General features: G+C 63.0%; 55 protein-coding genes (1 of these 55 running past the window's edge). 31 read left to right on the top strand and 24 right to left on the bottom strand.

The annotated features are described in order from the left end of the window. From cobG to ACF8EA_RS03110, 7 genes are all read left to right on the top strand, one after another. Positions 1-925, top strand: partial view of a precorrin-3B synthase gene (gene cobG / locus ACF8EA_RS03140; protein WP_392521099.1) — the 3' portion only. It extends 407 nt beyond the left edge of the window; 925 of the gene's 1332 nt are visible here — the last part of the coding sequence; its start codon lies beyond the left edge, outside the window; the stop codon is at positions 923-925. Next, on the top strand, positions 918-1544 hold the full coding sequence (locus ACF8EA_RS03135; RefSeq protein WP_003257545.1) for a precorrin-8X methylmutase: 627 nt from the start codon (positions 918-920) through the stop codon (positions 1542-1544). Before cobG ends, ACF8EA_RS03135 begins: the two co-directional genes overlap by 8 nt. Next, a complete protein-coding gene (locus ACF8EA_RS03130) occupies positions 1544-2275 on the top strand; it encodes a precorrin-2 C(20)-methyltransferase (protein ID WP_084850691.1) in 732 nt (243 codons plus the stop codon). Before ACF8EA_RS03135 ends, ACF8EA_RS03130 begins: the two co-directional genes overlap by 1 nt. Further along, positions 2263-3960, top strand: coding sequence for a precorrin-3B C(17)-methyltransferase (gene cobJ, locus ACF8EA_RS03125; protein WP_392521087.1), 1698 nt, complete (start codon positions 2263-2265; stop codon positions 3958-3960). Before ACF8EA_RS03130 ends, cobJ begins: the two co-directional genes overlap by 13 nt. Before the next feature lie 92 nt (positions 3961-4052). Beyond that, positions 4053-4733 carry a hypothetical protein gene (locus ACF8EA_RS03120; RefSeq protein WP_012053823.1) on the top strand — a complete coding sequence of 227 codons (681 nt, stop codon included), beginning with the start codon at positions 4053-4055 and terminating at the stop codon, positions 4731-4733. Between the two features lie 59 nt (positions 4734-4792). Beyond that, positions 4793-5482 (top strand): hypothetical protein, encoded by a 690-nt coding sequence (locus tag ACF8EA_RS03115; RefSeq protein WP_392521086.1) that lies wholly within the window; start codon positions 4793-4795, stop codon positions 5480-5482. Further along, complete coding sequence (locus ACF8EA_RS03110; RefSeq protein WP_012053821.1) at positions 5479-6102, top strand: hypothetical protein; 624 nt, start codon at positions 5479-5481, stop codon at positions 6100-6102. The genes ACF8EA_RS03115 and ACF8EA_RS03110 overlap by 4 nt, the downstream gene beginning before the upstream one ends. Here ACF8EA_RS03110 and ACF8EA_RS03105 read toward each other — a convergent pair. From ACF8EA_RS03105 to ACF8EA_RS03065, 9 genes are all read right to left on the bottom strand, one after another. Continuing rightward, positions 6099-6695, bottom strand: a complete 597-nt coding sequence (locus ACF8EA_RS03105; protein WP_012053820.1) for a MarC family protein — start codon at positions 6693-6695, stop codon at positions 6099-6101. The two genes, ACF8EA_RS03110 and ACF8EA_RS03105, sit on opposite strands and share 4 nt — an antisense overlap. 76 nt (positions 6696-6771) lie before the next feature. Beyond that, positions 6772-9543 carry a response regulator gene (locus ACF8EA_RS03100; RefSeq protein ID WP_392505631.1) on the bottom strand — a complete coding sequence of 924 codons (2772 nt, stop codon included), beginning with the start codon at positions 9541-9543 and terminating at the stop codon, positions 6772-6774. Positions 9544-9678: 135 nt separating this feature from the next. Beyond that, on the bottom strand, positions 9679-10974 hold the full coding sequence (purD, locus tag ACF8EA_RS03095) for a phosphoribosylamine--glycine ligase (RefSeq protein WP_003249685.1): 1296 nt from the start codon (positions 10972-10974) through the stop codon (positions 9679-9681). Between the two features lie 146 nt (positions 10975-11120). Beyond that, the gene (purH, locus tag ACF8EA_RS03090) at positions 11121-12728 is read right to left on the bottom strand and encodes a bifunctional phosphoribosylaminoimidazolecarboxamide formyltransferase/IMP cyclohydrolase (protein ID WP_003249687.1); all 1608 of its coding nucleotides are present in this window, start codon (positions 12726-12728) and stop codon (positions 11121-11123) included. A gap of 81 nt (positions 12729-12809) precedes the next feature. Next, on the bottom strand, positions 12810-13130 hold the full coding sequence (gene fis, locus ACF8EA_RS03085; RefSeq protein WP_012274390.1) for a DNA-binding transcriptional regulator Fis: 321 nt from the start codon (positions 13128-13130) through the stop codon (positions 12810-12812). Next, on the bottom strand, positions 13127-14140 hold the full coding sequence (gene dusB, locus ACF8EA_RS03080; protein ID WP_021784408.1) for a tRNA dihydrouridine synthase DusB: 1014 nt from the start codon (positions 14138-14140) through the stop codon (positions 13127-13129). The genes fis and dusB overlap by 4 nt, the downstream gene beginning before the upstream one ends. Positions 14141-14347: 207 nt before the next feature. Next, on the bottom strand, positions 14348-15691 hold the full coding sequence (locus tag ACF8EA_RS03075; protein ID WP_392521085.1) for a DUF3426 domain-containing protein: 1344 nt from the start codon (positions 15689-15691) through the stop codon (positions 14348-14350). A gap of 42 nt (positions 15692-15733) precedes the next feature. Next, positions 15734-16612: a 50S ribosomal protein L11 methyltransferase gene (gene prmA, locus ACF8EA_RS03070; protein WP_392521084.1), complete on the bottom strand. Its 879-nt coding sequence runs from the start codon at positions 16610-16612 to the stop codon at positions 15734-15736. 116 nt (positions 16613-16728) lie between these two features. After that, complete coding sequence (locus ACF8EA_RS03065; RefSeq protein ID WP_010955428.1) at positions 16729-17184, bottom strand: MaoC family dehydratase; 456 nt, start codon at positions 17182-17184, stop codon at positions 16729-16731. A 143-nt stretch (positions 17185-17327) separates the two neighbouring features. On the opposite strand from ACF8EA_RS03065, the gene ACF8EA_RS03060 reads away from it, so the two are divergent. From ACF8EA_RS03060 to ACF8EA_RS03050, 3 genes are read left to right on the top strand one after another with little or no spacing between them, the layout of a single operon-like run. Continuing rightward, positions 17328-17690, top strand: coding sequence for a CidA/LrgA family protein (locus tag ACF8EA_RS03060; protein ID WP_392521083.1), 363 nt, complete (start codon positions 17328-17330; stop codon positions 17688-17690). Beyond that, positions 17687-18403, top strand: a complete 717-nt coding sequence (locus tag ACF8EA_RS03055; RefSeq protein WP_004576852.1) for an LrgB family protein — start codon at positions 17687-17689, stop codon at positions 18401-18403. The genes ACF8EA_RS03060 and ACF8EA_RS03055 overlap by 4 nt, the downstream gene beginning before the upstream one ends. A 9-nt stretch (positions 18404-18412) precedes the next feature. Then, positions 18413-19003: an LON peptidase substrate-binding domain-containing protein gene (locus ACF8EA_RS03050; RefSeq protein ID WP_392521082.1), complete on the top strand. Its 591-nt coding sequence runs from the start codon at positions 18413-18415 to the stop codon at positions 19001-19003. Between the two features lie 30 nt (positions 19004-19033). Here the strand turns inward: ACF8EA_RS03050 and ACF8EA_RS03045 are convergent, their stop codons facing one another. Further along, positions 19034-20350, bottom strand: coding sequence for a bifunctional DedA family/phosphatase PAP2 family protein (locus ACF8EA_RS03045; protein ID WP_392521081.1), 1317 nt, complete (start codon positions 20348-20350; stop codon positions 19034-19036). A gap of 2 nt (positions 20351-20352) precedes the next feature. Further along, the gene (locus ACF8EA_RS03040) at positions 20353-21021 is read right to left on the bottom strand and encodes a DNA-3-methyladenine glycosylase (RefSeq protein ID WP_028697856.1); all 669 of its coding nucleotides are present in this window, start codon (positions 21019-21021) and stop codon (positions 20353-20355) included. A 38-nt stretch (positions 21022-21059) separates the two neighbouring features. Between ACF8EA_RS03040 and ACF8EA_RS03035 the strand changes: the two genes are divergently transcribed. The 14 genes from ACF8EA_RS03035 (at position 21060) to ACF8EA_RS02970 (ending at position 33883) form a co-directional block, all read left to right on the top strand. After that, positions 21060-21233 (top strand): hypothetical protein, encoded by a 174-nt coding sequence (locus ACF8EA_RS03035; RefSeq protein ID WP_181005131.1) that lies wholly within the window; start codon positions 21060-21062, stop codon positions 21231-21233. Positions 21234-21501: 268 nt separating this feature from the next. After that, entirely contained in the window at positions 21502-22773 is a 1272-nt protein-coding gene (locus ACF8EA_RS03030; protein ID WP_392521080.1) for a glutamate-5-semialdehyde dehydrogenase, read from the top strand. Further along, positions 22742-23434, top strand: coding sequence for a nicotinate-nucleotide adenylyltransferase (nadD, locus tag ACF8EA_RS03025; protein ID WP_084850676.1), 693 nt, complete (start codon positions 22742-22744; stop codon positions 23432-23434). Before ACF8EA_RS03030 ends, nadD begins: the two co-directional genes overlap by 32 nt. 43 nt (positions 23435-23477) lie before the next feature. After that, on the top strand, positions 23478-23897 hold the full coding sequence (gene rsfS / locus ACF8EA_RS03020) for a ribosome silencing factor (RefSeq protein WP_003249719.1): 420 nt from the start codon (positions 23478-23480) through the stop codon (positions 23895-23897). Positions 23898-23907: 10 nt separating this feature from the next. Beyond that, on the top strand, positions 23908-24375 hold the full coding sequence (rlmH, locus tag ACF8EA_RS03015; protein WP_012274378.1) for a 23S rRNA (pseudouridine(1915)-N(3))-methyltransferase RlmH: 468 nt from the start codon (positions 23908-23910) through the stop codon (positions 24373-24375). 16 nt (positions 24376-24391) lie between these two features. Then, positions 24392-26281 (top strand): penicillin-binding protein 2, encoded by a 1890-nt coding sequence (gene mrdA / locus ACF8EA_RS03010; RefSeq protein WP_021784397.1) that lies wholly within the window; start codon positions 24392-24394, stop codon positions 26279-26281. Positions 26282-26319: 38 nt separating this feature from the next. Next, positions 26320-27423 (top strand): rod shape-determining protein RodA, encoded by a 1104-nt coding sequence (gene rodA, locus ACF8EA_RS03005; protein WP_003249727.1) that lies wholly within the window; start codon positions 26320-26322, stop codon positions 27421-27423. A gap of 17 nt (positions 27424-27440) precedes the next feature. After that, the gene (gene mltB / locus ACF8EA_RS03000) at positions 27441-28451 is read left to right on the top strand and encodes a lytic murein transglycosylase B (protein ID WP_392521079.1); all 1011 of its coding nucleotides are present in this window, start codon (positions 27441-27443) and stop codon (positions 28449-28451) included. After that, positions 28451-29452, top strand: a complete 1002-nt coding sequence (locus tag ACF8EA_RS02995) for a septal ring lytic transglycosylase RlpA family protein (protein ID WP_392521078.1) — start codon at positions 28451-28453, stop codon at positions 29450-29452. Before mltB ends, ACF8EA_RS02995 begins: the two co-directional genes overlap by 1 nt. Positions 29453-29672: 220 nt before the next feature. Further along, a complete protein-coding gene (locus ACF8EA_RS02990; RefSeq protein ID WP_021784394.1) occupies positions 29673-30833 on the top strand; it encodes a D-alanyl-D-alanine carboxypeptidase family protein in 1161 nt (386 codons plus the stop codon). Between the two features lie 73 nt (positions 30834-30906). Continuing rightward, positions 30907-31182, top strand: coding sequence for a DUF493 domain-containing protein (locus ACF8EA_RS02985; RefSeq protein ID WP_003249736.1), 276 nt, complete (start codon positions 30907-30909; stop codon positions 31180-31182). Next, positions 31182-31829: a lipoyl(octanoyl) transferase LipB gene (gene lipB / locus ACF8EA_RS02980; protein ID WP_028697854.1), complete on the top strand. Its 648-nt coding sequence runs from the start codon at positions 31182-31184 to the stop codon at positions 31827-31829. The genes ACF8EA_RS02985 and lipB overlap by 1 nt, the downstream gene beginning before the upstream one ends. Before the next feature lie 2 nt (positions 31830-31831). Then, complete coding sequence (lipA, locus tag ACF8EA_RS02975; RefSeq protein ID WP_003249742.1) at positions 31832-32848, top strand: lipoyl synthase; 1017 nt, start codon at positions 31832-31834, stop codon at positions 32846-32848. Positions 32849-32944: 96 nt separating this feature from the next. Then, positions 32945-33883, top strand: coding sequence for an LD-carboxypeptidase (locus ACF8EA_RS02970; protein WP_021784392.1), 939 nt, complete (start codon positions 32945-32947; stop codon positions 33881-33883). 33 nt (positions 33884-33916) lie between these two features. Here ACF8EA_RS02970 and ACF8EA_RS02965 read toward each other — a convergent pair whose 3' ends face one another. The 5 genes from ACF8EA_RS02965 to leuS all read right to left on the bottom strand — a co-directional run bounded on the left by ACF8EA_RS02965 (position 33917) and on the right by leuS (position 39925). Beyond that, positions 33917-35233, bottom strand: coding sequence for a lytic murein transglycosylase (locus ACF8EA_RS02965; protein ID WP_021784391.1), 1317 nt, complete (start codon positions 35231-35233; stop codon positions 33917-33919). A 60-nt stretch (positions 35234-35293) separates the two neighbouring features. Then, positions 35294-35458: an alternative ribosome rescue factor ArfA gene (gene arfA / locus ACF8EA_RS02960; protein WP_003257578.1), complete on the bottom strand. Its 165-nt coding sequence runs from the start codon at positions 35456-35458 to the stop codon at positions 35294-35296. 116 nt (positions 35459-35574) lie between these two features. Next, on the bottom strand, positions 35575-36612 hold the full coding sequence (gene holA / locus ACF8EA_RS02955) for a DNA polymerase III subunit delta (RefSeq protein ID WP_392521077.1): 1038 nt from the start codon (positions 36610-36612) through the stop codon (positions 35575-35577). Between the two features lie 39 nt (positions 36613-36651). Then, the gene (lptE, locus tag ACF8EA_RS02950) at positions 36652-37257 is read right to left on the bottom strand and encodes an LPS assembly lipoprotein LptE (RefSeq protein ID WP_392521076.1); all 606 of its coding nucleotides are present in this window, start codon (positions 37255-37257) and stop codon (positions 36652-36654) included. Between the two features lie 61 nt (positions 37258-37318). Next, positions 37319-39925: a leucine--tRNA ligase gene (gene leuS, locus ACF8EA_RS02945; protein ID WP_084850681.1), complete on the bottom strand. Its 2607-nt coding sequence runs from the start codon at positions 39923-39925 to the stop codon at positions 37319-37321. Between the two features lie 226 nt (positions 39926-40151). On the opposite strand from leuS, the gene ACF8EA_RS02940 reads away from it, so the two are divergent. Together ACF8EA_RS02940 and ACF8EA_RS02935 are read left to right on the top strand one after the other, a co-directional pair. Continuing rightward, entirely contained in the window at positions 40152-40466 is a 315-nt protein-coding gene (locus ACF8EA_RS02940) for a hypothetical protein (protein WP_021784387.1), read from the top strand. A gap of 134 nt (positions 40467-40600) precedes the next feature. Continuing rightward, the gene (locus ACF8EA_RS02935) at positions 40601-41362 is read left to right on the top strand and encodes a YdcF family protein (RefSeq protein ID WP_084850682.1); all 762 of its coding nucleotides are present in this window, start codon (positions 40601-40603) and stop codon (positions 41360-41362) included. Between the two features lie 146 nt (positions 41363-41508). Here ACF8EA_RS02935 and lnt read toward each other — a convergent pair whose 3' ends face one another. The 4 genes from lnt to ACF8EA_RS02915 are packed head-to-tail and all read right to left on the bottom strand — an operon-like array spanning position 41509 to position 45364. Next, positions 41509-43026, bottom strand: coding sequence for an apolipoprotein N-acyltransferase (gene lnt, locus ACF8EA_RS02930; RefSeq protein ID WP_392521075.1), 1518 nt, complete (start codon positions 43024-43026; stop codon positions 41509-41511). An 8-nt stretch (positions 43027-43034) separates the two neighbouring features. Next, the gene (locus ACF8EA_RS02925) at positions 43035-43874 is read right to left on the bottom strand and encodes an HlyC/CorC family transporter (protein WP_003249762.1); all 840 of its coding nucleotides are present in this window, start codon (positions 43872-43874) and stop codon (positions 43035-43037) included. A 25-nt stretch (positions 43875-43899) separates the two neighbouring features. Next, the gene (gene ybeY, locus ACF8EA_RS02920) at positions 43900-44373 is read right to left on the bottom strand and encodes an rRNA maturation RNase YbeY (RefSeq protein ID WP_021784384.1); all 474 of its coding nucleotides are present in this window, start codon (positions 44371-44373) and stop codon (positions 43900-43902) included. Next, positions 44366-45364: a PhoH family protein gene (locus ACF8EA_RS02915; protein ID WP_392521074.1), complete on the bottom strand. Its 999-nt coding sequence runs from the start codon at positions 45362-45364 to the stop codon at positions 44366-44368. Before ACF8EA_RS02915 ends, ybeY begins: the two co-directional genes overlap by 8 nt. A gap of 232 nt (positions 45365-45596) precedes the next feature. Between ACF8EA_RS02915 and ACF8EA_RS02910 the strand changes: the two genes are divergently transcribed. Next, a complete protein-coding gene (locus tag ACF8EA_RS02910) occupies positions 45597-45923 on the top strand; it encodes a DUF1820 family protein (RefSeq protein ID WP_003249769.1) in 327 nt (108 codons plus the stop codon). Positions 45924-45926: 3 nt separating this feature from the next. Here ACF8EA_RS02910 and ACF8EA_RS02905 read toward each other — a convergent pair whose 3' ends face one another. The 4 genes from ACF8EA_RS02905 to ACF8EA_RS02890 form a co-directional block, all read right to left on the bottom strand. Continuing rightward, the gene (locus tag ACF8EA_RS02905) at positions 45927-46472 is read right to left on the bottom strand and encodes a tetratricopeptide repeat protein (RefSeq protein WP_028697849.1); all 546 of its coding nucleotides are present in this window, start codon (positions 46470-46472) and stop codon (positions 45927-45929) included. 200 nt (positions 46473-46672) lie between these two features. Further along, positions 46673-47956, bottom strand: a complete 1284-nt coding sequence (hemL, locus tag ACF8EA_RS02900; protein WP_012053798.1) for a glutamate-1-semialdehyde 2,1-aminomutase — start codon at positions 47954-47956, stop codon at positions 46673-46675. 16 nt (positions 47957-47972) lie between these two features. After that, entirely contained in the window at positions 47973-48596 is a 624-nt protein-coding gene (gene thiE / locus ACF8EA_RS02895) for a thiamine phosphate synthase (protein ID WP_338444262.1), read from the bottom strand. 13 nt (positions 48597-48609) lie between these two features. Continuing rightward, positions 48610-49407, bottom strand: coding sequence for a hydroxymethylpyrimidine/phosphomethylpyrimidine kinase (locus tag ACF8EA_RS02890; RefSeq protein WP_010955404.1), 798 nt, complete (start codon positions 49405-49407; stop codon positions 48610-48612). A 265-nt stretch (positions 49408-49672) separates the two neighbouring features. On the opposite strand from ACF8EA_RS02890, the gene ACF8EA_RS02885 reads away from it, so the two are divergent. The 4 genes from ACF8EA_RS02885 (at position 49673) to ACF8EA_RS02870 (ending at position 55733) form a co-directional block, all read left to right on the top strand. Next, a complete protein-coding gene (locus ACF8EA_RS02885; protein WP_392521073.1) occupies positions 49673-51661 on the top strand; it encodes a sensor histidine kinase in 1989 nt (662 codons plus the stop codon). Positions 51662-51872: 211 nt separating this feature from the next. Beyond that, positions 51873-53525, top strand: a complete 1653-nt coding sequence (locus tag ACF8EA_RS02880; protein WP_338444257.1) for an acyl-CoA dehydrogenase family protein — start codon at positions 51873-51875, stop codon at positions 53523-53525. 105 nt (positions 53526-53630) lie between these two features. Beyond that, positions 53631-55094, top strand: a complete 1464-nt coding sequence (gene amn / locus ACF8EA_RS02875; protein ID WP_084850687.1) for an AMP nucleosidase — start codon at positions 53631-53633, stop codon at positions 55092-55094. Positions 55095-55100: 6 nt separating this feature from the next. After that, positions 55101-55733, top strand: a complete 633-nt coding sequence (locus ACF8EA_RS02870; RefSeq protein ID WP_014592519.1) for a pseudouridine synthase — start codon at positions 55101-55103, stop codon at positions 55731-55733. The last annotated feature ends 15 nt before the right edge of the window (positions 55734-55748 follow it).

Below are 55748 nucleotides of genomic sequence, written 5' to 3'. Positions count from 1 at the left end.
CACCCCGCGCTTTCACCAGCTGTCGGCCAAGTTCGCCGTGCAGCTGGATGCAGGTGAGCGCCTGGCGATGCTCGAACACCCCCATGACCTGTGGCTGTCGCCCCTGCACCTGGAGCAGCAGACCTGGCTGGCGTTTGGCCTGGCAGGTTGCCCTGTAGAGGGCCAGGCGCTCGGTGCGGTGCCGCTGGCGCAGGGCCTGATGCTGGTGCGCGCCGTGCTGGAGCGCTTCCTCGATCTGGCATCCCCGACGCAGACGCGCATGCGCCAGCTGCTTGAGGTGTACCCGACAGCTGATTTTGTCGCTGGGCTCGGCCTGGACATCCGCCGCGATGCCGCCGTGCTCACATGGCGGCGTGAACAGCACCGCGCCTCGTGGTTGGGCAGGCTGCCCCAGGCGCAGGGTATTGCCCTTGGCGTCGCCCCGCCGCAAGGCCGCCTGACCCCGGCGATGCTGCGCGGTGCCGCACGTATTGCCCGTGAACTGGGCGATGCCAGCATGCGCCTTAGCCCTTGGCAAAGCCTGGTGCTGACCAACCTGCAAGAACAACACCTCGATCAGGCCCTGGCCGAACTGTCTGCGCTGGGGTTGCTGTGCCACGACCGTGAACCCCTGGCGCGTATCAGCGCCTGCACCGGTGCCAGCGGCTGCGCCAAGGCCCTTGCCGAGACCAAGGCCGACGCGGTTGTCCTGGCCGCGCTGCTGGGCCCTGGCGTGCCGGCCAGCGTGCACCTGTCCGGCTGCCCCCGTTCCTGTGCTGTGGCCCATGTTGCCCCGGCCACCCTGCTGGCCCGTTCCCCGGGCCGTTACGACCTGTACCTGCGTGATGCGCGCCAGCCGGGTTTCGGTGCCCTGCGCGCCACCGACCTTACCTTGAATGAAGCAGGCGCCATGCTCGACCTGCCGACGGAGCACCTTGATGATTGACTACATCCGCGATGGTCAGGAGATCTATCGCAATTCTTTCCGGATCATCCGCGAGGAAGCCCGACTCGAGCGGATCCCCGCAGACCTTGAAAAGCTCGCCGTGCGCGTGATCCACGCCTGTGGCATGGTCGACGCCATCGATGGCCTGCAGTTCTCCGAAGGTGCCGGACGGGCCGGGCGCGAGGCGCTGCTCAACGGCGCGCCGATCCTGTGCGATGCGCACATGGTGGCCGAAGGCATCACCCGGGCCCGCCTGCCAGCCGACAACAAAGTCATCTGCACCCTGCGTGACCCGAGCGTGCCGGGCCTGGCCAAAGACGCCGGCAACACCCGCTCCGCTGTAGCCCTGGAACTGTGGCGCCCGCACCTGGAAGGCAGTGTGGTGGTTATCGGCAATGCCCCTACCGCGCTGTTCTACCTGTTGGAAATGCTTGATGCCGGCGCGCCCAAGCCGGCGCTGATCCTCGGTTTCCCGGTCGGTTTCGTCGGCGCTGCCGAGTCCAAGGCCATGCTCGCCGCCGACAGCCGTGGCGTGCCGTTCGTGATCATGCAAGGCCGCCTGGGCGGCAGCGCGATGGCCGCGGCGGCGGTTAACGCCCTGGCCACGGAGGTGGAATGATGGCCCCGCGCGGACGGCTGCTTGGCCTGGGCGTGGGCCCTGGCGATCCTGAACTGATTACCCTCAAGGCCCTGCGCCTGTTGCGTGAGGCGCCGGTGGTCGGCTACTTCGTGGCCAAGGGCAAGCGTGGCAATGCCTTCGGCATTATCGAGGCGCACCTGCAGCCCGAGCAGACCTTGCTGCCGCTGGTCTACCCGGTCACCACCGAAGTGCTGCCGGCGCCGCTGTCCTATGAGCAAGTGATCAGCGACTTCTACGACGAGGCCAGCGTGCAGGTGGCCGAGCACCTGGATGCCGGCCGCGACGTGGCGGTGATTTGCGAAGGCGACCCGTTCTTCTATGGCTCCTACATGTACCTGCATGACCGCCTGGCGCAGCGCTACGAGGCAGAAGTGATTCCCGGTGTCTGCTCGATGCTCGGTGGCGCTTCGGTGCTGGGGGCGCCGCTGGTGTACCGCAACCAGAGCCTGTCGGTGTTGTCTGGTGTGTTGCCCGCCGAAGAGCTCAAGCGCCGTCTGGCCGACGCCGATGCAGCAGTAATCATGAAACTTGGGCGCAACTTCCCCAAGGTGCGCGAAGTACTGGCCGAACTGGGCCTGGATCGGCGTGCGCTGTATGTGGAGCGGGCGACCATGGCCAACCAGAAGATCGTGCCGCTGGACCAGGTCGACCCGCAGTCGTCGCCCTACTTCTCGCTGATTATCGTGCCGGGGGAAAAATGGCAGGGCTGAACATGCACAAGGCGCCGGCGATCATCATTCTTGGGCCGGGCAGCCTGGCGACGGCGCAGCGTATCCAGCACTGTTATCCACAGGCCACGATTCATGGCCTGGAGGGGCGTGTCGAGGGTGCAGACCAATCGTACAGCACGTTCGGCGACACCCTACGCGGGTTGTATCAGCAGGATACGCCGATCATCGCCCTGTGCGCTGCGGGCATTGTCATCCGTAGCTTGGCCAGCCTGCTCAGCGAGAAGGGCAGCGAGCCGCCGGTTCTGGCCGTGGCCGAAGATGGCAGTGCGGTGGTGCCGCTGCTCGGTGGCCTGGCTGGCGTGAATGTGATGGCACGCGAAATCGCAGAGGTTCTGGGCGTTGCTGCTGCGATCACCACCAGTGGCGAGCTGCGTTTCGGCACTTGCCTGCTGAACCCGCCGCAGGGTTATGCACTGGCGGATATCGAGCAAGGCAAGCGCTTTGTCTCTGATTTGCTGGCCGGCGAGGCGGTGCGCGTCGAAGGCGATGCACCTTGGCTGGAGCAGGCGCAGCTCCCCGCCAGCGAGAGCGCCCGGCGCACCATCCATGTCGGCCATCAGGCACGCCCGAGCAGCCGTGATGAGCTGCTGATCCACCCGCGTTCGGTGGTGGTGGGCGTCGATACCGCCGACCTGCAACGCATCCGCGCCGCGCTGCAGGCGGCGGGTATCGCCGAACAATCGCTGGCTTGCCTGCTGGCTGGCGAGCACGCCATGGCTGATGCAGCCTTGCACGAGGCCGCGCAGGCCCTTGGCGTGGCGCTGCGTTTTGCGGCCAAGCCTGGCGATTTGCGAGGCATGCTGGCCCAGGCGCTGCCCGGCGCCGAGCTGATCGAGCAGGCGGATACCGTCATCGCCGTGGCCCCGGCGCCGGTGGATGCCGCGCAGGTCGGCCGCCGTCGTGGCCGGCTGGCGGTGATCGGCCTCGGCCCCGGCGCTGCCGAGCTAATGGTGCCGGCGGTCAAGGCCGAACTTGCACGCGCCGAGGACATCCTCGGCTACGAAACCTACGTGCGCATGGCCGGGCCGTTCCGTGACGACCAGGTGATGCACTGCACCGACAACCGTGAAGAGATGCAGCGCGCCCGGCATGCCTTCGAGCTGGCGGCACAAGGCCGTTCGGTGGTGGTGGTCTCGTCGGGCGACCCAGGCGTGTTCGCCATGGCCGCTGCAGTGCTCGAAGCGCTGCACGAATCCACCGACCCCGCCTGGCATCGCGTCGACCTCGAAATCCTGCCAGGGGTGTCGGCCTCGCTCGCTACCGCTGCGCAGGCGGGGGCACCGCTGGGGCATGACTTCTGTGTGATGTCGCTGTCGGACAACCTCAAGCCCTGGTCGATCATTGAAAAGCGCCTGGACCTGGCGGCCCAGGCTGACCTGGTGCTGGCCTTCTACAACCCGATTTCCAAATCCAGGCCGCACCAGCTCGGGGTGGCCCTGGAAGTTGTGCGTCGCCACCGCGAGGGGAGCACGCCTGTAGTCCTTGGGCGCGACATCGGTAGGCCGGGGCAGACGCTTAAGGTAGTCACCTTGGCCGAGCTGCTGCCGGAAATGGTCGATATGCGCACCATGGTTCTGGTTGGCTCCTCTACAACCTGTGTATTCCCTCGCCTGTCGGGTGGGGTGTGGGCCTACACGCCGCGTTGGTACCCCACCGCCAACTAGTTGCGTCGGAAACTCTTCAGCGCGCTTTGTGGCCAGCGCGCTGGCTAAGGTGATTGCCCTTGACTCAAGGGGCAACCATCAAGGAGTTTCCAATGTCCGATGCAACCCAAATCACCACCACCGATGCCGCCATCCTGGTAGACGGCAACCTGCTTGCCTTCGGCGCGGGCATGTCTGCGCAAAGCCGTCATGATGTGAAGAATGCCTTCCACTTCGCCACGTTGGTCGCCGACAAAGCTTTTGACGCCGAAAAGCAGAGCCGGGAGTGGTACGACAAATTCATCGATGTCATGCGAGACCTTGGCTTTACCATCCCACGCCGTACCTTCGAACTTGAAACCTCGGTGGAACTGTCCGTCACCGTAGGCGCCGTGGCCATCCGCGCGATAGGTGTGGTCGGCAATGCGATGCTGGGCGGCACCAAGCTGGGTGAAGTGGCAAAGCGGGCGTTTGACAAAATGACCACAGTCGAAAACGACGCCAAGGTGCTCCACCACAAGCGCAAGAACAAAGCCAGGGGCCTGGTCGGCCTGGCCTCCTGCATTGAAACCTCAAAAAACGATGTGGTCATGGTGGTGAGCTGCATCCAGGCATCTGCCCCAGCACTGGACGACGATGTGCTCGGCATCCAGTGGAAGCTGGACAGGTCCGCTTACTACGCCGGCACGGCAGTGCTCACCCTCAATAACTTTGTCTACGACAAAGTCCGCGAAACCGTAGAAAACAAACTCGGCGTGCGCAGTGTCGAGAACGTGCTCGAGTACGACATCTGATTGCTCGGCGGCGTAGTCGCAACGCCGCCTTGTTCGGTTCTTTGTGACGAGGTAACACGATGGATAGAGCAGATGAGCAACTGATGTTGATTGGCGGAACAGCATTGCTGTATTCGCCAGGCGCAGTCGAGGCACAACGCCAGGCCGCTTTCGATTCAGTCCTGTACGCGCAGTTGGTAGCCAACAAGCACGCCGGTTCACGCGTGGACAATTATGAAAACTGGTATGCCGCGTATCGGGAGGCCTACCGCCAACTGGGCTGGATCAAGCTGGCCAGTACTCATGACCTGAAACCGTTGGGGCGACCTGTGCGCAACGCGCATATACAGCCACTTGAAGCGTGGCTGAAGATGCGTTCGCTTCGCCATGAGGTCGTGCTGGCGGCGATAAAGACGGGCCTTGGCCAGTCTGCTGAAGGCTTCCGGCACTTGCTGAGTTTCTGCGCACATGATCAGGCGCAGTGCTCCACCCTGGTCATCGAACTTGGCGTACTCAAGCCGGGTCCGGCGCTGGACTTGTGCAGCATCTCGCTGCAAATCGACAAGCCACTCTCGCTAGTTTCGTTGGAGACATTTCTGGGCGAACAAGTACTTGAGGGCGAGGCCGAGTTCAACGGCGTTTCCCTGGCATTGGATGAAGGACGCTTCCAACGCCAGCGTGATGAATTGCAGGCCTTGATGAAAACCAAGGATGCACAGGCCGTTTACCGGTTCGACCCTTACGCACAACCTACAGGAGCAGCATCATGAGTGAAGCCACGTCTGCCGTGATCGGCGCTGGGATTGTTTCGTTCTTGCCGGGCGTCGACGCCGCGCAGAAAAACAAGGTGAAGCTGGCCTTGGCAATGGCCGAAAGAGCCACCGAGGCCGCTTTCAAAGAGGGGCTGATTAAAGACTGGTTCGCTTATTACCGTAACCAACTCAAATTCATGGGGTGGGATGCGGTAACGGCTGAGCAGATCCATTGGCCGGACAAGACGCGTACGCAACAGACGGATCAGGTGCTGCAGACCCTGTCCAAAACTGCCGGGGACAGCTTTGCATCGTCGGTCAAAGTGTCCATTCAAGCGTTGCTGACCAAGCCGTCGGTGCTGAAGGAACTTGAGAAAAAGGCATTCGAGATGCAGCACTTTCAAGTGTTGGCCTGTGCGCCGGCCGGTAATAACCGTGTCGACATGGTGATTTACCACGAAACGGACAAGCAGTCTGTTTTCAGTGCAGGGTTCATCAGCCGCAAGCGCAGTTACAAGAATGTGCGTGCGGAGCTGGTCCGGTTCAATATTCTGGCCTTCGAGAACAGCGTAATGCCAAAAGTGCAGGAAAGCGTCGTCAAGGTATCCCTGGCGCGCATTCATGACTATGCCATCTAAGGCACCAGGTACCCTTTGATCCCTGTAAAAATGATCTGCGCCGCCAGGGCACAGACGAACAGCCCCATCAAACGGCTGACGATCTGCAGGCCCTGGTCGCCCAGGATTCGCTCGATACCGTGGGACAGGTAAAGCACTAGGCCGACAGTGAAACTGGCCAGGGCAATGCTGACGATGGCCAGCAGTTTTTCATCCCAGTGCGGCTGGCTTACCCCCATCACCAACAGGGCACCGATGGTGCCGGGGCCAACCGTCAGCGGAATGGTCAGCGGTACGATGGTCACATCCTGCTGCACGTTGTCGGCCTGTACCGCCGGCTTGCCCTGGGCCATGCCCAGGGCTGAAATGAACAGCACGCTGCCGGCACCAATGCGGAAGGCATCGGCGGTGATGCCGAAAATACCGAAGATCGCCCGCCCGAACAGGTACAGCATCACGCTGGCGACCAAGGCTGCGAACGCGACCTTCCAGGCCAGTTGCTTGCGCTCCTTGCTGGAGTGGCCACGGGTCAGGCTGATGAAACACGACAGCACAAAGAACGGGCTGTAGAGCACGAGCATTTTCAGGTAGACGCTGAACAACTCATGGAGCATGAGCAGTGTTCCTTGGGGTTTATGCCGGCGCGGCCTTGTGTCGCGAGGCCGCTCCTGCAAGAGCATTGGATATCGGTCAGGACGTATGTGCCGGGTCCGCCTTGACTTCCCGTTGATTGGCCCAGTATTGAATCAGCTCGCGCAACTGCGACAACTCCACCGGCTTGGCCATGTGCCCGTCCATGCCCGCCAGCCGCGCGCGTTCCTTGTGTTCGGCCAGTATGTGCGCAGTCAGTGCAACCACCGGCGTGCGCTGGCGCTGGTTTTCAGCTTCCCAGGCCCGCAACTGCTGGGTGGCCGAAAAACCGTCCAGTATCGGCATCTCGCAGTCCATCAACACCAGGTCATAATGCTGCGTTTTCATTGCCTGCAAGGCCTCTTCGCCATTGCAGGCAGTATCGGGCCTGAGGTTGAGCTTGCCGAGCATGCTGCGGATCACCTTGGTCGAGATGCTGTTGTCTTCGGCGACCAGCACGCGGAAATCGCCTGGCAGGTCAAGCGCCTGAGGGATGCCCGGCAGGCTGGCAGGCATCGCCTGTTCCCGGCCGCGCTGGGCCAGCTCTTCGGCCAGGGTGGTCTTCAACGTGTAGCCGGCCACCGGCTTGGCCAGTATTCGCTTGACCCCGGCGTTGCGCGCGATGACTTTACTCGGCGCATTGCTGATGCCGGTGAGCATCACCACCAGAATGTCGTGGTTCAGGCTCGGGTCTTCCTTGATCTTGGCGGCCAGCTGCATGCCGGTCATGCCGGGCATGTTCTGGTCCAGCAGGACCGCGTCGAAGTAGTCGCGCAGGTGCGCCTTGGTGCGCAAAAGGGCCAGGGCCTCCTTGCCCGACGGCACCGCGCTGACGTTCATGCCCCAGGCGCTGCACTGCTGTACAAGCACCTTGCGGCACGTGTCGTTGTCGTCGACCACCAGCACGCGGGCATCGCGCAGCGGGCTGTCGAGGTCCGCCGGTGGCTGTTCCAGACGTGAAGGGTCCAGCGGTAAGGTCAGCCACAGAGTGTTGCCCATGCCGGTGTTGCTCTTGATGCCGAACTCACCCTGCATTAGGCCAATCAGCTGTTTGGCGATGACCAGCCCCAGGTGGCCACCCAGCTTGTTGCTGGAAAGAAAGTGGTGGCTGTGCAGCTCGGCCTGCAACAAGGCTTCACGGTCGGCAGCGGGCAACGGTTCGCCGCTGTCCTGCACGGCGATACGCAGGCGTGGCACCTCGCCGCGTTGATCCAGCGCCACCACCAGCAGGATCTCGCCCTGATCAGTGTTTTTCAGGGCGTTTTCCAGCAGGCTCGACAAGGCCTGGCGCAGGCGCGTCGGGTCTCCGCTGATGACCCGCGGTACTTGTGGCTGGGTGAAGCTGATCAGCTCGATGTTCTGTTGCTCGGCCTTGGCGCGGAAGATGTTAAGGCAATCCTCGATCAGCGCGTTAAGGTCGAACTGCACATCATCCAGTTCGATCTGCCGGGATTCCAGCTTGGAAATGTCCAGAATTTCGTTGATCAGCGTCAGCAGCTCGTTGCCGGCGCTGTGGATGGTCTGTACATAATCACGCTGCTTCACCGACAGCGGTGTGCCCAGCAGCAGTTCAGTCATGCCTAGCACACCGTTCATTGGCGTGCGGATTTCGTGGCTGATCTTGGCCAGGAACTCGGCTTTGGCGTTGATTTCCGCATCGCTGGCGGCCAGCGCACGGCTGGCGCTGAAACGCTCCTCGCTTATACGCCGCAGCCGTTCACTGACTGCCAGATTGAGCAGCAGGCCACTGACCACGGTCAGGCCCAGCAGGATGCACAGCAGCCAGGGTGTCGAGGTACGTGTCAGGCCCAGCAGGGCTGGCAGCAGTACCAGGCCTCCGAGGTTGAACACCACCATGGCCAGGCTGAACAGGCGCCCGGGTGCATAGCCCTTGTACCAGTGGTAGCTGCTGACCAGCAGCATGCTCACGCTGCCCAGCGCCATCAGGGCGTAGGTCATCAGGTTCAGTGGCAAGGTATCGACGAACAGCAGCACCAGGCCACTGAGCCCGACAATCAGCATCTCGCCCTGCAGCAAGCGATTCAGCCGTGGCGAATTGCACGGCGAAAAGAAATGTTGGGTGAAATACAGCCCTGACAGGCCGGCCAGGACCAGTGTCAGGTAGGCGGCAGGCGTTTGCGCACTGTGCCACACATGCCACCAGGGGCCGCTGAGGTTCAGCAGGATCAGGCCGCTGAGCAGCATCAGGCCGTGGTACAGCGCCAGGATAAGGGTGGTGCTGGAGCGGGTGTAGAGGAAGCGGATCAGGTTGTGCATGATCAGCATGATCAGGCCGCCGAACAGCATACCGAACAGCAGCGGCTGGCGTTGGTCCGAGGCCGCCTCGGCCGCAGGCTCCAGGCTGATGGCCGGCCGCAGCTGGTGCTCTGAGACCAGGCGCAGGTAGATGTCCAGCGGTTGCCTGCTGTTGGGCAGGGGCAATACGTGGTCGCTGCCGCGCAGGGTCGGGCTGGCATTGCCGGCCTGGCGCCCGTGGTGCAGTTGACGCAGAAGTTGCTCGCCTTCGAGGGCGTAGAGGTCCAGGCCAGAAAGGTCCGGGGCAAATACCCGTAGCAGTTGCTCCTGGTCACCTGGAGGCAGACGATAGTGCAACCACAAGGCCTGCCCAGCCGGGGCAGCATCAATGTCGGCGAGAGGCAGTGGGCTGAACTGGTTGCGATAGCGCTCGGAGCGCACATCGCTCAGTTGCAGGTTGGCCTGTTCGTCGAGCAGAACAGTCCAGCCACCGTCATGTTCGGCCGCAGCCGGAAACATGCAGAGCAGGGTCAGCAAGCTGACGATCAGAGCTGAGGCAATCCGAAGCCGACGCACTACGAAATCCCTTCTTGGCCGATGTGCCGGGTACCCACTATGCGCGGCGCGCCAAGTCGAAGGCAAGGCCCATGCAGGGCCCTGTCGACGAGCCGGATGCCGCAAGCTGAATCAGCTACGGCAAACCGGTAGTACTTACTGCTGGTGCTCACCGCGCTCGCGGGCGATGGCCCGATAGCCAATGTCGGAACGGTAGAAGCTGCCGTTCCAGCTGACTTCCTTGGCCAGGCGATAAGCCTGCTGCTGTGCGTCGGCAACGGTGCTGCCCATGGCGGTGGCACACAGCACACGCCCGCCGTTGGTGGTTACCTTGCCATCCTTGAGCGCAGTACCGGCATGGAATACCTTGCCTTCGATCTTGGCGGCAGCGTCCAGGCCGTTGATCACGTCGCCCTTGGCGTAATCGCCCGGGTAACCGCCTGCTGCCAGGACCACGCCCAGGCTCGGGCGCGGGTCCCACTGTGCTTCGACCTTGTCCAGGGCCTTGGCGAATGCAGCTTCCACCAGCAGTACCAGGCTCGACTCCAGGCGCAGCATGACCGGCTGGGTTTCCGGGTCGCCGAAGCGGCAGTTGAACTCGATGACCTTTGGGTTGCCCGCCTTGTCGATCATCAGGCCGGCGTAGAGGAAGCCGGTGTAGACGTTACCTTCCTCGGCCATGCCACGCACGGTTGGCCAGATCACCTGGTCCATCACGCGCTGGTGCACGTCGGCGGTAACGACCGGGGCTGGGGAGTAGGCGCCCATGCCGCCCGTGTTCGGGCCGGTGTCCTGGTCGCCGACGCGCTTGTGGTCCTGGCTGGTGGCCATGGGCAGCACATTGTGGCCGTCGACCATGACGATGAAGCTGGCTTCCTCGCCGTCGAGGAACTCTTCGATCACGACGCGCGAACCGGCTTCACCGAAGGCGTTACCTGCCAGCATGTCACGCACGGCGGCTTCTGCTTCTTCCAGCGTCATGGCGACGATCACGCCCTTGCCTGCCGCCAGGCCGTCGGCCTTGATCACGATTGGCGCGCCTTTTTCCTGCAGGTAGGCCAGCGCGGGCTCGATTTCGGTGAAATTCTGGTAGTCGGCGGTCGGGATCTTGTGACGCGCGAGGAAGTCCTTGGTGAAGGCCTTGGAGCCTTCCAGCTGGGCCGCGCCCTTGGTTGGGCCGAAGCAGTCCAGGCCACGGCTGCGGAACAGGTCGACCACGCCGATAACCAGCGGTGCTTCCGGGCCGACAATGGTCAGGTCGACGTTTTTCTCGGCGAAGTCGGCCAATTGTTCCAGGGCGCACACGTCGATGGCGACGTTCTCGCACTTGGCTTCAATGGCGGTACCTGCGTTGCCGGGAGCAACGAAGACTTTCTCGACGCGTGGGTCCTGGGCGACTTTCCAGGCCAGGGCGTGCTCACGGCCGCCGCTGCCGATGATCAAAACTTTCATGTCAAAACCTCGATTCAGGTGATCCCGGGGCTTGCGCCGAACACTGTGGGAGCGGGCTTGCCCGCGAATGCGGCGGTGAACCCACCATCGTATTCGCGGGCAAGCCCGCTCCCACAGGATTTCGACTCGCCTCGGGATCCGCGTAATTAGTGGCGGAAGTGGCGCATGCCGGTGAAGACCATCGCGATGCCGGCTTCGTCGGCAGCCGCGATGACTTCAGCATCACGCATCGAACCACCCGGCTGGATCACGGCGCTGATACCCACTTTAGCTGCGTTGTCGATGCCGTCACGGAACGGGAAGAATGCATCCGACGCCATGACCGCGCCCTGCACCTGCAGGCCAGCGTGCTCGGCCTTGATTGCAGCAATGCGGGCGGAGTTGACGCGGCTCATCTGGCCGGCGCCGACGCCGATGGTCTGGCGCTGCTTGGCGTAGACAATGGCGTTGGATTTGACGAACTTGGCCACTTTCCAGGCGAATACCAGGTCGTGGATCTCTTGCTCGGTCGGGGCACGCTTGGTGACGATCTTCAGGTCATCGGCGGTGATCATGCCGATATCGCGGCTTTGCACCAGCAGGCCACCGTTGACGCGCTTGAAGTCCCAACCGGCAGCGCGCTCGGCTGGCCACTCGCCGCACTCCAGCAGACGTACGTTCTGCTTGGCAGCCACCACGTCGCGAGCGGCCTGGGAGATTTTCGGAGCGATGATCACTTCGACGAACTGGCGGTCGACAATGGCCTTGGCGGTTTCGCCGTCCAGTTCACGGTTGAATGCGATGATGCCGCCGAACGCCGATTCGGTGTCGGTCGCGTAGGCCAGGTCGTAGGCCTTGCGAATGCCGCCCTCGTCTTCCGGAACGACCGCCACGCCGCACGGGTTGGCGTGCTTGACGATGACGCAGGCCGGCTTGACGAAACTCTTTACGCATTCCAGCGCGGCGTCAGTGTCGGCCACGTTGTTGAATGACAGTTCCTTGCCTTGCAGCTGGACAGCGGTGGAAATGCTGGCTTCGCCTTTCTTGGCTTCTACATAGAACGCCGCGCTCTGGTGCGGGTTCTCGCCGTAGCGCATTTCCTGCGCCTTGACGAACTGGCTGTTGAAGGTGCGCGGGAATTCGCTGCGCGCCTCAGTGCTCAGGGTGTCCTTGGCCTGGTCGATGGTGCCCATGTAGTTGGCGATCATGCCGTCGTAGGCGGCAGTGTGCTCGAACGCCTTGAGCATCAGATCAAAGCGCTGGGCATAGGTCAGGCCACCGGCCTTGAGGCCTTCGACGATGCCGGCGTAGTCGCTGGCATTGACCACGATGGCCACGTCCTTGTGGTTCTTGGCTGCCGAACGGACCATGGTCGGGCCGCCGATGTCGATGTTCTCGATAGCGGTCGGCAGGTCACAGCCAGGCTTGGAAATGGTGGCTTCGAACGGGTACAGGTTGACCGCAACCAGGTCGATCGGCTTGATGCCGTGCTCGTTCATGATGGCGTCGTCGGTACCACGACGGCCGAGGATCCCGCCGTGGATCTTCGGGTGCAGGGTCTTGACCCGGCCATCCATCATTTCGGCGAAGCCGGTGTAGTCGGCCACTTCCACCGCGTTTACGCCGTTGTCCTTGAGCAGCTTGTAGGTGCCGCCGGTGGACAGGATCTCGACACCGAGCTGCTGCAGCTCACGGGCGAATTCGAGGATACCGGTCTTGTCGGAGACGCTGATCAGGGCGCGGCGGACTGGCAGGCGGGTAGTCTGGTCGGTCATTTCGGGTTCCAATAACGCGGTGGAGTCAGCAAAAAAGGCGTCTCTGTTCAGGGAGTCGCCTTTTCTGGGTGGGATTCTGGCTTACAACAAGTCGTACTGCTTGAGCTTCTTGCGCAGGGTGCCTCGGTTCAGCCCGAGCATCTCGCTGGCCTTGGTCTGGTTGCCCTTCACGTAGTTCATCACGCTTTCGAGCAGGGGCGCCTCGACTTCGGAGAGCACCAGGTTGTACACGTCCGTCACGGTCGCGCCTTCCAGGTGGGCGAAGTAGTTGTGCAGCGCCTTCTCGACGCTGTCGCGAAGGGTCTGGCCCTCTTCGCTCGGCGTGTTGAGGTGCTGTTTCAGGTTGGCGTTGTCGCTCACGGGCGTTGTTCCACTCACAAATGTCTCGGTCATCATCGTCATGCGGCCACCCCTTGTCCGTCCTCTGTCTCAAGGCTCTGTCGACGTTCGCTGAAAAACGCGCGAACGTTGGCGCACTGCGCTTGTGTGTCTTCCAAAGCGTTGAACCGGGCGCGAAACTCCTTGCCACCGGGTCGTGTTGCCAGGTACCAGCCAACGTGCTTGCGGGCGATACGTACGCCCATCACATCGCCATAGAAGGCATGCAGCGCGGCCAGGTGCTCCAGCAGGATGCGTTCCACTTCGTCCAGTTGCGGCGCTGGCAGGTGTTCGCCAGTGCGCAGGTAATGCTCGATCTCGCGAAAGATCCATGGCCGCCCCTGGGCAGCCCGGCCAATCAACAGGCCATCGACCCCGGTGGTTTCCAGCACCGCCCGGGCCTTTTCTGGCGAGGTGATATCGCCGTTGGCAAAAACCGGGATTGACACCGCCTGCTTGATGGCAGCGATGGTGTCGTATTCGGCTTCGCCGGTGTACAGGTCGGCACGTGTGCGGCCATGCACCGCTAGCGCCTGGATGCCAGCCTGTTCAGCGATCTTCGCCACGTTCAGGCCGTTCTTGTTCGCCCGGTCCCAGCCGGTGCGGATTTTCAGGGTCACCGGTACGTCCACGGCGCTGACCACGGCGTGGAGGATCTCGCTGACCAAGGCTTCATCTCTCAATAAAGCAGAGCCTGCGGCTTTGTTGCAGACTTTTTTTGCCGGGCAGCCCATGTTGATATCGATGATCTGGGCACCTGCCTCGACGTTGGCCTTTGCCGCCGCTGCCATCATCTGCGCATCACCGCCGGCGATCTGCACCGAGCGGGGCTCGGGATCACCTTCATGGATGCGGCGCAGGCTCGACTTGCGGCTGTTCCACAGGCTCATGTCGCTGCTTACCATTTCCGACACCACCATACCGGCGCCCATGCGCTGGCAAAGAGTACGGAAAGGCTGATCCGTCACCCCGGCCATGGGCGCGAGGATCAGGTTGTTACGTAGTGTGTATTGGCCGATGCGTACCGCCGACATAGGTGATCCCTGTTGTGGGGCCGAATCTTGGAGTTCGAAAAAGGGTTGGCATGATACCCGCTCTCGATGACTGGATAAAGATGGATTTGGATAAAATCTGAACAGTTGTCGGCTTATGCCTTTGCGCTTCAAGCAGCACGCGACAAGACAAAAAACGGCCGCGATTTGGGCGTCTTGTCTTGTGGCTTGCTGCTGGCCGCTTGTCGCTTACTCCGGCGAACGAAAGCTCAGGCTGTAATTCACGGCCTTCGGCCCTGGGTCGAGGATGTCCAGGGCAATGTGGATCGGCGTCTGGCTGGGCATTTCGCCACGCCCTGCCAGTTCGCCCGACAGGTACTCGCTGGGCTTGAAGCGACGGCTGGCGATCAGTTGGCCATTGAGGTCGGCGAAGCGCAGCTCCAGCAACGGGAACGGCTGGGCGAACGGCGCGCGGTTGTAGATGATCGCGTCGACGATCAGGGCGCCCTTGAAGTCCGGGTGGCTACGCACCACCAGATTGCTGCTCTTGATTCGTGCAATATCGACGCGGGTGGGTACCTGGCAACCGACCATTGGGCAGATCTGCTGGAAAATCGGCCGATACTGGTCCTGGCGGGCCATTTCATCGAAGTGGAACCACACATACTGGAACGCCAGCAGGCCGGCAGCCAGCAGGGTCAGCACGCCCCACAGCAGGCGCTTGCCCCAGTTGGGCGCGGGTTTTTCCCAGCCCAGTTGCAGCGGATCGTCGACTACGTCGACCAGCGGCTCCTTGCGCGAGGGGCGCTCGGGTTTGCCGGCAAGGCCTGGTTCCAGGCGGTCTCCGGGTAGCGGCTCGACTGGCTCGTCGTCATGCGCCGTGAGGCTCAGCGCCATAGGCTCGTCGTCGCGGGCGCTCAGGCCTTTTTCCGGGGTTTCGTCCTCGCTGACGCGCAGCGGCTCGCTGAATGCAGGCGGGTCATCGCGTTTGGCCGCTCGGTGCTCGGGCAGCTCGCCATCGATGTCCAGGTCAAGGTTGCTGCCCAGGGTCGGCTCGGTGCGCTCGCCGGGCGCAGGCTCCAGGTTCAGATCCTGGGGTTCCGGCTCCAGCAGTACTGGGCCAGGCTCTGCCGGCTCCTGCGCAGGGTAGGGCTCTTCGGTCGCCGTGCCGAAAAGGTCTTCTGCGTGCTCGTCCGGGTGAAGTTCGTCGCGCCGTGCCTGCAACTGGTCATCCTGGCTGGCCGGGCGTGTCGGGGCCGGTTGGCCGCGACGCTCCAGGCGCTCCAGTTCCTTGTCGAGGTCGAGCTCGTCCAGCGCTTGGGCGGTAAGCGCCCAATCCTGGTCAGAGGGGCTACCGCGTGGACTGATGGCAGGCTCAGGCGCAGGCTCGGCAGGCGTTGCAGGTGCCGGCGCGGTTACCGCGGGTGCGCTGCTGGGAGCGGTGCGGTTCTGCTCCAGCAACTGCTTGGCGGCGTTGAATACCTGCAGGCAGTGACCGCAGCGCACCACACCGCGGGCCACGCTCAACTGGTGGTGGGTGACGCGAAAGCTGGTCTGGCAATGCGGGCACTGGGTGACGAAACTGTCGGTCATGCGGCGATCCGGGATCTGTGCAGAAAAGTATTCAAGGCCCGCTTAGCGACGCCGACCACTGATGCGCACCCAGCCGTCGCGCACGACGATCGGGTCCAGTTCAAAGTCGGCGGCGTAAGCGGCGGCCACGTCTTCACCTTGCTCGGCGAGGATGCCCGACAGCGCCAGCAGGCCACCTGGGCGAACCAGGCCAGACAACTGTGGCGCCAGCGACACCAGCGGGCCGGCGAGGATGTTGGCAACCAGCACGTCGGCCTGCATCGCCGGCATGTGCTCGGGCAAGTGCAGCGCCAGTTTCTCGTCGGCAATGCCGTTGCGCTGGGCGTTGTCGCGCGAAGCCTCGATGGCCTGCACGTCGATGTCGGTGCCTACCGCTTCGCGGGCGCCCAGCAGCAACGCCGCGATGGCCAGGATGCCCGAACCGCAGCCAAAGTCCAGCACCTGTGTGCCTTCAAGCTGCTGGCCGTCTAGCCATTCCAGGCACAGGGCCGTGGTGGGGTGGGTGCCGGTGCCAAAGGCCAGGCCCGGGTCGAGCAGCAGGTTCACGGCATCCTTTTCCGGGGCATCGTGCCAGCTGGGCACGATCCACAGGCGGCGGCCGAAGCGCATCGGCTGGAAGTTGTCCATCCAGCTGCGTTCCCAGTCCTGGTCCTCGATCACCTCGGCCTGGTGCTCGGGCAGCTCGGTGCCGGTCAACAGGCGCAGGTGGGCGAACACCTGTTCAGGGTCGGCATCGGCCTCGAACAGCGCCAGCAGGTGGGTGTGCGACCACAGCGGGGTGGTATTGAGGTCTGGTTCGAAGATCGGTTGATCTTCGGCATCCATGAACGTGACCGAGACGGCGCCTACTTCAAGTAGCGCATCTTCATAGGTTTCGGCTTGTTCCGGGCTGATGGCCAGGCGTACTTGCAGCCAGGGCATGGCGGGCACCTTTGATAAATCGACAGGGGCAGCCCTAGGCTGCGCGAAGGCTGGCAGTTTACGCGAGTGCGGGGGATTTGTGGATCGGGGGCTGCACAGCAGCCCCCGGGCAGGTATCAGACAAAACAGAGCGACAGCGACTCGGCTATATAAGCAGGCTTCTCTTCACCTTCGATTTCCAGCGTGGCAATCGCCTTGAGTAGCCACTGCCCCGGTTTTTTCTCCACCACCTCGCCCAGCTTCACCTTCAGCCGAACGCGGCTGTCGACCTTGACCGGCTGAATGAAGCGCACGCTGTCCAACCCGTAGTTCACCACCATCTTCAACCCTTGCGGCAGGACGAGGATGTCCTCGATCAGCTTTGGGATCAGCGACAAGGTCAGGAAACCATGGGCGATCGTGCCGCCAAACGGGGTTTTTGCCGCCTTCTCAGGGTCGACATGGATGAACTGGAAGTCGCCGGTCGCCTCGGCGAACAGGTTGATGCGCTGCTGGTCGATCTTCAACCACTCAGAGTGGCCCAGCTCCTTGCCAACGTACTGCGAAAGCTCTGTAACCGGTACATGGGGCATCGCGGACTCTCCGGGTTGTCAGTTGGTACGAAAGTACAAGATCAGCACGGCTAACCGTTTCAGTCAAGTTGCCCGCTTTTCGGCGAATATCGGTCTGAACCTGCGCGTGCTTATAATGACGGCCATGCCCGAGGGAGATGCTTATGCTGTTGCGTGGTTTGACCTGGCTGGTGCTGTTCCAGTTGCTGGGGACGGCGATCAATCACCTGTTTGTGCCGTTTTTGCCTGGGCCGATCATCGGCCTGTTGTTGTTGCTGTGCTTCCTCATGGCCCGCGGTGAGGTTGGCACGCCGCTGAACGAGGCCGCCAGCAGTTTGCTGCGCTATCTGCCGCTGTTGCTGGTGCCACCGGCAGTGGGGGTGATGGTATATGCCAAGGATATTGCCGCCGACTTCTGGGCGATTGCCGGGGCCTTGCTGATTTCCTGCCTGCTGACCCTGGTGTTCGTCGGTGTGCTGATGCAAAAGCTCATCCAGCGCCAGGGCAAGCGTGAGGAGCAGCCATGATGCTCGACTGGCAGGGCGCGCTCGATGCGGTCATACATCACCCATTGTTCGGTATCGGCATAACGCTGGGGGCCTATCAGGTAGTGCTGGCGGCCTACGAGAAAACCCGCTGGATCTTCTTGCAGCCTGTACTGGTATCGATGCTGCTGGTGATCGGCGTGTTGCTGCTGTGCGGTATCGATTACAGCGAGTACCGCAAAAGCACCGAAATCATGAACATCCTGCTGGGGCCCGCCACCGTGGCCCTGGCTGTGCCGCTCTATCTCAACCTGCGGCGTATTCGCCAGCTGTTCTGGCCTACATTTACTACGCTGGTAGTCGGAGGCCTGTTCGCCACGCTCTGCTGCCTGGTGCTGGGCTGGTGGTTCGGTGCCGAGCATATGATCCTGATGACCATGGCGCCGAAGTCCGTCACTTCGCCGATCGCCATGCTGGTGGCCGAGCAGATTGGCGGCGTGGCGGCCCTGGCGGCAGTGTTCGTATTGATTACCGGGGTGATCGGGGCGATCTTCGGCCCGGCGTTGCTGAGCCGCTTTGGCGTGCACAGCCCAGAGGCACGCGGCATGTCCCTGGGCGTGACCGCACATGCAGTGGGCACTTCGGTGGCCCTGCAGGAAAGTGACGAATGCGGCGCCTTTGCCGCGCTGGCAATGAGCCTGATGGGGGTGGCTACAGCGGTGTTCCTGCCGCTGGCGGTCAGCCTGGTGGCTTGAGGAGTTGTGATGACGCTACCGCTGTTTCCGCTCAATACCGTGCTGTTTCCTGGCTGCTTTCTCGATTTGCAGATTTTCGAGGCGCGCTACCTGGACATGATCGGGCGCTGCATGAAGCAGGGCGAAGGTTTTGGTGTGGTGTGCATCCTTGAGGGCGAACAAGTCGGCAAGGCGCCGCCGGTGGTCGCCTCGATCGGCTGTGAAGCGATGATCCGCGACTTCGTGCAGCAGGATAACGGCTTGCTGGGTATTCGCGTCGAGGGCGTGCGGCGCTTCAATCTGGAACGCTCCGAGGTGCAGAAGGACCAGCTGCTGGTGGGGCAGGTGCAATGGCTGCCGGAGCAGGCAGACAGCCCGTTGCTCGAGGCCGATGACGACCTGCTGGCGCTGCTGGTGGCGCTGGGTGAGCACCCCATGGTCGAAGCGCTGGGCATGCCGCGCCCGGTGGACGGGCGTCAGGCGCTGGCCAACCAGCTGGCGTACCTGTTGCCGTTCATGGAGGAGGACAAGCTGGACCTGCTGACCCTCGATTCGCCCCAGCAGCGACTGGGGGAGATCCAGAAGCTGCTGGAACGGATTCAGGGTGAACTGTTCGCCTGATGACCTTGTGCTGCGAAGAAGCCGGCAGCATCAATACTGATATCGCAGCAAAGCCTGAGGCAGCGCATGCATGGCAAAGAACGCCAACAGCGCCATGCATGCCGGCAACACCAGCCACCATACCCGCAGCGGCAGAGCCGGCAGGGCCTGCTGGCGTTGCACCAATGTCAGGCTGAGTGCGCACACGCAGCAGGCCAGAAGAGCCCCGGCCAGGATGTCGGTTGGCCAGTGCGCCCCCAGGTACACCCGTGACAGGGCAATCGACAGCGCCGGAATGCACCCCAGCATCACCCAGGTCAGGCGCATCCGTGGTGGCTGCCCACGTCCTGCCAGCACGGCCATAACCAGGAAGAACGCGAACGATGCCGAGCTGTGCCCGCTGGGCATGCTGTAGCTGGTCAGTGGGTCGGTCAATACTTCCGGCCGTGCCCGGGCAAATAGCCATTTCAGGGTGCCGTTGGCGATCGCAGTGCCCATCAACGCGCCAGCAGCGAAAAATGCGTGCCGCCACTGGCGGGCAAGCAGCAGCAGGCCGGTCAGCAGGCCGCCGAGGAAGAACTGGGTGCGGAAATCGCCTAGCCGTGTCACCAGTACCACGGTGCTGTCGATGGCCTGGCTGCGATGCTCCTGGACCAGTGTCATCACGCCTTGGTCGAACTCATGGAAGTAGGGCCAGCCAAGGAATACACCGGCCAGGGCGATAAAGCTGAGAGCGGCAACCAGCCGCGTGCCGTGGCGCTGGTCACGCAGGCTGGTATTCAGGCTCAGGCCGATCAGCACTGCGAGGGCGCCGGCAATGATCCCGGCGTCTAGCCAGAAGCCTTCCGGCAGGGGCAGGCGCATGGCGGCGCCGGTGGCCCAGCCGGGTAGCAGGTAGGCTACCGACCAGCCCGCACCCGCCAACAGGCTGACAGCGATGAAACGCGGCAGGGGCATGTCGAACATGCCGGCGACCATTGGCAGCATCGGCCGCAGCGGGCCGATGAAACGGCCTACCAGCAGGCTGGCGATGCCATAACGCTGGAAGTAGCTTTCGGCGCTGCCGATCCATTCTGGATGGTGGCGGAGCAGCGGCAGGCGGCGGATGTTCTGGTGGAAGTACTTGCCCACCGTGTACGACAACGCGTCACCCAGCAGGCCGCCGAGAAAGCCCAGCAGTAGCGTTTCTCCCAGACTCAGGGCGCCGTTGCCGGCCAGTACCGCAACGGCGAACAGCAGTATGGTGCCCGGCACGATAATGCCGGCGATGGCCAGGCATTCGATGCAGGCCACCAGGAAAATCGCCAGGCCAAGCCACTGCGGGTTGGCGCTGAGCCAGCCGGTCAGGCTGTCGAGCCATTGGCCCATGTTCAGCTTCCTTGTTCGAGAATGAAGAAATCACGGCCTTCGACTTGGCCGCGACGTAACGGGTTCCGTGTGCAGAAACGGGCGTACTCGGCGTCGACGAAGCGGTACGGCAGGTGCTCGTCGCGCCCGTGCGGGATGCCCAGGCGAGCGGCCTGGATCACCCGGGGCACGACATTGCCACAGTCCTCGACGTACAGACGTTCGGCGTCGAAACGCTGGGCGTCCCAATGCGGCACTTTCAGGCCCAGGGCCCGGCATAGCAGGGTCTGGCCGGCGCACAGGCGCTCTTGCGGGCGGATATTGCCGCTTGCATCGGGGTTGTTCAGTTGCATCTGCGCCAGGCTGTCGGGCCCCGAGAGGGTGTCCTGCCAAGGATAGGCAGACTTGATCAGCACCGCGTTGCCCGGCCCGTGGGCGCTGAAGTTTAGCGAATCGCCGCCGCGGGCGTAGTACATGTAGATGTGCCCGCCCTCCAGGAACAGCGCCTTGCGTTTTTCGGTGTAGCCGAGCGAAGCGTGGCTACCTTTGTCGGTGAGGTAGTAGGCCTCGGTCTCGATGATTCGCGCGGCCAGCCACAGGTCGCCGTGGCGGTGGCGAATGACCTTGCCGAGCAGGGCCTTGGCCAGGGTCTGGGCGTCGCGGTCGAAAAAGCTGTCGGGCAGGGCTGGCATGCGGGCGGTTCGTGGCTGGAAGGGCTGGGATGATAGCAATGAATGACTTAATCGAGGCTGAACCTGTAGGGCGATTGATTGGTATCCATATGTTTCATTGGCAGGGGCTGCTGGGTGTTCGCCTTGAGGTGTTTGGTTTCTGTGAGATCGAGCGCCGCCCGCGCGGCGCATCGCGAGCTACGCTCGCTCCTACGTTTGTTTCTGGCCAGTAGTGCCTGTGACGGGCGCGCGCGACCGCCCTGGTTTGTACGCCGTAATATTAAGTCATGCACCAAGGCGTCCGCGCGCAAGTTGCCCAGGAAAACAGACGTAGGAGCGAGCGTAGCTCGCGATGCGCCGCGCGGGCGGCGCTCGATCTCACAGGCACCAAACACCTTCAGGGCAAACACCCATTTTCTACCATCCGCCACCCGCCGCTGGGCGTACACCTGCGCGGCAGTTATAATCAGCCGATTTCCCCTTCGCCAAGACACCGAACCCATGACTGAGTCCGTTCTTGACTATATGACCCGCTTGGGTCGCGCTGCCCGTGAGGCTTCCCGGGTCATTGGCCGTGCCAGCACCGCGCAGAAGAACCGCGCCCTGCAGGCTGCCGCCGACGCGCTGGACGCCGCCCGTGCCGAACTCACCGCTGCCAACGAGCTGGACCTGGCCGCCGGCCGCGCCAGTGGCCTGGAGCCCGCACTGCTCGACCGTCTGGCGCTGACCCCGGCGCGTATCGACGGCATGATCACCGGCTTGCGCCAGGTGGCCAGCCTGCCGGACCCGGTCGGTGCCATCCGCGACATGAGCTACCGCCCATCGGGCATTCAGGTAGGCAAGATGCGTACCCCGCTGGGGGTGATCGGGATCATCTATGAATCGCGCCCGAACGTGACCATCGATGCTGCCAGCCTGTGCCTCAAGTCGGGGAACGCAACCATCCTGCGTGGCGGTTCCGAAGCCATCCATTCCAACCGCGCCATTGCCACCTGCATTCAGCGTGGCCTGGCCGAAGCCGGCCTGCCGGCGGCGGTGGTGCAGGTGGTCGAAACCACCGACCGCGAAGCCGTGGGCGCGCTGATCAGCATGCCGGAATTCGTCGATGTCATCGTGCCGCGCGGTGGCCGTGGCCTGATCGAGCGCATCAGTCGCGATGCCCGCGTGCCGGTGATCAAGCACCTGGACGGCATCTGCCACATCTATGTCAGCCAGCATGCCGACCTGGACAAGGCCTGGAATGTGGCCTTCAACGCCAAGACCTACCGCTACGGCATCTGCGGGGCCATGGAAACGCTGCTGGTCGACCAGCAAGTGGCTGAGCGCTTCCTGCCAGAAATGGCCCGCCGCTTCGTCGAGAAGGGCGTGGAACTGCGCGGTTGTGAGCGCACCCAGGCCATCATCAGCGTCAAACCGGCTACCGAAAGCGACTGGAACACCGAATACCTCGATGCGATCCTGTCGATTCGCGTGGTCGACGGCCTGAACCAGGCCATCGAACACATCAACCACTATGGCTCGCACCACACCGACTCGATCATCACCGAACACCAGGGTGAAGCCCGCCAGTTCATGGCTGAAGTCGATTCGGCGTCGGTCATGCTCAACACCCCGACCTGCTTTGCCGACGGCTTCGAGTACGGCCTGGGTGCGGAAATCGGTATTTCCACCGACAAGCTACATGCCCGCGGCCCTGTGGGCCTGGAAGGCCTGACCTGCGAGAAGTATGTGGTGATCGGCGATGGCCAGTTGCGCGGCCAGGGGTCCTGCTGAGTTGAGCAAGGCCCAGGCAGTCCGGCGCATCGGCATTCTAGGTGGTACCTTTGACCCCGTGCATATCGGCCACCTGCGCAGCGCGCTGGAAGTGGCCGAGTTCATGGGGCTGGATGAGCTACGCCTGTTGCCCAATGCCCGGCCGCCGCACCGCGACACGCCACAGGTGGCCGCGCAGGATCGCCTGGCCATGGTCCGTGAAGCGGTACAGGGCGTCGCTTGCCTGAGCGTCGATGCCCGCGAGCTGGAGCGTGACAAGCCGTCGTACACCATTGATACGCTGGAATCGATCCGCGCCGAATTGTCCGGCGACGACCAGCTGTTCCTGGTGCTGGGTTGGGATGCCTTCTGTGGCCTGCCCGCCTGGCATCGCTGGGAAGAATTGCTGCAACACTGTCACATCCTGGTACTGCAACGTCCGGATGCCGACGTAGAACCCCCTGACGAGTTGCGTAACCTGTTGGCTGCGCGCTCGGAGAGCGATCCCACCGCCATGTCCGGCCCGGCGGGAAATATTTCGTTCGTCTGGCAGACGCCGCTTGCGGTGTCGGCTACACAGATCCGACAGCTGCTGGCCAGCGGCAGATCGGTGAGGTTCCTGGTGCCGGACGCCGTACTGGCCTATATCGAGGCGCACGAACTGTATCGTGCGCCCAACTGACGGTGCCTCTGGCGCCTCATCCAACGAGTTGAACGAGTTTTATATGACCAAGCAGAAAATTTACGGCGAAGAACTGGTCGCAGTGACCAAGGCAGCGCTGGAAGACGTCAAGGCCCAGGACATCCAGGTCATCGACGTGCGCGACAAGCACAGCCTGACCGACTACATGATCATTGCCACCGGTACCTCCAACCGCCAGATCAACGCGATGGCCGAAAAGGTCCGTGAAGCGGTCAAGGCCAAGGGCGCCCAGCCACTGGGTGAAGAAGGCAAGGGCGACAGCGACTGGGTGCTGCTGGACCTGAACGACGTCATCGTGCACATGATGACCGCCGCTGCCCGCCAGTTCTACGATCTTGAGCGTCTGTGGCAGGGTGCCGAGCAAAGCCGTGCCGCCGATGGCAAGCACCACAGCCCGGACCATGCTCACGAGTACTCCGACAAGCTCAAAGACCGCGAGTGAGGAAAGCGCTGTGCGTCTGCGCCTGATTGCGGTCGGCTCGCGCATGCCGAAGTGGGTCGAGGAAGGCTGGCATGAATATGCCAAGCGCCTGCCCACCGAGCTGTCGCTTGAGCTGGTGGAAATCCCGCTGAACACCCGTGGCAAGAATGCCGACGTCGCCCGCCTGATCCGTCAGGAGGGCGAAGCCATGCTAAGCAAGGTGCAGCCTGGGGAACGCATTGTCACCCTCGAGGTCCATGGCAAGCCCTGGAGTACCGAGCAGTTGGCCACCGAGCTGGACCGCTGGCGCCTGGATGCGCGCACGGTGAACTTGATGGTGGGCGGCCCGGAGGGCCTGGCACCTGAGGTTTGCGCGCGCGCCGAGCAACGTTGGTCGCTGTCGCCGCTGACTTTGCCGCACCCGTTGGTAAGGATACTCATCGGCGAGCAGATCTACCGCGCCTGGACCGTGTTGTCCGGGCACCCTTACCACAAATGAGCCTGTAAGCAGTCCGATGTCGCAGCCGATCCGTCTCAAGGACCACGAGAAAGACGCCCGCCTGGTGCGCAAGCGCGTCGTGGTCGGCGCAGTGGCGATCATGCTGCTTATTTGCGTGCTGATCGCGCGGCTGTACTACCTGCAGATCATCCAGTACGACTACCACTCCACGCTGTCGGAGAACAACCGGGTGCATGTGCAGCCGATCCCGCCGACTCGCGGGCTGATCTTCGACCGCAACGGGGTGATCGTTGCCGACAACCGGCCCAGCTTCAGCCTGTCGATGACCCGCGAACGTGCAGGTAACTGGCAGGAAGTGCTGGATACCATCGTCGAAGTGCTTGAGCTCGACGCTGACGATCGTGCCCTGTTCGAGAAGCGCATGCGCCAAGGCCGCCGGCCATTCGAGCCGGTGCCGATCCTGTTCGAACTCAACGAAGAGCAGATCGCCCGTGTGGCGGTAAACCAGTTCCGCCTGCCGGGTGTGGAAGTGGTGGCCCAGCTGGTGCGGCATTACCCGCAGGGTGCGCACTTCGCCCATTCGGTGGGTTATGTTGGGCGGATCAACGAGAAAGAGCTGAAAACGCTCGACCCGGTGAACTACAGCGGCACTCACCATATCGGCAAGACCGGCATCGAGCGCTTCTACGAAGACGCCCTGCACGGTCAGGTGGGTTATGAGGAAGTCGAGACCAACGCCCGTGGCCGCGTGCTTCGGGTGCTCAAGCGCACCGACCCGAAGCCGGGCAAGGACATTGTGCTGAGCCTGGACATCAAGCTGCAGGAGGCCGCCGAAGCCGCCCTGGGCGGCCGGCGTGGTGCAGTGGTTGCGCTCGACCCACGAACCGGCGAAGTGCTGGCGATGGTGAGTCAGCCGAGCTTCGACCCCAACCTGTTCGTCACCGGCATCAGCTTCAAGGCCTATGGCGAATTGCGCGACTCGATCGATCGGCCGCTATTCAACCGCGTGCTGCGTGGCCTGTACCCGCCGGGTTCGACCATCAAGCCGGCGGTGGCTATTGCCGGCCTGGACAGTGGCGTAGTCAATGCCAGCACCAGGGTGTTCGACCCGGGCTACTACCAGCTGCCCAACTACGATCACAAATACCGGAACTGGAACCGCTCCGGTGATGGCTGGGTCGATCTGGACACCGCCATCATGCGCTCGAACGACACCTACTTCTATGACCTTGCACACAAGATGGGCATCGATCGGTTGTCCAGCTATATGAACAAGTTCGGCATCGGCCAGCGGGTTTCCCTCGATATGTTCGAGGAGTCTGCCGGGTTGATGCCCTCGCGCGAATGGAAGCGTGCCACCCGTCGCCAGGCGTGGTTCCCTGGCGAAACCCTGATTCTCGGCATCGGCCAGGGTTACATGCAGGCCACGCCGCTGCAGCTGGCCCAGGCCACTGCACTGATCGCCAACAAAGGCGTGTGGAACCGCCCGCACCTGGCCAAGACCATCGAAGGCCTGCCGCCGGTAGACGACAACCCGCCGGAAGACATCGTGCTGCGTGACAAGTCTGACTGGGCCAAGGTCACCCATGGCATGGAGCAGGTGATGCACAACCCCCGCGGTACCGCGCGCAAGGCAGCTGCCGGTGCCCAGTACCGCATTGCCGGCAAGAGCGGTACCGCCCAGGTGGTGGCGATCAAGCAGGGCGAGAAATACGACCGCAACAAACTCCAGGAGCGCCACCGCGACCATGCCCTGTTCGTCGCTTTTGCCCCAGCCGAAGCCCCGAGAATCGTGGTCTCGGTGATGGTCGAGAACGGTGAGTCCGGCTCGGGTGTCGCCGCACCGGTGGTACGCCAGATCATGGACGCCTGGCTGCTCGACGAAAATGGCCGGCTCAAACCCGAGTTCGCGCCAGCCACCGTTACCCAGGAATCGGCCCTGTGATGAACAATTTCGATCGCATGCTCTCCAGCGAGGATGTGATGCGTCGGCGTGCCAGCTTTTTGCAGCGCATCCATATCGACGGCCCCTTGCTGATCATTCTGCTGACCCTTGCGGCCGGTAGCCTGTTCGTACTGTATTCGGCCAGTGGCAAGAACTGGGACCTGCTGCTCAAGCAAGCCACCTCGTTTGGTATCGGCCTGGTGTCGATGTTCGTCATCGCCCAGCTGGAGCCGCGTTTCATGGCGCGTTGGGTGCCGCTGGCCTACCTGGCCGGGGTGTTGTTGCTGGTGGTGGTGGACGTGATGGGCCACAACGCCATGGGTGCCACACGCTGGATCAACATCCCCGGCGTGATCCGCTTCCAGCCCTCGGAATTCATGAAAATCATCATGCCGGCGACCATCGCCTGGTACCTGTCCAAGCGCACCCTGCCGCCACATTTGAAGCACGTGGCGATCAGCCTGGTGCTGATCGGCGTGCCGTTCATGCTGATCGTGCGTCAGCCCGACCTGGGGACCGCGCTGCTGATCCTGGCCTCCGGTGCCTTCGTGCTGTTCATGGGCGGCTTGCGCTGGCGCTGGATCCTCAGCGTGCTGGCGGCGGCCGTACCCGTCGCGGTGGCAATGTGGTTCTTCGTCATGCACGACTATCAGAAGCAGCGGGTATTGACCTTTCTCGACCCTGAAAGCGACCCGTTGGGGACCGGCTGGAACATCATCCAGTCCAAGGCGGCGATCGGCTCGGGCGGGGTATTTGGCAAAGGCTGGTTGCTTGGCACGCAGTCGCATCTGGACTTTCTGCCGGAAAGCCACACCGACTTCATCATCGCCGTGCTCGGCGAGGAGTTCGGCCTGGTCGGCATCTGCCTGCTGCTGATTGTCTACCTGCTGCTGATCGGCCGTGGCCTGGTGATCACGGCCCAGGCGCAGACCCTCTTCGGCAAGCTGCTTGCGGGCAGCCTGACCATGACCTTTTTTGTATACGTGTTCGTCAATATCGGAATGGTGAGCGGCCTTCTGCCCGTGGTGGGCGTGCCGCTGCCTTTCATCAGCTATGGCGGAACATCGTTGGTGACGCTGCTGTCAGCGTTTGGCGTTTTGATGTCGATCCATACGCACCGCAAGTGGATCGCGCAGGTTTGAATAAGGTGAACAATTTCATGCAAGCAGTGCGTAACTGGGCTGCCCGTTGTGCGCCTTGGATTGGTGCGGTGGGCCTGTTCGGCGCTGTACAGTTGGCCCATGCCGGCGAATACGAAGGCTCGCCGCAGGTAGCTGCGTTTATTGGCGAAATGAGCCGCGACTATGGTTTTGCGCCGGAGCAACTGATGGGCGTGTTTCGTGAGGTACAGCGCAAGCAGTCGATCCTCGACGCCATCTCGCGACCGGCCGAGCGGGTCAAACCGTGGAAGGACTACCGGCCGATGTTCATCACCGATGCGCGTATCGCTCGCGGTGTGGATTTCTGGCGCCAGCACGAGGCCGTATTGACCCGGGCCGAGCAGGAGTACGGCGTACCTGCGCAGTACATTGTCGCGATCATTGGCGTGGAAACCTTTTTTGGCCGCAATACCGGCAACTACCGGGTGATCGACGCCCTGTCGACGCTGGGCTTCGACTACCCGCCACGTGCCGAGTTCTTCCGCAAGGAGCTGCGTGAGTTCCTGCTGCTGGCCCGTGAGGAGCAACTCGACCCCTTGACGCTCAAGGGGTCGTACGCCGGCGCCATGGGCCTGCCGCAGTTCATGCCGAGCAGCTTCCGCAACTACGCGGTGGACTTCGACGGGGACGGCCATATCAATATCTGGAACAATCCTGACGATGCCATCGGCAGCGTGGCCAGCTACTTCAAGCGCCACGGTTGGGTGGCCGGGGAGGGAGTGGTCAGTCGCGCCCGGGTGGAAGGTGAGCGCGCCGACGAAGGCCTGACCACCGGCATCGAACCGGTGAAAACGGTGGGGGAGTTGCGTACGCTTGGCTGGTCGGTTCATGATTCCCTGCGCGATGATCTGCCGGTTACCGCCTTCCGTCTCGAGGGCGAGAGCGGCCCTGAATACTGGATGGGCCTGAAAAACTTCTACGCGATCACTCGCTACAACCGCAGCGTGATGTATGCCATGGCGGTACATCAGCTTGCGGAACAGCTGGTTCAAGTACGGGGCGTCAAGTAATGCGCGCAATCATCTCTGGCAATTCTTTCAAGCTGCTCACCTGCCTCGCCGTCGGCGTGGTGCTGGCCAGTTGCTCCTCCAATCGCCCGACCCAGCAAAGCAGCGGCGGCGTCGTACGTAGCCAGCCTGGCCTGGACATCAACCGGGCACACAAGGACGGCGCGCCGTGGTGGGACGTGGATGTGAACAAGATCCCTGATGCCACGCCGACCGTGCACACCGGTAACTACAAGGCCAACCCGTACACTGTGCTTGGCAAGACCTACTACCCGATGCAGGACTCGCGCAACTATCGCGCCGAGGGTACGGCGTCGTGGTATGGCACCAAGTTCCACGGGCAGAACACTGCCAACGGTGAGCTGTACGACCTGTATGGCATGAGCGCGGCGCACAAGACCCTGCCACTGCCGGCCTATGTGCGGGTGACCAACCTGGCGAACGGCCGCAGCGTGATCCTTCGGGTGAACGACCGTGGTCCGTTCTATTCCGACCGTATCATCGACTTGTCCTATGCTGCGGCGAAAAAGCTCGGCTATGCCGAGATCGGCACCGCGCACGTGCGCGTCGAGGGTATCGACCCGAAGCAGTGGTGGGCTGAGCGTGGCCAAACGCCGCCGATGGTACTGAAGGAGCCGCAAGTGGCGCAGACCCAAGCAATACCGGCCAGCACCGGGCGTGTCGAGCAATGGACTCCGCCACCACAGCAGCACGCAGCGCCAGTGGTACCGGTGCAGGTGGGTGGCAACAACGTGCCTGGCGGCAACGCTGGCAGTTTCTTGCAGGTAGGCGCCTTTGCCAACCCTGACGCTGCCGAGTTGCTGCGCGCCAAGCTCAGTACCATGGTCAATGCCCCCGTGTTCATCAGCTCGATCGTGCGTAACCAGCAGACCCTGCACCGCGTGCGCCTGGGGCCTATCGGCAGCCAGGGCGAGGTCCAGCAAGCGCAAGACAGCATTCGCCTGGCGAACTTGGGGCAGGCCAAGCTGGTCACAGCAGACTGACTGTGGGAGCGGGCGCGCCCGCGAAGACGGCAACACCAAACTGTCGGTTTTGTCATGAATTGCCGGGCTCGGCCATGTACAATGACAGCTTTTGCCCGCAGCGACATAAAGCCGCACTGTCGCGGGCCAGGCCAACGGCCATAAAACTAGACTGACTGGCGCTGGGCGCATGATCTTGCCCAGGGAACATCTCAGACCATTAGCGATTTTCGAGAGACGGATGAACATCACCAACCTTGCCAAACGACTTTGCCTGCCTGTACTGCTGCTGATCACGCCTGCCGCCTTCGCGGCGGAGCAGATGACGCCGGCGCCACCACAACTGGCCGCCAAGTCCTACGTACTCATGGACGCGTCCAGCGGCAACGTGCTGGTCGAGAACAACGGTGACGAGCGTCTGCCGCCAGCCAGCCTGACCAAGCTGATGACCGCGTACATCGCGACCCTGGATATCCGCCGCGGCCAGATCGGTGAAAGTGACCCGGTTACCGTCAGCGAAAACGCATGGCGTACCGGCGGTTCGCGCATGTTCATCAAGGTTGGTAGCCAGGTATCGGTCAGCGACCTGCTGCACGGCATCATCATCCAGTCCGGTAACGACGCCTCGGTCGCCTTGGCCGAGCACATCGCCGGCAGCGAAGACGCCTTCGCCGACATGATGAACAAGACGGCTGCCGATCTGGGCATGACCAACAGCCACTTCATGAACCCGACCGGCCTGCCGAACCCCGAGCACTACTCGTCGGCGCACGACATGGCGACCCTGGCTCGTGCGATCATCAACGTCGACCCGGCTCACTACGCCATCTACTCGCAGAAAGAGTTCTTCTGGAACAACATCAAGCAGCCTAACCGCAACCTGCTGCTGTGGCGTGACAAGACTGTCGATGGCCTGAAAACCGGTCACACCGACGAAGCCGGCTACTGCATGGTGGCTTCGGCCGTTCGCGATGGCCAGCGCCTGATCGCCGTGGTCTTCGGTACCAACAGCGAACAATCGCGTGCTGCCGAAACCCAGAAGCTGCTGACCTACGGTTTCCGCTTCTTCGAAACCCAGACCTTCTATCAGAAGGGCACCGAGCTGACCCAGGCACCGGTCTGGAAGGGCGCTACCAGCCAAGTCAAGGCTGGCCTGGCTGACGACCTGACCATGACTATGCCTAAAGGCCAATTGAAGCGCCTGCAGGCTTCGATGACCATGAACCCGCAGCTCACCGCACCGATCGCCAAAGGTGACGTGATCGGCAAAGTGGAAGTCAAACTGGACGAAAAAGTGGTTCACAGCGCCGACCTGATCGCCCTTGATGGCGTCGAGGAAGGTGGTTTCTTCCGCCGTATGTGGGATAGCATCCGTCTATTCTTCTACGGGTTGTTCAACTGATACGTGACCTGCATGCCCCCGCGCATACCGCGGGGGTGTTGTTGTTGCCACGGCTTACGAGGCCGTTTCCGCCATGAGCGAACCAGACGTCAAGTCGCACAAGATCGAATTCCCTTGCGACGATTACCCGATCAAGGTCATCGGTGACACCGTTGTCGGTTTCAAGGACACGGTCATCGAGATTCTCAGCAAGCACGCCAAAGTCGACCTTTCTACCCTGGCCGAGCGCCAGAGCAAGGAAGGCAAGTACACCACGGTGCAATTGCACATCGTTGCCGAAAGCGAGAACCAGCTGCACGATATCAACAGCGCCCTGCGCGCTACCGGCATCGTGAAAATGGTGCTCTGATGCCCGCCTGTCTCGGTTTTCGCGATCTTGGCCTGCAGCCCTACGAACCGGTGCTTGAGGCCATGCGTCGTTTTACCGAGCAGCGTAGCCCGGACAGCCAGGATGAAATCTGGCTGGTCGAGCACCCTTCGGTCTTCACCCAGGGGCAGGCCGGCAAGGCCGAGCACCTGCTGGTGCCGGGCGACATCCCGGTGGTGCAGACCGACCGCGGCGGCCAGGTCACCTACCATGGCCCCGGTCAGCTGGTGGCCTACCTGCTGCTGGATGTCCGCCGGCTGGGCTTTGGCGTGCGTGAGCTGGTCAGCCGTATCGAGCAGGCCCTCATCGACCTGCTCGCCAGCTATGCTGTTCAGGCGTCTGCCAAGCCCGATGCCCCGGGTGTCTATGTCGACGGAGCGAAAATTGCCTCCCTCGGCCTGCGAATTCGCAACGGCCGTTCGTTTCACGGCCTTGCCCTGAACGTGGACATGGACCTTGCGCCATTCCGCCGAATCAACCCCTGCGGCTATGCGGGGCTGGCGATGACCCAGCTGCGCGATCTGGCAGGCCCGATCGAACTCGACGAGGTCAGGACAAGGCTGCGCGGACAGCTGGTCAAGCACCTCGACTACGCTGAGCAGACGACCCTCACGGGCGGAATCGACTGAATATGACAACTGTGCAAGAAGCCGTGCCGAACCTGATACCTACCCAGGATGCCACCCCGCGCCCAGCGCCGAAGAAGGTGGAAGCTGGGGTCAAGCTGCGTGGCGCCGACAAGGTCGCGCGCATCCCGGTGAAGATCATCCCTACCGACGAGCTGCCAAAGAAGCCCGACTGGATTCGCGTGCGTATCCCGGTGTCGCCCGAGGTAGACCGCATCAAGCAACTGCTGCGCAAGCACAAACTGCACAGCGTGTGCGAAGAGGCCTCCTGCCCGAACCTGGGCGAGTGCTTCTCGGGTGGTACCGCCACCTTCATGATCATGGGTGACATCTGCACCCGTCGTTGCCCGTTCTGCGACGTTGGCCACGGCCGACCGAAGCCGCTGGATCTGGACGAGCCGAAAAACCTGGCGGTTGCCATTGCCGACCTGCGCCTGAAGTACGTGGTGATCACCTCGGTGGACCGCGACGACCTGCGTGACGGTGGTGCCCAGCACTTTGCTGACTGCATCCGGGAAATCCGCGCGCTGTCGCCAGGCGTGCAGTTGGAGACCTTGGTGCCGGACTACCGTGGCCGTATGGACGTTGCCCTGGAAATCACCGCGCAAGAGCCGCCGGATGTGTTCAACCACAACCTCGAGACCGTACCGCGCCTGTACAAGGCCGCGCGCCCGGGTTCGGACTATGACTGGTCGCTGGACCTGCTGCAGAAGTTCAAGCAGTTGGTGCCGCACGTACCGACCAAGTCGGGCCTGATGCTCGGCCTGGGTGAAACCGACGAGGAAGTGATCGAAGTGATGCACCGCATGCGCGAGCATGACATCGACATGCTTACCCTCGGCCAGTACCTGCAGCCGTCGCGCAGCCACTTGCCGGTGCAGCGTTTCGTTCACCCGGACACCTTTGCCTGGTTTGCCGAGGAAGGTTACAAGATGGGCTTCAAGAACGTTGCTTCTGGCCCGCTGGTACGTTCTTCGTACCACGCCGACCAGCAGGCTCACGAAGCCAAAATCAAGCTCTGAGCTATGCTCTAGCCAAGAGCAGAGCCACATATGCCGATGCACGCCCAAGGGCGGCATCGGCATTTTTGTTTGTGTCCCATGCTGCAAGGAGCCGCGATGTATTGCGCCAAAACCTTCCAACCCACCCTGCCAGCCGCGCTGCCGGCCAACGCATGCTTTGCCATTGTCGCCCCGGCGGGCGCGGCGCGGCTTGATGCGCACAAGGTCAGCCAGTGGTTCGTTGACCGCGGCTACCGTTGCTGTATTTACCCGGGTGCCCTGCAGGCACAGGGCTACCTGGCGGGGCCGGACCAGCAGCGTTTGCAGGACCTGCACGCAGCCTTTGCCGATCCGGCCATTGACGCCATTCTGTGCATGCGTGGGGGCTACGGCAGCATGCGCCTGCTTGACCAGCTCGACTTCGAACTGATCCGGCGCAACCCCAAGCCGCTGATCGGCTACAGCGACATCACTGCACTGCATACGGCGATCTACCGGCATGCCGGACTGGTGACCTTCCATGGGGGGATGCTCAATGCCGACCTGCTGGGGGCCAAGTTGCCACCGACCGAGTCGTCGTTGCTGGCGCAGCTGGGTGGGCTTGTGAAGGCAGGCGAGCAGGTCGTGCACCCGCAGGGTTTCGCATTGGACAGCGTGTTACCGGGGGTAGCCTGCGGGCCGCTGCTGGGTGGCAACCTGTCGATGCTGGGTGCGACCATCGGAACGCTTGCCGAGCTGGATACCCAGGGCTGCATCCTGTTCATCGAGGACGTCAACGAGCCGCTGTACAGGGTGGATCGGCTGCTGACCCAGTTACGCCTGGCAGGCAAGCTGGAGGGGATCAAAGGCGTGCTGGTGGGCGACTTTGCCGGGATTACCACAGCGGCGCTGACGCCGTTGCTGGAGGATATGTTTGCGCCGCTTGGGGTGCCGGTGCTGGCGGGCTGGCGCAGCGGGCATTGTGACCCGAATGTATGCTTGCCCCTGGGGGCTCGGGTGAGGCTCGACAGTGGTCAGCAAACACTGGTGCTGGAGCAGGATCTGTTCAGGGCATGAAATTGCCGGGGCCGCGCAGCGGCCCCGAAATGCTTACTGCTGGCGCAGGTTCTCAAGCAGCTTATGGGTCGGGTACCCATCCGCCGGCCATCCAAGCCCTTGCTGGGCATTGCGGATTGCCTTGCGGGTATTGGCCCCGATAATGCCATCGGCATTACCTGCATCATGCCCGCGGCTGTTCAACAAGTGCTGCAGCTCCATGCGCTCGCTGCGACTGAGCGGCATATCGTCTTTCGGCCAGCTGCCGGCAATGAAGCCCCAGCCGCTGAAGCGATCCCCGAGCAGGCTCACCGCCAAGGCATAGGACGACGAGTTGTTGTACTTGAGGATGGCGCGGAAGTTGTCCAGCACCAGGAATGCCGGGCCGCGTGCACCGGCCGGCAGCAGCAGGGCGGCAGACAGCTGGTTGCTACCTGCCGGCAGGCGAGTGCCTGCTGGCAGTTTCACGCCCATCGCCAGCCATTCACTCACCGGTTTGCGCTGTGCGCCATCGGCCTGCCAGAAGTCGAAACCAGCCGGCACCTGTACCTCGAAGCCCCACGGTTGGCCGCGTTTCCAGCCCGAACTCTGCAGGTAGTGCGCTGTTGAGGCCAGGGCGTCTGGTGTGCTGTTCCAGATGTCGCGTCGGCCATCGCCGTCGAAGTCCACGGCATGGGTGTTGTAGGTGGTCGGGATGAACTGGGTCTGGCCCATGGCGCCGGCCCACGAGCCCCGCATGGCTTCAGGCTGGATGTCACCATGCTGGATGATCTGCAGCGCGGCAATCAGCTGGTCCTGGGCAAACTGTGGGCGGCGGCCCTCATAGGCCAAAGTGGCTAGCGAGCGGATCACCGACTTGCTGCCCTGGAACTGGCCGAAGTTGCTTTCCATGCCCCACACCGCGACCAGCACCTGGCGGTCCACGCCATATTGTTGCTCGAGGCGAGTCAGCAACTCAGCGTTCTGCACCAGCAGCTTCTTGCCGTTGCGCACGCGCAGGGGCGACAGGGCGCCTTCGAGGTACTCCCACACCGGGCGGGTGAACTCCGGCTGGCTGCGATCTGCCTTGATCACGTCCAGGTCAGGGGTGACACCGAGGAAGGCGCGGTCGAAGGTGCTCGGCGAAATGCCGGCTTGCAGGGCCTGCTCGCGGAAGCCCGCTTGCCATTGGGCGAAGGTTTGCAGAGGCTGGATTTCAGTGCTGACGTCGGGCATTGCGCCGGGCACGGTCACCACTGGATTGGGTTGGGCAGGGGCCAGCGGCAGCGCGTCGGCGGCGGTGGGCTTTTCCGCACAGGCCACGAGCAGGATGAAGCTGGAGGCCGCGATCAGCTGGCGGGTTTCCCAGCGGGGGATAATACGGAAGAGCATGCACAGATCCAGAGTTGCAGGTCAGGTGACGACCATATCATGCCTGCGCTTGCGATGCTTTCATGCAGCCAAAAAGTAGGAAGCCTCCCAATCTCTCGATTGGAAGGCTTCGCGGCGGTAGCTGCCTTTGCCCTTGTTCGGTTGTTCCTGGCGGCAGCGGAACAGTGGCTGGGCGATGATGGACTTGGCCTTGTTGGGGCCGTGCTTTTTCGGCTTTTTGCTCATGGCGGTATCCCGGGTTGGGTGGGTTTCGGGGCGCACTGTAGGGCTTGGGCTGCCGGGTAGCCAATTGATTGTGTTTATGGTCGAGATCCTGGGCCTTGCAGCCCTTTGGTGGGGGGTTACTCGGGAGGAAGAGTCAGGCGCTGGCCAGCCATCAACAGCGACAGCCGCGCCAGGCCAATCCCGGGCGAACCTTCTGCCTGCCCTTTGATCTGCGCATCGATACGCTGGGCATCCTGCAGCAATTGCGCCCAGCGCTGCGCCGAGAGGCGCTGCAGGGCCTTGCTGACCAGCGGTCGGCGTTTGTCCCAGATGGGCGGGCGGGCCTGGCTGAACGCTTTGTCCAATGGCACGCCTTGGCTGAACTGCTGGGCCAGCCCCGCCAGTTGGCGCAGTTCACGGGCCAATGCCCAGAGGATGACGGGCGGTTCCACACCTTCACCGCGCAAGCCTTCGAGCATGCGCAGGGCATGCGCAGCCTCGCCGTTGAGAATGGCGTCGACCAGGCCGAAGACATCGAAGCGGGCGCTGTCGGCGACGGCAGCCTGCACGGTTTCCACGGTGATCTGGCTGCCTTCGGCCAGCAACTTGAGCTTTTCGATTTCCTGCGCGGCTGCCAGCAGGTTGCCTTCCACGCGCGCGGCAATCAGGTCGACGGCATCACGCTGGGCTGACAGGCCGGCCTGTTGCAGGCGCTGGTTGATCCACTGAGGAAGCTGATGCACATCCACCGGCCAGATCTGGATGAACTGGCAATGGGCGCCTTCGATCAATGCCTTGCCCCACTTGGTCTTCTGCGCACTGCTGTCGAGCTTGGGCAGGCTGATCAGCAGCAGCGTGTCTTCGGCGGGGTTGGCGCAGTATTCCATCAGTGCAGCGGCACCCTTGTCACCGGGCTTGCCCGAGGGCAGGCGCAGTTCCAGCAGGCGGCGCTGGGCGAACAGCGACAGGCTTGCGCCGGCCTGGAGCAGGGTGCCCCAGTCGAAGTTGGCGTCGGCACTGAATACCTGGCGTTCATCGAAGCCTTGCTGACGCGCGGTATTGCGGATGGCGTCGGCGGCTTCCTGGCACAGCAGCGGGTCGTCGCCGCTGACCACGTAGACCGGTGCCAGGGCGCCTTGCAGGTGCTTGTTGAGTTGGGCGGGAGCGAGCTTCATGGGGAGCAGGCGGGGCGCCCTAGGGCGCCCCTCACGGGCTTAGTTGCCCGGCACTTCCAATGGCGATTGCTGAGGCGTCTCGGCCTGCTGGCGGCGGGCAGCCTCCAGCGCGGCAGCTTCGGCTTTGGCGCGCTCGTCGGCTTTACGCTGCAGCTCGTCCAGCTGGGCTGGGGACAGCATTTGCAGGCGTACGACCATGGCGTTGACCAGATCGCGGCGCATTTCTTCGCGTGCGCGGTCGGCTTCCTGCTCGGAGCCGGTGATGTTCGAGCCGTCACGCAGGTAGATCTTGCGCACCTCCAGCTTGTCGCTCATCAGCTCCAGGTTGTTCAGGCCCAGGATGCTGTAGTCCAGCTTGGTGGTCAGCTCGTACTCGGCGGTACGGTTGCCACCGCTGTAGGTGGCCGAGCGCTCGCGCTCCTGTTCGTTGGTCAGCACCAGGCGATACGGTGCGCCGGCATGCACGTTGACGCCGCTACGTTCCAGTACTTCACGCAGCTGGACCACGGTCGGGCCATAGGCATTGCGCGCGCTGACGTCCATTTCCTTCACGCTCAGCTCGGTGGAGCCGGTGCCGCGCAGCTGGAATCCGCAGGCGCTGAGCATGACCGCCAGGCCGATTACCAGCAAATTGCGTTTAATCATGTTGTTGCTCCCTTTGGGGCCTGTTCCGCCCACCCGCAGCCAATGCGGGTGGGCGTTTTCATCAGTTGGCGACGATGTTGACCAGCTTGCCCGGTACCACGATGACCTTGCGGATGGTCAGGCCATCGATGAAGCGCAGGACATTCTCGTTGCTGCGGGCAGCGGCTTCGACTTCTTCGCGGCTGGCAGCGGCAGGCATCTCGACCTGGCCGCGCAGTTTGCCGTTGACCTGAACCACCAAGGTAATGGTGTCCTGGACCAGCGCCTGTTCGTCGACGCTTGGCCAGGCGGCATCGATCACCGAGCCTGCATGGCCCAGTTGCTGCCACAGCTCATGAGAGATGTGCGGAGTGATCGGTGCCAGCAGCAGGGTGACGGCTTCCAGGCCTTCCTGAAGCAGGGCGCGGTCCTGTTCGGTGGCTTGTGGGGCCTTTTCCAGTACGTTCATCACGGTCATCACCTGGGCGATGGCGGTATTGAACTTGTGGAACTGGCCCACGTCGATGCTGGCCTGTTTGATGGCAGCGTGAATGGCGCGGCGGATGACTTTTTGTGCGTCGTCCAGGGCGGCAACATCCAGCTTGCCTGGCAGGCCTTGGCTGACGTGAGCCTGAGCCAGGCGCCAGACACGACGCAGGAAGCGGCTGGCACCTTCGACGCCGGAGTCGGACCATTCCAGGCTCATGTCGGGCGGCGAGGCGAACATCATGAACAGGCGGCAGGTGTCGGCGCCGTAGGCTTCGATCATGGACTGCGGGTCGACGCCGTTGTTCTTCGATTTCGACATTTTCTCGGTGCCGCCGATTTCCACCGGCAGGCCGTCGGTCTTCAGGCGAGCGCCAATGATCTTGGCTTTGGCATCACGCTCGATCTCGACATCGGCCGGGTTGAACCAGTCCTTGCCGCCGTTGCTGGCAACGCGGTAGTAGGTCTCTGCGACCACCATGCCCTGGGTCAGCAGGTTCTTGAATGGCTCGTTCGAGGTGACCAGGCCTTCGTCACGCATCAGCTTGTGGAAGAAACGCGCGTACAGCAGGTGCAGGATCGCGTGTTCGATACCACCGATGTACTGATCTACCGGCAGCCAGTGGTTGGCGGCTTTGGGGTCGACCAGGCCTTTGTCGTAGTTTGGCGAGGCATAGCGGGCGAAGTACCAGGACGACTCGACGAAGGTGTCCATGGTGTCGGTTTCGCGCTTGGCCGCAGCACCGCATTTCGGGCAGCTGCATTCGTAGAATTCAGGCATGCGCGCCAGTGGCGAACCGGCGCCGTCCGGCACCACGTTCTCCGGCAGGGTGACCGGCAGCTGGTCTTCCGGCACCGGGACGTCGCCGCAGGACGGGCAGTGGATGATCGGGATCGGGCAGCCCCAGTAGCGCTGGCGGCTGATACCCCAGTCGCGCAGGCGGAACTGGGTACGCGATTTGCCCAGTTCCTTGCGGATCAGGGCCGCTTCGATGGCGTCGAAGGCGCCAGCAAAGTCCAGGCCGTCGAACTCTGCGGAGTTGATCAGCTGGCCGTGCTCGCCATAGGCGGCCTGCCACTCGCTGCCGACTTCGTCGCCAGCGCTGGTGCGCACCACGGCTTTGACCGGCAGGTTGTACTTGTGGGCGAATTCGAAGTCGCGCTCGTCGTGGGCCGGCACGGCCATTACCGCGCCATCACCGTAGTGCATCAGCACGTAGTTGGCGACCCATACTGGCAGCTTCTCGCCAGTGAGCGGGTGCTCGACCAGCAGGGAAGTGGCCATGCCCTTCTTCTCCTGGGTGGCCATGTCGGCTTCGGCAACGCTGCCGCTCTTGCACTCATCGATGAACGCCTGCAGCGCCGGGTTGCCCTGCGCGGCCTGGGTGGCCAGCGGGTGCTCTGCGGCGACGGCGACGTAGGTGGCGCCCATCAGCGTGTCCGGACGGGTGGTGAAGACCTTGAGGGTGCCTTCGTGGCCGATGCTGGCCTGGTCGTACGGGAACTGTACTTCCATGCCACGCGATTTGCCGATCCAGTTGCGCTGCATGGTCTTGACCTGCTCAGGCCAGCCCGGCAGCTCGTCGAGGCTCTCCAGCAGCTCGTCGGCGTAATCGGTGATGCGGAAGTAGTACATCGGGATTTCGCGCTTCTCGATCAGCGCGCCCGAACGCCAGCCACGGCCGTCGATGACTTGTTCGTTGGCCAGAACGGTCTGGTCCGCCGGGTCCCAGTTCACGGTACCGTTCTTGCGGTAGATGATGCCTTTCTCGAACAGACGGGTGAACAGCCACTGCTCCCAACGGTAGTAGTCGGGTTTGCAGGTGGTGACTTCACGTGCCCAGTCGATGGCCAGGCCCAGGCTCTTGAGCTGGGTCTTCATGTAGTCGATGTTTTCGTACGTCCACTTGGCCGGGGCGACGTTGTTTTTCATCGCCGCGTTTTCCGCGGGCATGCCGAAAGCGTCCCAGCCCATCGGTTGCAGGACGTTCTTGCCCAGCATGCGCTGGTAACGGGCAATCACGTCACCGATGGTGTAGTTGCGCACGTGGCCCATGTGTAGCTTGCCGCTCGGGTACGGGAACATCGATAGGCAATAGTAGGTGTCTTTGCCTGGCTGTTCGGTCACAGCGAACGATTGTTGCTCGTCCCAGAACTTCTGGGCGGCGGCTTCGATATCACGGGGCGTGTATTGTTCGTGCATGGCTACTTTTGGCTGAGAGAGAAGAGACCTTGTTCCAGGCAGCGGAACCTCGCTGCGTCCGGCACTCCGGTGTCGTTTAGAGTGAACGCCGTAGCATACAGCAGCGCCGAGCATCGTGGGAAACCTTCGTTGCGAATGCCCGCTGGTCGCGGCACACGGCTGCTTTTTGCAGCGACGCTAAGCTCAGGTGTGGGGGGGATATTCTTACCTTCAATGAGGTGAACGGATGGGAGAGACGCAGCTACCCGCAATCAGACCGGAGCTTTACGAGCGCCTTATCGACCGGCTTGGCCTGGCACTGGAAACGGCCAGGACCTCGGTTCGATTGCGCGACGAGATGCCAGCTGAGCTTGAGTTGCGTGGTCTGAGCCACGCGGAGTTTGAAGTGATCAAGGCGTACCTGGACTCCCTCCCGGAGCGCCACAATGCCGCTGTCGGCAGTTACCCACAAGCGGAGCCGACATCGGCCAAGATCATCTGGCTCAAGGACAAGAAACGCCCCGCCAGCAAGGCGAGACCCAGGACGCTGCCGCATCGCTAGCCGTTCAGGACGCCAGGTGCAGGCCATCGCGCGCCGGTTCTTCACTATCACACAACTCATGATCGACGCCGGTACGCACTTGTTGACCGGCGTCGATCCTTCTAGGCTGCACACCTGCCAAGGAGGTGTGGCCGATGCCGATCCGATTCTTCATCAAACAATGGCTGATGCCGCCGGGCCTGCTGTTCTTGCTGCTGCTTGCGGCCTGGTGGCTGCGCACGCGGCGGCCACGGTTGGCGGCACTTTGCTTTGCCGTAGGGTTGGGTGGCCTGTGGCTGATGAGCCTGCCGCTGGTGGTGCAGGAAACCGCCCGTGTACTGGAAAGTGAGCCGCCGCTGGCCGTGAGCGACTGGGCCCGCCTGGCGAGCCAGGCGGATGCCATTGTGGTGCTGGGCGCCGGGCGTGAGCGCGGGGATCCGGCCTGGGGCGGCGGAGACCAGCCCACGGCCACGGCGCTGGAGCGTATGCGCTTTGCGGCGCGTCTGGCCAAGGCCTCGGGCCTGCCAGTGCTGACCAGTGGCGGGTTGCATTTCGGGACGCCGCCCAGCGAGGCGAGGCTAATGGCTGATCGCCTGCGTGAAGATTTCGCTGTCGAGGTTAAATGGCGCGAAGAGGCCAGCCGCACGACCTGGGAAAATGCCCAGCTGACGGCCAAGGTGCTGCAGCCTTTGGGAATTCGTCGGGTGGTGCTGGTGACCCAGGCCTGGCACATGCAGCGTTCACGCTGGAGTTTTGAAAAGGCGGGGTTCGAGGTGGTGCCGGCGCCGGTGGGGTTCCTGGGGCGCGATCATGCGCGGCCGTTTGGCGGGCTGCTGCCAGAGAGCCGGGCGATGTGGCAGAGCGGGCAACTGCTTAATGAAGTGGTGGGGTTGGTGGGGTACCGGGTGTTTTACTGATTCACCGGCTTACATAATCCCCTGTAGGAGCGGGCTTGCCCGCGAAAGGGCCTGCCCTGCCGGCCAATCTCCACCCGCCGTTCACCGTTGCCGCCACTACCGTATTCGCGGGTAAACCCGCTCTTACAGTGGCCGCGTATCGCCAATCAGACGGTTTTTGCAATACGCCCTGCCAGCAACGCCCAGCCCAGCAACAGCGTGCAGACAATCGCCAATGGCCATGAGCGCCATTGCAGGTAAGGTGTCAGCTGCTGCATCGGCACCACTTCGCCATACAGCACCGCCTGCTGGAACTGCGGAACCTGCGTGGTAATGCGGCCAAAGGGGTCGATCAGCGCGGTCACGCCGTTGTTGGTGGCGCGGATCATCCAGCGGCCGGCTTCCAGCGCGCGCATCTGCGCCATCTGCAGGTGCTGCAAGGGGCCGATGGATTTGCCGAACCAGGTGTCGTTGCTGATGGTCAGCAGCAGGTCGCTATGCGCAGCCAGGCCGGCGGCGAACTCGGGGTAGACCACCTCGTAGCAGATGTAAGGTGCAATCTGATAGCCCTTGGCCTGCAGCAGCGGCTGGTCTTCCGGGCCGCGGGCGAAGTCCGACATGGGCAGGTTGAAGAACTCGATGGCCCCACGCAGCACGTCTTGCAGCGGTACATACTCGCCAAACGGCACCAGCTTCTGCTTGAGGTAAGTACCATCGCCTTCGCCCGTGACGGTGATGCCGTTGTAGTAGCGGCGCTGGTGGTGCACTTCTTCACGCACCGGCACCCCCGTGATCAGCGCCGAATGCCGCTCGGCGGCGAAGCGGCCCATCACGTCGATGTAGCCCTGGGCCTGGTCCTTGAGCACCGGAACAGCAGTTTCCGGCCACACCAGCAGGTCCACCGGCCTGGAGCTGAAGCTCAGGTCGCGGTATAGCGCCAGTTGCGCATCGATGTGCGCGGGGTCCCATTTAAGGTCCTGCTCGACGTTGCCCTGGATCGCCGCCACTTTCAGCGGCTCGCCTGCCGGCTCGGTCCAGGCATGGCCCTTGAGCGCCAGGCCCAGCACCCAGGGGGCCAGCAACAGCACGCTGGCCACGGCCAGGAACGAGGGGCGGGTGCGCAGGCGGTGCAGGTTGCACAGCAGGGCGGCGGTGAGGGCGAGAGTGAAGGAAATCAGCCATACGCCGCCCAGCGGTGCAAGGCCGGCCAAAGGGCCATCCAGTTGGCTATAACCAGCGTAGAGCCAGGGGAAACCGGTCAGGAACCAGCCGCGGAAGGCCTCTTGCAGGAGCCAGAGGGCGGCGAAACACAGGGCGTCGGCCAGTGGTGCTTCGTTGCGTCGTAGCCAGCGCGCCCACAGCCAGGCGGGCAGGGCGAAGAACCAGGCCAGTGCGGCGAAGAACACCAGCAACAACACGATTGCCAGCAGCGGCGAGGCGCCGCCGTAGGTGTTCATGCTGACGTAGATCCACCAGGTGCCGGCGCCATACAGGCCAAACCCGAACCACCAGCCACGCCACATGGCCTGGCGCGGGCTGAGCTCGCGCAGGCCAAGGTAGAGCACCGCGATGGACAACACCGCCAACGGCCAGATGTCGAACGGCGCCAGGGCCAGGAGGGTGGAAGCACCGGCCGACAGGGCCAGCAGGTTACCGGGCCAGCCGGGGCGGGTGAACCAACGCATGTTTGTCCTTAACGGGTGATCGGAGTCAGGCGCAGCAAGTGTATCCGCCGGCTGTCGGCATTGAGAATACGGAACTTGTAAGACCCGATCTCGGTGGTTTCGTTGCGCTTGGGCAGGTGGCCAAAGGCGCTCATCACCAGGCCGCCGACCGTGTCGAACTCGTCATCGGAGAACTCGCTGTCGAAGAACTCGTTGAAGTTCTCGATCGGAGTAAGCGCTTTGACCAGGAAATCACCGCTGGGCAGCGGCTTGATGTAGCTGTCTTCCTCGACGTCGTGCTCGTCTTCGATATCGCCGACGATTTGCTCCAGCACGTCCTCGATGGTGACCAGACCCGCCACGCCGCCATATTCGTCGATGACGATGGCCATGTGGTTGTGGTTGGCGCGGAACTCACGCAGCAACACGTTCAGGCGCTTGGACTCGGGTACGAAGGTGGCCGGGCGCAGCAAGTCCTTGATGTTGAAGCTGTCGCCGTTCTCCTTGAGGATCAACGGCAGCAAGTCTTTGGCGAGCAGGATCCCGAGCACATCGTCGTGGCTTTCGCCGATTACCGGGTAACGCGAGTGCGCGGCGTCGATCACCGCCGGCAGGAACTCGCGGGGCGATTGGCCGGCCTTGATGCTGTTCATCTGCGAGCGCGGCACCATGATGTCGCGAACCTGCAGGTCGGCGACCTGAATGGCGCCTTCGACGATGGTCAGCGCTTCGCTGTCCAGCAGTTTGTTCTGATGGGCTTCGCGCAGCAGCTCAAGCAGCTCCTGGCGGTTTTTCGGCTCATGGGCAAAAGCCTGGGTCAGTTTACCCAGCCAGGACTTCTGCCCGTTGCTCGATCGATCTTCGCTCATGGCGGTTCTCGTGATCCTTCGTGTATCAGTGTGTGATTGGGTCGGTTTCATCATCGGCATAAGGGTCGGGGTGACCCAGTTCTGCCAGCAATTCTCGTTCCAGGCTTTCCATTTCCTCGGCCTCCTCATCCTCGATGTGGTCATAGCCGAGCAAGTGCAGGCAACCGTGGATGACCAGGTGCGCCCAGTGAGCTTCCAGCGATTTGCCTTGTTCGGCCGCTTCGCGCTCGACCACCGCTACACAGATCACCAGGTCGCCCAGCAGCGGGATATCGAGCAGGTCATCGGGCACATCGGCCGGGAACGACAACACATTGGTTGCGTAGTCCTTGTGCCGGTAGGTGTGGTTCAGCTCTCGGCCTTCGGTTTCGTCGACCAGGCGAATGGTCATTTCCGAGTCGGCGCTGCGCTGGCGCAGCGCCAATTCGCACCAGCGGCGAAAGGCGGCGTCATCTGGAGTGGCAGCATCCGTGGCCCGTTGGATATCAAGTTCAAGCATCTTTGCCGGGCGCCTCGGGCTTGGGCTGGCGGGCTTCGAAGCGGTCGTAGGCTTCGACAATACGCTGTACCAGTGGGTGACGAACCACATCCTTGGGTTGGAAATGGGTAAAGCTGATCCCGGGAACGTCCTTCAGCACCTCGATGACGTGCGCCAGGCCCGACTTGGTGCCACGGGGCAGGTCGACCTGGGTGATGTCACCGGTAATCACCGCGGTAGAGCCGAAACCGATGCGGGTCAGGAACATCTTCATCTGCTCGAGCGTGGTGTTCTGGCTTTCGTCGAGGATGATGAAGCTGTTGTTCAGGGTGCGGCCACGCATGTAGGCCAGAGGGGCGATTTCGATCACCTGGCGTTCGATCAGCTTGGCCACGTGTTCGAAGCCGAGCATTTCGTACAGGGCGTCGTACAGCGGGCGCAGGTACGGGTCGATTTTCTGTGCCAGGTCGCCGGGCAGGAAGCCGAGTTTTTCACCCGCCTCGACCGCGGGGCGCACCAGCAGGATGCGGCGCACCTGTTCGCGTTCCAGCGCGTCCACGGCGCAGGCTACGGCCAGGTAGGTCTTGCCGGTACCGGCCGGGCCGATGCCGAAATTGATGTCGTTGGCCAGGATTTCCTTGACGTAGCGCTGCTGGTTGAGCCCGCGCGGGCGGATGTTGCCCTTGCGCGTGCGCAGCGACACGCTGACCTCGTTGACGGCCGGGTTGTCGATGTTTTCGCCAGCCGACTCCTGCAGGTACAGGTGCACGGTTTCCGGTGACAGGTCGGTGGCCTTGGTCTCGCGATAGAGACGGCGCAGCAGCTGTTCGGCAGCAGAGGTGGTCCTGGGTTCGCCGATCAGTTCGAACTGATTGCCGCGGTTGCGGATCTCGATGGCCAGGCGTTGTTCGATCAGGCGCAGGTGCTCGTCGAACTGGCCGCACAAGTTGGCGAAACGGTGGGCCTCGAAGGGTTCGAGGATGAAACGATGGGGTTCTATGGGTGCGTTCAAGGTCGTTTTTAGCCGCTCGACGGCGATGGAGTTGAACTCAAGAATAACCCTTGAATGGCAGTGGCGAAAGCACTGAAACGTTCAACGGTATGTACGGGCTGTTCTGGCCACTTCGCGGGTGAGCCCGCTCCTGCAAGGCCGGTGGAGATCCTTTGGGCGCGGGCTCACCCGCGAAGTGGCCAGAACAGGTATCATGCCCACCTTTTCTTACGCATGTGTTATCTGGCCGAACATGAGCAAACGCGAACCCGCCATCTATAAAGTGATCTTCCTGAACCAGGGCCAGGTCTTCGAGATGTACGCCAAGCAGATCTACCAGAGTGACCTTTGGGGTTTTCTGGAGATCGAGGAGTTCGTGTTCGGAGAGCGCTCGCAACTGGTAGTGGACCCGAGTGAAGAGAAGCTCAAGAGCCAGTTCGACGGAGTGGTCCGCAGTTTCGTGCCAATGCACTCGATTGTGCGCATCGATGAGGTGGAGCGCCTGGGCACGGCGAAGATCAGCGAGGCCAAGGGTGGCGGCAATGTGATGCCGTTCCCGATGCCAATGCCGGAAAAGTGACCTTCAGGGAAGTGGCGAGAACGGCGTGCGCCCTTCGGCGTTCTGCAGTTCCAGCAGGTACTTGCGGAAAATCTGGCCGAGCACCTGGGTGGCATGCTCCAGTTCGTCACGGGGCATTTGCTCGGTCACTTCGTCGGCCATGTCCAGCGCATCTTCGGCGCCATTGACCGCAGCCATCTTCAGCAGAATGTAGGCCTGCACGTTGTTGGCCTTGACCCCTTCACCATGGAAGAACATGGCACCCAGGCGGTATTGGGCGTCGGCATGGCCTTGCAGCGAAGCCTTCTGGAACCAGTCCAGGGCTTTGTCCAGGTTTTTTGGCGTTTGCGTGTAGTAATACTCGCCCAGTTCGAATTGCGCCTGGGCATCCCCCGCAGTCGCCGTCTGCTCGCAGGCCTTGAGGGCGTTTGCCAGGTCTTCAGGCTGAACATTCAAGGTGCAGCGGCCCGCCGCCGGAATCAGCAACGAGTTACCGCCCTCCGCCAGGGCCAGCAGGGGCTGAAGAAGCAACAGGCAGCCCAGGGTCAGGGCGCGGCCGGTGCGGTTCATGGGGATCGACTTACCTCTGCAAAGCTGCGGCCAATGTCTCTGGTGGCACATTATGGGATAAGCAGCGCCAACCTTACAAAGTTTTACTCGAATTTCTGCTTGGTTGGGGAAGTCAGCTGATTGTGCGTGCGTAATTATTGCCTGTACCGGCCTCTTCGCGGGGCAAGCCCGCTCCCACAGAGGCCGGCGCAGGCTGGCAATTACTTCAATGCAGCAAAGGCTTTTTCAGCAGCATCCAGGGTGATCTGCAGCTCCTTGTCGCCATGGGCGATGGAGGTGAAGCCCGCTTCGAACGCGCTCGGTGCCAGGTACACGCCACCGTCGAGCATCAGGTGGAAGAAGCGCTTGAAGCGCTCGGCATCGCTGGCCATCACGTCTTCGAAGGTGACGATGTCGTCGGCGCCGCTGAAGTACAGGCCGAACATGGCACCGGCCTGGGTGGTGACGAATGGCACACCAGCGGCATCGGCGCGCTGCTGCAGGCCGTCGAGCATGCGGCTGGTGTAGTCGGTCAGCTCGGCGTGGAAGCCTGGGCGGCTGATCAGCTTGAGGGTAGTCAGGCCGGCGGCCATGGCCAGCGGATTGCCCGACAGGGTGCCGGCCTGGTAGACCGGGCCGAGCGGGGCGATGCAGCCCATGATTTCACGCTTGCCGCCGAAGCAGCCGACCGGCATGCCGCCACCGACGATCTTGCCGAAGGTCGACAGGTCCGGTGTGATGCCGTAATGGCCCTGGGCGCCGCCGAGCGAGACGCGGAAACCGGTCATCACTTCGTCGAAAATCAGCACCACGCCATGCTTGTCGCATTGCTCACGCAGGCCCTCGAGGAAGCCCGGTGCCGGTGGTACGCAGTTCATGTTGCCGGCCACGGGCTCCACGATGATGCAGGCCACGGTCTGGCCAACTTCGGCCAGGGTCTTCTCGACGGCGGCGATGTCGTTGAACGGCAGGGTCAGGGTGTGCTTGGCGAAGTCCGCTGGCACGCCTGCCGAACTTGGCACGCCTTGGGTCAGCAAGCCGGAGCCGGCTTTTACCAGCAGGCTGTCGGAGTGGCCGTGGTAGCAGCCTTCGAACTTGATGATGGCGTCGCGGCCAGTGTAGCCACGGGCCAGGCGGATGGCGCTCATGGTGGCTTCAGTGCCCGAGCTGACCATGCGCACCATTTCCATCGACGGTACGATCGAGCAGACCAGGTCGGCCATCTCGGTTTCCATGGCGGTCGGCGCGCCGTAGGACAGGCCGTGCTCCAGCTGCTTGCGTACCGAATCCAGCACGTCCGGGTGGCCGTGGCCGAGGATCATCGGGCCCCACGAGCCGACGTAGTCGACGTAGCGTTTGTCGTCCTCGTCAACGACATAGGCGCCTTCGGCATGCTTGAAGAACAGCGGCGTGCCGCCAACGCTCTTGAAAGCGCGGACTGGCGAGTTGACGCCGCCGGGGATGTGCTTCTGGGCTTGGGCGAACAGGGCTTCGGAACGGGACATGGGAGTATCTCTCGAATCAGGATGCGAACAAGGCGTTGAAGGCGCGGGCGCGGCGGGTGACTTCCTGCGCGCTGTCGGCACCGAACAAACCGTGGATCACCGCCACCAGGTCGGCGCCGTGGGCGACCAGCGGGGCGGCGTTGTCGAGGGTGATGCCGCCGATTACCGCGATCGGCAGTTTCACCTGGGCGCGGGCCTGCTGCAGCAGGTCGACGTTGGCAGCGGGCGCGCCCGGCTTGGTGACAGAATTGAAGAAGCGGCCAAAGGCCACGTAGCTGGCGCCTTCGCTGGCAGCCTGGGTGGCCAGTTCGAGGCTGGCGTGACAGGTGGAGCCGATGATTGCCTGACGGCCGAGCAGTGCGCGGGCCGGGGTCAGCGGGCCGTCGGTCTGGCCCAGGTGCACGCCGACACCCAGGCGTGCGGCCAGCTCGGCATCGTCGTTGATCAGCAACTGGGTGCCGTAACGCTCGCAGAGCTTCATCAGCCCTTCCGCTTCACGCAGGCGGCGCGCTGCATCGTCGCTCTTGTCGCGGTACTGCAGCAGACACACGCCGCCTTCCAGGGCCGCCTCGACATGGGACAGGAAACGGCCGGCGAGCAGCTGGCTGTCGGTGATGGCATACAGACCGCGTAGCTTCATTGAAGGCCTCGTATCAGGAGCAGAAGTCCAGGGGCAGGCGGCGCGGCACGTACTGGCCTTTGCCCAGTTGCTCGGCGTCACGCAGGGTGCGCCAGGTGTAGTCCAGGGCGGTGCGCACGGCGCTTTCCAGCTGCTCGCCGAGTGCCAGGCGGCCAGCCAGGGCGCTGGCCAGGGTGCAGCCCGAGCCGTGGTAGCTGCCTGGCAGGCGCTGGCAAGTCCAGGTGAAGTGCTGGCCGTCCTGGGTGTACAGGCGGTTGTGGATTTCGTCTTCGTCGCCGTGACCGCCGGTAATCAGCAGGTGTCTACAGAACGGCAACAGTTTCTCGGCACATTCGTCAGCGGTGCCTTCGGGCAGTTCGGCGAGGATGCGTGCTTCCGGCAGGTTCGGCGTGGCGATGGTTGCCAGCGGCAGCAGGCGTTCGCGCAGGGCGTAGCCCACTTCGTCCTTGCCCAGGCGGCCACCGCCACCGGCACGCAGCACCGGGTCGCAGACCAGCGGCAGGTGGGGGTGGGCGGCCAGCAGTTCGGCGACGGTGTCGACCATCTCGATCGAGCCGAGCATGCCCAACTTGACGGCGGCCACCGTGGAGTCGGCCAGCACGGCGTTGGCCTGGGCCAGCACCCACTCGCGGTCGAGCACGCGGAAGTCGGAAACGTTGACGGTATCCTGCACGGTCAGGGCGGTCACTGCAGGTGCAGCGTGGCAGCCTTGGGCGATCAGGGCTTCGATATCTGCCTGCAAGCCGGCGCCGCCACTGGGGTCGTGGCCGGAGAGACAGAGGACAACGGGGCGGGAGCTGTAGGTATTCATGGTCGGCGAGCTTACCACCAAACCTGTTTGGGCGGATCGTCCGACAAACGAGTTTTACTGATCGATCGGTCAGGTTGTCGTTTGTTTTTCTATTGAAAGCATTGATTTAGAGCCTTTTCTTTGTGTTTTTGTATGGCCCATTGCCAGGTTGTGACGCTATGCTAGAGTGCTCGGATAACTCTACAAACGGGTTCTGCAGGATCACGTCGTCTCAAACGGATGGGAGGCTACCGCGACGCGACCGGACAGGCCATGCTGGGGCTGTATGCGCTATTTGCTGATTGTGCTTCTGGGCTTGCTGCCCGTGCTGGCCGGAGCGGTCGATTTCGACGACGCTACCCGGCATCTTCCACTGGGCAAGGCCATGCAGGTTTATGAAGACCCCGATGGCAATGCCAGCATCGCTCAGGTCAGTGCCCCCGAGTTTGCCAAACACTTTCAGCCCCATCATGAAGATGTGCTGAACGCCGGTTACTCCACCTCGGTGTTCTGGCTCAAGGTCGATCTGCGCCCCGTTGCCGCGCCCAGTGCAGCCCCGCGGCAATGGTTGCTGGAGCTGGCCTACCCGCCGCTGGACCACCTCGAACTGTATCTGCCTGACAGCAGCGGCATGTACCGACTGGCACAGCGCACCGGCGATGCCTTGCCCTACGACAGCCGGCAGATCCGGCAGAACAACTACTTGTTCGAACTGCAATTACCCCCTGGCAAGGTGACTACCGCGTACCTGCGGCTGCACAGCCAAGGGTCGGTGCAAGCGCCGCTGGCGCTATGGTCCCCTGAAGCCTACCTGGAAGAGCAGCCCACGCGCCTGTATGTGCTGGGGATGATCTACGGCGTGTTGCTGGTGATGCTGGCATACAACCTGTTCATCTACCTGAGCGTGCGCGACGTCAGCTACCTCTACTACATCCTTTACATCGCTTCGTTCGGCCTATACCAGGTCTCGGTGAACGGCGCCGGTGTAGCCTATTTCTGGCCGGACAGCCCTTGGTGGGCGAATGCCTCCACGCCATTGTTCATTGGTGCAGCCGGCCTGTTCGGTTGCCAGTTCGCCCGGCACTTCCTGCAATTGGGCGGCATCAGCCGTGGTTTCGACCGCCTGTTGCAACTGCTGATGCTGGGTGGTGCGCTGGTCATGGTGCTGGCGGTGAGCATGCCCTACGGCATTGCTCTGCGCATGGCCACGCTGCTGGCACTGCTGTTCACCGTAAGCATCTTCAGCGCCGGCTTGTACGCCTGGTGGCGCGGCTTTCGAGTGGCGCGCTGGTTCATCATCGCCTGGACGGCGTTCCTGCTTGGCGGCCTGGTCAACACCTTGATGGTGTTGGGTTACCTGCCGAACGTGTTCATCACCATGTATGCCAGCCAGTTGGGTTCGGCGCTGGAGGTGGCCTTGCTGTCGCTGGCCCTGGCCGACCGCATCAACAGCCTGCGCGAGCAGCAGGCGCAGACCTTGCGCGACACTGGGCGTACGCTGGAGCAACTGAACCTGCAACTGGCCAGGAGCAATCGCCTGAAGGACGAGTTCCTGGCCAGCGTGACCCATGAGCTGCGTACCCCGATGAACGGGGTGATTGGCTCGCTCGAGCTGATGCACACCCTGCCGATGGATGTTGAAATGGCTCAGTACCATCACACGGCAGTGGGGTCTGCCCAAGGCATGATGGATATGGTCGACGCCATTCTTACCCTGTCCGAATTGCAGGCCGGCCGCCTGCGGGTGCAGCCGGCACCGTTCAGCCTGCGCACCCTGTTGCAGGGCTTGCGCGCCGGTTATGCCGGGCAGGCTCTGGGCAAAGGCTTGTACCTGAGCCTGGATATTCCGGCCGACCTGCCGGACGAATTGCTCGGTGACGGGCAGAAACTGGCGCGCTGCCTGGGCTGCCTGGTGGACAACGGTTTGAAGTTCACCCATCAGGGCGGGGTGATGATCCAGGTGCGTGGTCGCCGGGTGGGGCCGGATGATCTGGCCTTGACCTTTACTGTCAGCGACAGCGGTATCGGTTTCGATGATCTGGAGCAGTCGATCCTGTACCAGCGGTTCTTCCAGGTCGATGGTTCGATGACCCGGCGGTATGGCGGTTTGGGGATTGGCTTGTCGATTTGCCGGCAGATGGGGGAGTTGTTGGGGGCCAGATTGGCACATGAATCGACGCGCGGGTTGGGTAGCCGCTTCGAGTTGAGTTTGGACATGGCGATTTCGCAGGCGCAGATGAGCCCGACCATGCTGCAGGCGCGGCGCTCGCTGTAGGAGCGGGTTCACCCGCGAAAGGGCCGGGTCTGCTGGCCAATATCTACCCACCGTTCACCGTTGCCGCCACCACCGTATTCGCGGGTAAACCCGCTCCTACACGCGCGCGCACGCCAGCAACCACACGTTTAGTCATTAATGCCACTTTGACTACCCTGCAAGCAGTGCTTCACTGGGGCTCTCAAGCTTACCCGGATCCAGGAGCCCTCCAATGAACCTGCACCAGTACGCTGAAACCCACGAAGTCACCAACCAGCCGCCATCCCTCGACGGTGCCAACCTGTACCGCCTCGACATTCCATTGCAGGAATGGTCACGGCGTTTTGGTGCAGGTTGGGCCGAGTCGCGGATCGATGCCTATGGTGCCCTGGCCGGTGGCCCGCTGATGCAGGCAGGCTTCCTGGCCAACGCACACAAACCTGAATTCAGCAGCCACGACCGTTACGGCCATCGCATCGACCTGGTCGAGTTCCACCCGGCCTACCATGAGCTGATGCGTACCGCCGTCGAACATGGCCTGCCTTCCTTGCCGTGGGCCGAACCCCGCGCTGGTGCCCATGTTGCTCGGGCGTCGATGACCTACCTGCACAGCCAGGCCGAGGCCGGCACCGGTTGCCCGCTGACCATGACGTTTGCCGCCGTGCCGGCATTGCGCCTGCAGCCGGAGCTGGCTGAGTACTGGCTGCCTAAGGTCCTTGCCTGCGAATATGACCCGCGCAACATTGGCGACCGCCACAAGGCCGGGGTCACCCTGGGCATGGCCATGACTGAAAAGCAGGGCGGCACCGATGTGCGCGCCAACACTACCCGGGCCTATCCGGTCGGTGCACCGGGCCCGGGGCAGGCCTATGAGCTGGTTGGCCACAAGTGGTTCTGCTCGGCGCCGATGTGCGACGCTTTCCTGACCTTGGCGCAAACCGAAAAAGGCCTGAGCTGCTTCCTGCTGCCGCGCCACCGCCCGGATGACAACCGCAATCAGTTCTATATCCAGCGCCTGAAGAACAAGCTGGGCAACAGCTCCAACGCCTCCAGCGAGGTGGAGTTCCGCGGTGCGCTGGCGTGGATGATTGGCGAAGAGGGGCGCGGTGTGCCGACCATCATCGAGATGGTCGCCATGACCCGGTTCGACTGCATGGTCGGCTCCAGCGCACTGATGCGCCAGGCGTTGACGCAGGCAGCCCACCATTGTGCACATCGCAAGGTCGGCGGGCGGGTGCTCAATGAGCAACCCCTGATGCAGAACGTGTTGGCCGACCTGGCCCTGGAAAGCGAGGCTGCGCTTGCCCTGAGCTTGCGCATGGGCCAGGCGCTGGAGCAACTGGACGACCCGCAGCAGGCGCATTTCGCCCGGTTGGTCACGGCGGTGGGCAAATACTGGATCTGCAAACGTGCGCCGGCCATGATCAACGAGGCCGCCGAATGCCTGGGTGGCGCGGGTTATGTGGAAGACAGCATTCTGCCACGGCTGTACCGCGAGGCACCGGTCAACTCGACCTGGGAGGGCTCGGGCAACGTGCAGTGCCTGGATGTGCTGCGGGCCTTGTCCAAGGAGCCGGGAGTGCTCGATGCACTGTTTGCCGAGCTGGGTGACGGGCATGGCGACCCGCGCCTGGCGGCGCATATCGGCAACCTCAAGGGGGCGTTTGCCGACACCGGTGACATGCAGTACCGCGCGCGCCAACTGACCGAGGATATTGCCCTGGCGTTGCAGGCCAAGCTGCTGCTGGAGGCGGGGAATACAGAGGTCAGTGATGCGTTTATCGGCAGCCGCTTGGCCGGTGGTGGCCGGGTGTATGGGGCGCTGCCGCGAGGTGTGGATGTGATGGCATTGGTAACAAGGGCTACGCCTGCCTGGCCGCTGTAGCAGCGGGCTCGCCCGCGAATCAACCCAACAGCGATCAATGGGGGTGTATTTAACCAAGAAGGCAGGCAAGATGGATCACATGCATGTCCAGACAGGAAGCACAGTGTGAGCCACGCTTTTGTAGTCGTTGATACCCCCGAACAGGCCGTCGACCGTCTGGCGGCCTTGCATGAACAGGCCACAGGGGCCCTTAGTAAGGCCTTGAAGCGTTACCTGAAGGACCGTACCGAGCCCGATGCCGATGAGCGCGACCTGTTCCGCTACCCGGCACTGCGTCTGACCTACTACAGCCATGGCGAAGTCGCCGCCACCACCCGCGCCTACGCCAAGGTCCAGGTTGCCGGCACCTACAGCGTCACCGTCACCCAGCCCGCTGCGTTCCGTGGCTACCTGCTGGAACAACTGCGCCCGCTGATGCATGACTACACCGTCACGGTAGAAGTCGGCGTCAGCGAGCAGAACATCCCTTACCCCTATGTGGTCGACCAGGGCGACGAGCTGGCCGGCAGCGGCATTACCGCTGCGCAGCTGGCGCGGGTGTTCCCCAGCACCGACCTGTCGGCGGCCACCGACAACATCGCTGATGGCCTGTGCGACTGGGACCGTGCCGAAATCATGCCACTGGCGTTGTTCGATGCCGCGCGGGTCGACTTCTCGCTGCGCCGCCTGGTGCACTACACCGGCAGCGACTGGCGCCATGTACAGCCGTGGATCCTGCTGACCAACTACCACCGCTATGTCGACCAGTTCATCAGCCATGGCCTGGAACAGCTGCGTGACGACTCGCGCTTCGTGCGTATGGTGCTGCCGGGCAACGTCGTGATCGAAAAGGGCATGGACCATGGCGAAACCCAGGCTCTGGTGGCCAGCGTGGTCTGGCACCGCTTCCAGATGCCGGCCTACCACCTGATCGCCGCCGACGGCAATGGCGTTACCTTGGTCAACATTGGTGTCGGCCCGTCCAACGCCAAGAACATCACCGACCACCTGGCCGTGCTGCGCCCGCATTGCTGGCTGATGATCGGCCACTGCGGCGGCCTGCGGCAGTCGCAGACCATCGGCGACTACGTGCTGGCACACGCCTATATGCGCCGTGACGGCATTCTCGACCGGGTCGTGCCGCCGAATATCCCGATCCCGGCCCTGGCCGAAGTGCAGATGGCCTTGCAGGAGGCTGCCGCACAGGTCACTGGCGAGCGTGGCGAGCAGTTGAAAAAGCGCCTGCGCACCGGCACCGTGCTGACCTACGACGACCGCAACTGGGAGCTGCGCTGGGCCCAGGAACGCCCGCTGATCAACCTGTCGCGTGCCGTGGCGGTGGATATGGAAAGCGGCACCATTGCTGCCCAGGGCTACCGTTTGCGCGTGCCTTACGGCACCTTGCTGTGTGTGTCCGACAAGCCGCTGCACAGCGAGATCAAACTGCCAGGTTCGGCCAACGCCTTCTACAACCGGGCGGTCAGCCAGCACCTGAAGATCGGCATTGCCGCCCTCGACCTGCTGCGCACCGAGCTCAATTCGCTGCACTCGCGTAAACTGCGCAGCTTCGATGAGCCGCCGTTCCGCTGAGGATCCATGTCACTGCCACCCCGTAACAAGCCGCGCCGCCCCCAGGCGCGGCCTGCCGCCGGCCCGCGTCGCCAGGCCAAGGCGCCCCCCGCCGAGCCGCGCCTGATCCTGTTCAACAAACCGTTCGATGTGCTGACCCAGTTCAGCGACGGTGAAGGGCGCGCGACGCTCAAGGACTTCATCGACATCCCGGGCGTATACCCGGCCGGGCGTTTGGACCGCGATAGCGAAGGCCTGCTGTTGCTGACCAATGATGGTGGGCTACAGGCGCGGATTGCCGACCCGAAGCACAAGCTGGCCAAAACCTACTGGGTGCAGGTGGAAGGCGAACCGAGTGACGAGCAGTTGCAGCGTTTGCGCGATGGTGTGGAGCTGAACGATGGGCCGACCTTGCCGGCCGAGGCGCGGCGCCTGGAAGAACCCGAACTGTGGCCGCGCAACCCGCCGGTACGGTTTCGCAAAAGTGTGCCGACCAGCTGGCTGGAGCTGGTGATTCGCGAAGGGCGTAACCGCCAGGTGCGGCGGATGACGGCGGCTGTGGGCTTGCCGACCTTGCGCCTGGTGCGCGTGCGGATTGGTGACTGGGCGCTGGATGGGCTGGAGCAGGGTTGCTGGCGGGAGGTCCCTGCCAAGCTTTAGTTCAGGTCAGGGCCT

It is taken from the genome of Pseudomonas sp. YQ_5, assembly GCF_043103305.1.
Lineage (GTDB): Bacteria > Pseudomonadota > Gammaproteobacteria > Pseudomonadales > Pseudomonadaceae > Aquipseudomonas > Aquipseudomonas putida_Y.
This window is presented reverse-complemented; position numbering and strand designations above follow the sequence as displayed.

Bases quoted from the DNA above. Each gene is read 5' to 3' on its own strand.
- ACF8EA_RS03135 (WP_003257545.1), top strand. From the start codon at position 918: ATGATTGACTACATCCGCGATGGTCAGGAGATCTATCGCAATTCTTTC.
- ACF8EA_RS03130 (WP_084850691.1), top strand. From the start codon at position 1,544: ATGGCCCCGCGCGGACGGCTGCTTGGCCTGGGCGTGGGCCCTGGCGAT.
- cobJ (WP_392521087.1), top strand. From the start codon at position 2,263: ATGGCAGGGCTGAACATGCACAAGGCGCCGGCGATCATCATTCTTGGG.
- ACF8EA_RS03120 (WP_012053823.1), top strand. From the start codon at position 4,053: ATGTCCGATGCAACCCAAATCACCACCACCGATGCCGCCATCCTGGTA.
- ACF8EA_RS03115 (WP_392521086.1), top strand. From the start codon at position 4,793: ATGGATAGAGCAGATGAGCAACTGATGTTGATTGGCGGAACAGCATTG.
- ACF8EA_RS03110 (WP_012053821.1), top strand. From the start codon at position 5,479: ATGAGTGAAGCCACGTCTGCCGTGATCGGCGCTGGGATTGTTTCGTTC.
- ACF8EA_RS03105 (WP_012053820.1), bottom strand. From the start codon at position 6,695: ATGCTCCATGAGTTGTTCAGCGTCTACCTGAAAATGCTCGTGCTCTAC.
- purD (WP_003249685.1), bottom strand. From the start codon at position 10,974: ATGAAAGTTTTGATCATCGGCAGCGGCGGCCGTGAGCACGCCCTGGCC.
- purH (WP_003249687.1), bottom strand. From the start codon at position 12,728: ATGACCGACCAGACTACCCGCCTGCCAGTCCGCCGCGCCCTGATCAGC.
- fis (WP_012274390.1), bottom strand. From the start codon at position 13,130: ATGACGATGATGACCGAGACATTTGTGAGTGGAACAACGCCCGTGAGC.
- dusB (WP_021784408.1), bottom strand. From the start codon at position 14,140: ATGTCGGCGGTACGCATCGGCCAATACACACTACGTAACAACCTGATC.
- ACF8EA_RS03075 (WP_392521085.1), bottom strand. From the start codon at position 15,691: ATGACCGACAGTTTCGTCACCCAGTGCCCGCATTGCCAGACCAGCTTT.
- prmA (WP_392521084.1), bottom strand. From the start codon at position 16,612: ATGCCCTGGCTGCAAGTACGCCTGGCCATCAGCCCGGAACAAGCCGAA.
- ACF8EA_RS03065 (WP_010955428.1), bottom strand. From the start codon at position 17,184: ATGCCCCATGTACCGGTTACAGAGCTTTCGCAGTACGTTGGCAAGGAG.
- ACF8EA_RS03060 (WP_392521083.1), top strand. From the start codon at position 17,328: ATGCTGTTGCGTGGTTTGACCTGGCTGGTGCTGTTCCAGTTGCTGGGG.
- ACF8EA_RS03055 (WP_004576852.1), top strand. From the start codon at position 17,687: ATGATGCTCGACTGGCAGGGCGCGCTCGATGCGGTCATACATCACCCA.
- ACF8EA_RS03050 (WP_392521082.1), top strand. From the start codon at position 18,413: ATGACGCTACCGCTGTTTCCGCTCAATACCGTGCTGTTTCCTGGCTGC.
- ACF8EA_RS03045 (WP_392521081.1), bottom strand. From the start codon at position 20,350: ATGGGCCAATGGCTCGACAGCCTGACCGGCTGGCTCAGCGCCAACCCG.
- ACF8EA_RS03040 (WP_028697856.1), bottom strand. From the start codon at position 21,021: ATGCCAGCCCTGCCCGACAGCTTTTTCGACCGCGACGCCCAGACCCTG.
- ACF8EA_RS03035 (WP_181005131.1), top strand. From the start codon at position 21,060: ATGAATGACTTAATCGAGGCTGAACCTGTAGGGCGATTGATTGGTATC.
- ACF8EA_RS03030 (WP_392521080.1), top strand. From the start codon at position 21,502: ATGACTGAGTCCGTTCTTGACTATATGACCCGCTTGGGTCGCGCTGCC.
- nadD (WP_084850676.1), top strand. From the start codon at position 22,742: ATGGCCAGTTGCGCGGCCAGGGGTCCTGCTGAGTTGAGCAAGGCCCAG.
- rsfS (WP_003249719.1), top strand. From the start codon at position 23,478: ATGACCAAGCAGAAAATTTACGGCGAAGAACTGGTCGCAGTGACCAAG.
- mrdA (WP_021784397.1), top strand. From the start codon at position 24,392: ATGTCGCAGCCGATCCGTCTCAAGGACCACGAGAAAGACGCCCGCCTG.
- rodA (WP_003249727.1), top strand. From the start codon at position 26,320: ATGCGTCGGCGTGCCAGCTTTTTGCAGCGCATCCATATCGACGGCCCC.
- mltB (WP_392521079.1), top strand. From the start codon at position 27,441: ATGCAAGCAGTGCGTAACTGGGCTGCCCGTTGTGCGCCTTGGATTGGT.
- ACF8EA_RS02995 (WP_392521078.1), top strand. From the start codon at position 28,451: ATGCGCGCAATCATCTCTGGCAATTCTTTCAAGCTGCTCACCTGCCTC.
- ACF8EA_RS02990 (WP_021784394.1), top strand. From the start codon at position 29,673: ATGAACATCACCAACCTTGCCAAACGACTTTGCCTGCCTGTACTGCTG.
- ACF8EA_RS02985 (WP_003249736.1), top strand. From the start codon at position 30,907: ATGAGCGAACCAGACGTCAAGTCGCACAAGATCGAATTCCCTTGCGAC.
- lipB (WP_028697854.1), top strand. From the start codon at position 31,182: ATGCCCGCCTGTCTCGGTTTTCGCGATCTTGGCCTGCAGCCCTACGAA.
- lipA (WP_003249742.1), top strand. From the start codon at position 31,832: ATGACAACTGTGCAAGAAGCCGTGCCGAACCTGATACCTACCCAGGAT.
- ACF8EA_RS02970 (WP_021784392.1), top strand. From the start codon at position 32,945: ATGTATTGCGCCAAAACCTTCCAACCCACCCTGCCAGCCGCGCTGCCG.
- ACF8EA_RS02965 (WP_021784391.1), bottom strand. From the start codon at position 35,233: ATGCTCTTCCGTATTATCCCCCGCTGGGAAACCCGCCAGCTGATCGCG.
- arfA (WP_003257578.1), bottom strand. From the start codon at position 35,458: ATGAGCAAAAAGCCGAAAAAGCACGGCCCCAACAAGGCCAAGTCCATC.
- holA (WP_392521077.1), bottom strand. From the start codon at position 36,612: ATGAAGCTCGCTCCCGCCCAACTCAACAAGCACCTGCAAGGCGCCCTG.
- lptE (WP_392521076.1), bottom strand. From the start codon at position 37,257: ATGATTAAACGCAATTTGCTGGTAATCGGCCTGGCGGTCATGCTCAGC.
- leuS (WP_084850681.1), bottom strand. From the start codon at position 39,925: ATGCACGAACAATACACGCCCCGTGATATCGAAGCCGCCGCCCAGAAG.
- ACF8EA_RS02940 (WP_021784387.1), top strand. From the start codon at position 40,152: ATGGGAGAGACGCAGCTACCCGCAATCAGACCGGAGCTTTACGAGCGC.
- ACF8EA_RS02935 (WP_084850682.1), top strand. From the start codon at position 40,601: ATGCCGATCCGATTCTTCATCAAACAATGGCTGATGCCGCCGGGCCTG.
- lnt (WP_392521075.1), bottom strand. From the start codon at position 43,026: ATGCGTTGGTTCACCCGCCCCGGCTGGCCCGGTAACCTGCTGGCCCTG.
- ACF8EA_RS02925 (WP_003249762.1), bottom strand. From the start codon at position 43,874: ATGAGCGAAGATCGATCGAGCAACGGGCAGAAGTCCTGGCTGGGTAAA.
- ybeY (WP_021784384.1), bottom strand. From the start codon at position 44,373: ATGCTTGAACTTGATATCCAACGGGCCACGGATGCTGCCACTCCAGAT.
- ACF8EA_RS02910 (WP_003249769.1), top strand. From the start codon at position 45,597: ATGAGCAAACGCGAACCCGCCATCTATAAAGTGATCTTCCTGAACCAG.
- ACF8EA_RS02905 (WP_028697849.1), bottom strand. From the start codon at position 46,472: ATGAACCGCACCGGCCGCGCCCTGACCCTGGGCTGCCTGTTGCTTCTT.
- hemL (WP_012053798.1), bottom strand. From the start codon at position 47,956: ATGTCCCGTTCCGAAGCCCTGTTCGCCCAAGCCCAGAAGCACATCCCC.
- thiE (WP_338444262.1), bottom strand. From the start codon at position 48,596: ATGAAGCTACGCGGTCTGTATGCCATCACCGACAGCCAGCTGCTCGCC.
- ACF8EA_RS02890 (WP_010955404.1), bottom strand. From the start codon at position 49,407: ATGAATACCTACAGCTCCCGCCCCGTTGTCCTCTGTCTCTCCGGCCAC.
- ACF8EA_RS02885 (WP_392521073.1), top strand. From the start codon at position 49,673: ATGCGCTATTTGCTGATTGTGCTTCTGGGCTTGCTGCCCGTGCTGGCC.
- ACF8EA_RS02880 (WP_338444257.1), top strand. From the start codon at position 51,873: ATGAACCTGCACCAGTACGCTGAAACCCACGAAGTCACCAACCAGCCG.
- ACF8EA_RS02870 (WP_014592519.1), top strand. From the start codon at position 55,101: ATGTCACTGCCACCCCGTAACAAGCCGCGCCGCCCCCAGGCGCGGCCT.